The sequence below is a fragment of the Meiothermus ruber DSM 1279 genome (genome assembly GCF_000024425.1).
Classification (GTDB): Bacteria; Deinococcota; Deinococci; order Deinococcales; family Thermaceae; genus Meiothermus; species Meiothermus ruber.
Window position 1 is genome coordinate 1102997 of sequence record NC_013946.1, and the last position, 57671, is coordinate 1160667.

The following is a 57671-nucleotide window of genomic DNA, read 5'->3' on the forward strand; positions in this document are numbered from 1 at the left end:
CCCCCAACCTCGACCCAGGGGGGCTTTCGGCCCTGGTGGGGGCGCGGCTCTTGGCCGAGGTGCTGGCCTGCTGGGCCGGCTGAACAGGCGGGTTCATGCAGCCCGGGTGTTGCCCCGAAAAACCAGCAGCGCCCATAGCAGCAGGTGCAGGCCTAAGGCCACACCGGCTAGCACAACCCCCCAGTCGTTGCCCAGCCGCCACAGCCATAGACCGCCGCCGAATGCCAGCAAGACGAGCAGGCCCCAGCCCTGGCTGTAGGTAGGGCTGCCGGGGAAAAAAAACTGCACTGCTCGCCGCCAGGCCGGGCTGGGGGCCGCGCTTTGCGGCTTGGGGAGGAAGAAACACAGCAGGTGGTAGGCTGCGAACAGCAGGATGAGCGCAGCAGCAGTCCAGGCCCACAGCGGGCTGGGCCAGATGGGCAGGTTGCGCCAGGTGGCCGGGAAATCTGAAGCCAGGGCCTGCAAATTGCTCAGGCCCACCGCTGCGGCAATGATTCGGGGCGTGGGAACAGCCTCCCGCGCCACGCCAGCCTGGTGGTAAACAGCCGTCCAAAAGTCGCCCCCAAGGCCCAGGGCCTCCCGCACGGCCGCCGAGGTGGGGGCCCGCTGATAGGCCTGGGCCAGGGCTTCAGGGGTGCCGCGCCCCACCAGGACGTAAGTCCAGGGGGGGGCTTCCTGGTAGAGCCGCTGGGACTCGCTGGGGTTTTCTTTGGCCAGGGCATAGGCCAGCAGGCCGCGCAGTGGTGCGGTGTTGGCAAAACTGCGCAGGGCTTCTGCAGCAGCGCTCGAGCGCAGTGTACCCCGCATGAGGCTATCCTGGGCCAGGAGGGCTTCGGAGCGGGCCATAACACCCCAGGCCAGCAAGGCTGAAGCGGCCAGTAGAAACAGCAGCAGCAACACAGCCCGCTCGCCCAGGGTGGTGTAGGCTAGCACGCTGTGGCGCAGCCGCAGCAAAGGATGCCGCAACCAGCCCAGCAGCCAACCCCCGCTTGGGCGTACCCCGCGTAGCTGAGCCGGCAGGTAGATCAGGGTCAGGTACAGCAGCACCAGGCCGTACAACCCGAGCAGCACCCAGGTTGCCAGGGAAAGGTTGGCGGAGGTCAGGGGGGTCTGCCAGCCGGCCACCTGTCGCAAGGCTGCGCGGTAACGCTGGCCCAGATCGGGGCGACCCTGGGCCTCGAGCCAGCCCACCTGCTCCCATAGCATGGCTTTGGCACCGGGTAGCTGGGGTAAATACTTTAGGAAAAAGTCCGACCACAGCAGGCTCTGCTCGAGCCCCTGCCGGCGTGCAACCCGGATCTGCAACAACCAGGGCTCGAGCCAGCGCATGACCCCTTCTCCCCAGGCCAGCTCGGGGCGGTGGCCGCGCTGCAGCAAGTCCCGGCCGACCGCCTCGAGGTCGGCCGGGTGGAGGCTGTTGGCGTCGAGGCTAAAGTAGTACCAGTAGGGGCGGTTGGATTCCGGGCTCTGATCCAGCCCGCTGGCATTGGCGGCGGCCAGCGTGTCGCGGTACTCCCGAATGACCGCCAGGCTTTCCCAGCGCCCTTCGTAGGGCCTGCCAGCAAAAGCCCCGAGGCCCAGCCGCCGACCATCCTCTAACAAAACGGTCAGCTCGCTATCGGCCTCCAGGGCCCGAACCTCCCCTGGCGGGTAGTGCTGGGCCACCACCCTCGGCGTTTGCAGGTCAATTTCCAGCACCAGCGGGCCGCGAGCGATAAAAGCCCGCTGGCCCACCACCTTTGGGCCGATCCAGCTCCCCTTGAGCGGGAGCTTCCAACTGCCCACCACCAGCCCATCGGGGGCTAGGGTTGGTGGCCCTGGCTCGGTCTGCGCCGGTGGGGTGGACTGGGTGGCGGGGGGGGATGGGGCAGCGCGCACCGTGGTTCTGGCCTCGAGGGTGCGCTCGCCTATCTGGATGCTGATTCTGTACTCACCCGCGGCCGGGGGCGTCCAGGTGGCGGCCAGACTGCCCTCAGGGGCCTCGAGGTCGAGTTCGGTGGAGGTGTTTTCGGAAGCGATCTTCAAAACATAGCGACCTGGAGGGAAGTCGGCCCCTCGGATTTCCAGGGGCTGCCCAACCTGGGCTTCAGGCGGTACGGTTAGGCTCTGGGCCAGCGCCATACCCAAAAGGAGAACACCCGCTATCCAGCGCATGGCGCCATTTTATTCCACGGAAAAGTGAGTTCGTAAAACCCATCTCGAGCAGCCGCGGCAACCAACTGCGATAAGATCGGGCAAAACCCGTGTTTTATGCTGGTCGGGCGTGGGCTGTACTATACTGGGATGGGGTCTACCTTGGGTAGACTCTTGGAGGTTTTGTTGAATGGCCGATAAAAAACCGGTATACCTTACCGCAGAAGGCAAGGCGCGGCTCGAGCAGGAGCTGGCCTACCTGAAAACCGAGAAGATGCAGCAAATTGCCGAAGAGATGGGCCGGGCCATCGCCGAGGGCGATTTGCGTGAGAATGCCGGTTACGACGAAGCGCGCCGGGCCATGTGGCAGAACAACAGCCGCATTGCCGAGCTCGAGGACATCCTTAGCCGGGTGCAGATTGTGGAGTCGGGGAATGGCATCCCCACCGAGGTACAAATAGGCGTAACGGTGGCGCTTGAGACCGCTACCGGCCAGCGCATGAGCGTAACCATGGTGGGCAGCCATGAGGCCGACGTGTTCAGCGGCAAGATTTCCAATGAATCACCCCTGGGCCAGGCCCTGATGGGCAAAAAGGTGGGCGATGAGGTGCAGGTCAAGGGCCCCAAGGGCAGCCAGACCTATGTGGTGGTCGAACTCGTATACGCTTAGAGGCGCTTCGGGACAGCATTGAGTAAAAAGGTTGGGTGATACCCGGGCCTACCGCCCTGGGGCTGTAGCCCTTAGGCTGTTTGAGTATGCGAATTTTAGTAGCCAACGACGACGGTATCTTTTCGCCTGGAATCAAGGCGCTGGCCTTTGCTTTGCGCGAGCTGGCCGAGGTTAACGTGGTGGCCCCCGATGTGGAACAGTCGGGGGTGGGGCATAGCATCACCTTCCGACGTCCCCTGCGCTTCAAGCACACCGCCTCGGCGGGCTTTGGTGAGATTCCGGCTTACCGGGTGGATGGCACACCGGCCGACTGCGTGGTGCTGGGCAGCCGGCTGCTGGGCTGGCCGGATCTGGTGGTCTCGGGGATTAACATCGGGGTCAATATGGGCCTGGATCTAACCCATTCGGGCACGGTGGCGGCGGCTTTGGAGGGGGCCTCGTTGGGCATTCCCTCGATTGCCTTCAGCCTGGACGCCTCCGGGGAGGAGCTGCGCTTTGAGGAGGCGGCCCGGTATGCGGTGCCAATTGTGCGCTGGGTGTTGAAGCATGGCCTGCCCAACAAAACCCTGCTCAACGTAAACTTTCCTAACCGCACCCCACAAGGGGTCAAGGTAACCCGTCTCTCCACCCACCGCTATGAAGACTCCATCGTCGAACGGGAAGACCCCGATGGGCGGCCTTACTACTGGGTGGCCGGCAAGCCCACCGCCGAACTGGAGGAAGGTACCGATTACTGGGCGGTGCAGCAGGGATTCATATCCATTACCCCCATCTCCCTGGACTACACCAACTACGCATTTGCGGAAGAGCTCGAGCGAAAGTTCAGGGTGCGCGCCCCCAAAAAGACAGCCAGAGGTTGACCTGGCTGCGGGCACACGAGGAAACCCCGGCCTGCTCATAGGATGGGCCTAGGCCAGTTGGGGGTGGGGGGCTGTGGCCTTCTTAAGGGAGATGCTGAAAACGGAGCCTTTGCCCGGCTCGCTCTCGGCCCAGACATGGCCCCCATGGGCCTCCACAATTGAACGCACGATGGCCAGCCCCAGCCCGCTACCACCGCGGGCGCGGTCGCGGGCTTTATCAACGCGATAAAAGCGCTCAAACAGGTGGGGGAGGTGCTCTTTGCTGATGCCCTCACCGTTGTCCTCTACCCGGATAACAACCCGCTCGGCCAGGTCAAGCGCGATGAGCCTGATCCGGGTAGCACCGGCTTTGATGGCGTTGGAAACCAGGTTGGCCATGACCTGGTGCAATCGTTCAGGGTCGCCCAGCACCCATACGTGCTCGGGGGCCTGCACCTCAATCTGGCCTTCGAAGCTTTTGCTGTATTCTTCCTCAATCTCGTTGAGCACGGTTTTTAGGTGCACCGAACCCAGCTCGATCTTCCAGCTTCCGCCGGTTTTGGAGAGTTCGAGCAGATCCCCCACCAGCTTTTGCATCCGCTCGGACTCACGCTTGATGATCTCGAGGCTTTCGCGCTGCTGCTCAGTAATCTGCGTGCGCCGAAGCAGGTAGTTAACGTGCCCCAGAATGGCTGTTACCGGTGTGCGCAGCTCGTGGGAAGCGTCGGCCAGAAAACGGCCCTGGGTTTCCCAGGCGCTCTCGAGCCGCGAGAGCATGCGGTTGAGTGACTTAACCAGCGAGGCCACCTCGTTGTTGCCTTCCAGCTCCGGGAGTTTTTCGGGTTTATTGCTGACCTGTTCGGCTTTTTTAGCTACCCACTCGAGGGGCTCGAGGGTTTGCCGAACCAGCCGGAAGGCCAGCAGACCACCAAAAACCAGCACCAGCAGCGCGGTGGCCGTATAGGTACGGGCAAAGTCGGTGAGGGTGCTCTGGATGCCCTCGGTGGACTTGCCCACCATCAGGATGACCAACTGGGGGCCTTGGGGAATGCCGGCGATCTCGGTTACCAGGCGCTCGGCCCGCAAGCGCAAGGGGATCTGGCTGCCATCTGGACGGGTGAGGGTGGTTTGGGTGTAAAAACCGCCGGAGCGCAACACCTCCTGTAAGCCTTTTTCCGAAAGGGCCAGGGTGGCATCGCCCATGGCCAGCGACTTGGCGATGGGGATGGCAGCCCCTTGCAGGATGTCGCTGGGGGTGGGGTTGGGGTAGGGCACCCATAAGGCCTGGCCGTAGACGGTGAGTGGCAAGCCCTCCAGGTCGCCCTGTTCGCGGATGAGGCGTTGGGCTGTTTGCGAAGTCTCGATTAGTTCCCGGCGCAGATTATCGTAGAGGGTAAACTGCAAGCTGCCGTAGACCGAACCCCCGATGAGCAGCAGGGAAAAAGCCAGCAAAGCCAGCGTGAGCAGGGTAATGCGGGTGCGGAGGGTCATGGGTGGGCCTTGGTGCGCTGAACGGTACCGTCGAGCATCGCGCGCTGCTACGGCAATCATTGTATGAGCAGATCGCCCGACTGTGCGCGCCCCAGGGTGCTGGCGGTGGAAGAGATCGCGTGTTCTGGGTTCAGTCTTCCCGTAACACGTAGCCCACACCCCGCACGGTGTGTATCAGGCGGCGCTCACCGGCGCCCTCGAGCTTCTTCCGCAAGTAGCCGATGTACACATCGACCACGTTGGAGCCGCCCTGGTAGCCGGGCCAGACCTTTTCCTCGATTTCGAAGCGGCTGAACACCTTGCCGGGGCTCTTGGCCAGCAACTCCAGGAGCTCGAACTCCTTGTTGGAGAACTCGATGCGCCGGCCTGAACGGTATACCTCGCGGCCCTCGAGGTTGATGATCAGGTCGGAGACCCGAATTTCGCCGGTAATGGCGGGGGTTACCCGGCGCAGGTGGGCGCGGATGCGGGCCAGCAGCTCCTCGATGCTGAAGGGCTTCACCAGGTAGTCGTCGGCGCCGGCATCCAGGCCCTCCACCTTGTCTTCGACCCGGTCTTTGGCGGTCAGGATAACGATCGGTACATTGGAGGTCTTGCGAATCCGGCGGGCCACCTCGAGGCCGTCCATGACTGGTAGCATCAGGTCCATCACCACCAGGTTGGGGTTGGTCTCACGAAAGCGCGATAGGCCGGTGATGCCGTCGTAGGCCACCTCGGTACGGTAGCCCTCGGCCTGAAGCTCGAGCTCAATAAAGCGGGCGATATCCTTTTCGTCTTCGACGATCAGGATCAGGGGTTGATCCATGCTTTCCATACCAGCAGGGTAGCCGCACTTCTCATGAGAATGATGGCTATCTAACTAAGTATTTTCTCATTTGTAGGCATCTTTATGAGAGCAGGCGCATGCCTTTTTCAGATGCGCAGATGCACCACGGTGACCCCATGGCCGCCCTCGTAGGGCACTGCGTCGTGGAAGCTCTCCACCCGACGGTCGCGCTTGAGCGACTCCCGCAGCGCGTTGCGTAAAGCCCCGGTGCCCTTACCGTGCAGCAAGCGGACGGGGGTGGTGGCGGTGGCTTTGGCCTCGGCCAGGTAGTCGTCCACGGCCAGCAAGGCTTCTTCAACGGTGAGGCCGCGCAGATTGAGCTCGGTGGGAATTTTGGCTTTATGGGCTACACGGCCGGCTGAGGGCTTGGACTGGTGGGCCGGCTGGGGCTGGAGGCGCGCTACCGGAACGGTGAGCCGCACAGCCCCCATCTGCAAGACGGCCTCCTGGCCCCTAAGCTCCACCACGGTGGCCTGGCCCCCATACTCGGGCACCTCGACGATGGCCCCTACCTGCAAGCCGGGGTTGCTGGGGGCGGCCTTCTCCGGGCGCTGGTAGCGGCTTCGGAGCTGAATAAGCTCTTGCAGGGCCTGGCCCTGGCCCTGGGTTTTGCTGCGCTCGCGGGTCTGTCGGATGCGCTCCTGGGCTTCTTTGACGATCTGTTCGGCCTGGGCTTTGGCCTCCTCGATCAGGCGCTCTTTGTGTTCGGCCAGCTCGGCCAGTTGCCGCGCCAGTTCCTGCTGGAGCCGGGCGGTTTCCTGCTGCTGGGCCTGGGCCTTTTGATGGAGGGTGTACAGGCGTTCACGTTCGGCCTCGAGCGCGGCCAGCAGGCGTTCCAGACGCCCTCCCTCGGGCCCCAGCAGGGCTTCGGCCCGCTCGAGCTGCTCGCGCGGAAAGCCCAGCCGGCGGGCGATTGAGAGGGCGTAGCTGCGTCCAGGAGCCCCGACCACTAGCTGGTAGGTGGGGCGCAGGCGCTCCAGGTCGAAGCGCATTGAGGCGTTTTGCACACCGGGGGTGTCCTGGGCAAAAGCCTTGAGGGGGGAAAGGTGGGTGGTGATCAGGCCGCGCACCCCTTTGGCTAGCAGCCCTTCCACGAAGGCCTGGGCCAGGGCGGCGCCTTCCTCGGGGTCGGTGCCCGAGCCCAGTTCGTCGATCAGGGCCAGGCTGTGGGGGGTGGCGGCTTCCAGCACCTCTTTGAGGCGCAGCACGTGCGCGGCAAAGGTCGAGAGGCTCTCCTGCAGCGACTGTTGATCGCCGATGTCCACGAATAATCTGTCCGGAAAGGCCAGCTCGGCCTGTTCGGCGGCCACATACAGCCCACACTGGGCCATCAGCACGGCCAGACCCAGGGTCTTTAGCAGCGCGGTCTTGCCCCCCATGTTGGGGCCGGTGATGAGCAGGATGCGGTTATGCGGGGTGAGTGTAATATCGTTGCTAACGGGATTGGCAATCAGAGGGTGGCGGGCGGCTTGCAGCCGGTACAGCCCATCCCGGTTCAGGCGGGGTCGCACCAGCCCCCAGTCCTCGGCCAGGCTGGCCGCGGCCCGGGCCATGTCGAGCTCGGTCAGGGCCTGCAGGGTGGCCTCGAGCTCCGGGTCGTTGGCCAGAGCAGCCGAGAGTTCGAAGAGCACCCGGTTTACCTCGGCCTCTTCCTCGAGCCGCAAACTGGCCAGCTCGTTGTTCAGCGGCACCACCGAGGCGGGCTCGAGGTAGACGGTGAGTTTGGAATCGGACTGATCCAGCACGATGCCGGGGAGTTTATTCTGGTGGCTGGCTTTGACTGGAATAACGTAGCGGTCGCGTCGGAGGGTTACGAAGCGCTCCTGGATGGCCTCTGGGTGTCGATCCATGAGCTGGTAGAGCCTGTCCTGAATCCGTTCGCGCACTGGGTTGACCCGCCTGCGGATCTCCCGCAGCCGGGGGGTGGCCTCGTCGCGCACGTTGCCGGCTTCGTCGAGCGACTCCCGGATGCGCCGCAAAAAATAGGTGTGTTCGCCGATCCGGCCCGCCAGGGCTTTCAGATGCACACCGATCTCCAGCAGCTCGTGCTTGAGCGCCACAATGGCCTCGAGGCTCGCTGCCACCTCCCGTAGCTGGGGGCCTTCCAACCGGAGGCCCTCGCGGGCGGCGGCCAGGGGAGGGCGCAGGTCGACGATGCCCCCCAGCCGATAGGGATAGGCCAGGGCTTCGGCTACGATCTCCTGTTGCCTCTGGGCTTCCTCGAGGGTGCTTTTGGGCTGCAGGGCTAGCAGGGCTTCCCGGCCAATGAAGGTGGCGGCCCGCTCGGCCAGGGCCTGGCGAACACGGTCAAAGTCCAGCGATGCGGTGACCTCGAGCATACCTAACCCAAAGGGCCAGTATAGCCCAGCCGGCTCGACAGGATAGGATCTATCTCAGGTTTTGGGGTGAGCGGCCCGGGCCTACTCCTGTAGGGGCTGTTCTTTGCGAGCCCGTCCGAGCTTGTGGGCCTCGAGCAGTTGCCGCAAGGCCTTGCCCCGGTGGGAGTATGCAGCCTTTTCCTCGAGGGTCATCTCTGCAAAAGTCTTACCTGCTTCGGGTAGATAAAATAAAGGGTCGTAGCCAAAGCCCCACTCCCCACGGGGGGCCTCGAGGATCTCTCCCTCGGTCTCACCCCGGTAAAGTTCCATGTAACCATCGGGGTAGGCCATCACCAGCACGGCTACAAACCGGGCCTTGCGCTCGGCCCGGGGGACGCCCTTGAGACGCTCGAGCAGGTACACGTTGCGCTCAGTGTCGGTGCTTTTGTTGCCGTAACGGGCCGAGTAGACCCCAGGCTCCCCGCCCAGGGCGGCGACCTCGAGGCCCGAGTCATCGGCCAGGGTGGGCAGTCCGCTATGCTTAGCAGCGAAGGCCGCTTTAAGCACGGCATTGTCCTCAAAGGTAGAGCCCTCCTCAGGCGGCAGCTTGAAGGGGTAATCGAGCAAGGAAAACAGCGTCCAACCCAAAGGCGCGAGCCCTTCCCGAATCTCACGAAACTTGCCTGGGTTGGAAGTGGCGATCAGCAGGTGCATCTATACTATCTTATCCATAAAAAGCCGAACGAACGGGTTGTTGTGGCATTGATGAGGGGTTTGAGACGCTCCCTCAGACGCGGTTCTTGAGCTGGGCATGCACCCGCCGCACCAGCTCGGGTATATGGGCTAGACCCATCTCCAGCATGGCCTGGTAGGTGCTTCTGGGCACTGGACGGCCTTCCCCTGCGCCGTGCAACTCGATAATATCGCCGGACTGGGTCGCCACCACGGTCAGGTCGGCCCAGGCGTTCTCGTCTTCGATCTGGGTTAGGTCGAGCAGCAGGCTATCGTCGCTCATCCAGCCCACGCTCACCGCGGCGAACTCGGTAAGGGGCCACTCATCCAGCTTGCCCTGGTTGACCAACCGATCCATGGCCATATGCAGCGCCGCATAGCCCCCCAAGAGCGAGGCCACGCGGGTGCCACCGTCGGCCTGAATTACATCGGCGTCAATCACCACGGTTTTGTTGGGCAGCAAACTCAAATCCAGTGCAGCGCGGAAAGCCCGCCCCAAAAACCGCTGAATCTCCGCTGTGCGGCCCGAAATTTTCTGGCGTTCGCGTTCCTTGCGCTCTTTGGTGGAGCGGGGCAGCAGGTTATACTCGGCCATGAGCCAGCCTTCGCGGCCCGAGACGTGCCGGGGCACCCCATCCGTCAGCGAAACGTTGACCAGCACCTTGGTATGCCCCAGCTCTACCAGCGCCGAACCCTCGGCGTAATGCACATAGCCCATGCGTAGTGTGAGGGGGCGCAGCTCCTGGGCCGCGCGGCCATCCTTGCGTTTCATCGCCGAGACTTTACCACATGCGCTCTTGCCGCTAAAATAACCAAGGCCTGCCGGTGTAGCTCAGCGGTAGAGCACTCGATTCGTAATCGAGCGGTCGTCGGTTCAAATCCGACCACCGGCTCCAGTCCAGGACGCAAAAAACCCGAGGGTGCGAATCCTCGGGTTTGCGTTTTGACCCCAATAAAGTTTGGGTCGTGCCTGGAGGGCTGGCTTGAGGAAAAGTTGTCTCCTGAGTGAAACCGATCCCGGCGGCTACGCCTCGAACTGTCGCTTGATCCAAGGCGCCAGGTCGGTCAGCGAGTGCATGGCTGGAACCTTTCCTGCCAAGGCCCCATAGACGATGAGGGGCACCGGGTTGAGGGTGTGCTGGGTATGCCAGGGTTCTTCGGCGTTGCCGTGGTCGGCGGTAAGAACCAGGGTGGCGGTGGGATTGGCGTTCAGGAAGCCCTCGAGGAAGCGATCCAGCTCGAGCCAGCGCTCGTCCAGCTTTTCCGGCATGCGATGGGCTGCGTAATCCAGCGCCCAGTATTCCAGGATGGTCAGGTCGTGTTGCTGGGCTATCTGGGCAAAGCGTGCGCCAGCGGCCTCGGGTTCGGGCCAGAAAGCCGGTAAGAGGGCCTGAGGGTGGTGCATGGGCAGAAGCTCGAGCCGGGCGGCCCTGGCCGCGAAGCCAAAAGCCGAGAGCAGGTTGCGGCGGCTGGTCTGTACTCTTTCCAGGTATTCCGGGCGGTAGGCGTTGGCGTGCAGTACCCGCAAACCCCGCTGGGTGGCCCAGACCTGCAAGCTATCCTGCTGCAGAAGGGTTTGGAGCTTGCTTAATGGGTGCGGCCCCTGGTGGTATCCCAGCACCTGGGCCGCATTGAGCCCGGTCAGCAAGGCGGTCTGGCCGGTGCCCGACTGGGGCAGGCCCTCCACCCCCAGCCGGGCGTCCAGGACGCGGTAAGCCAGGCCGGGCCGACTGAAGGGCCCCTGGCTGAACCCGCCGCTTAAAGCCCTTAGCGTGGGCAAGTCCAGGCGCTTTAGGGCGCTGCGGGGGTCGTGGGAAAGCCCCAGCCCATCCACGAATAAGAAGGCCAGCACGAGGGCATTGTGCGCTCACGAGCCAGAAAGGTCAAACCGCACCCCAACTTGCAACCTGCGACACATCCAAACCTGAAGGGCTAATTGCATGATAGGGGTCGAAAGGAGCTGGTATGCCTGTACGTTCGGCCCAAGCGGTTTGGAAAGGTACGCTAAAAGAAGGTCAGGGACACCTGAAGCTGGAGAGCGGGGTTTACGAAGGGCCTTACACCTGGGCCTCGCGTTTCGCCGAGGCCGGCGGAACCAACCCGGAGGAGCTAATTGGGGCGGCCCATGCTGGGTGCTTTGCCATGTTTTTGTCGGCCCTCCTGACCAACAACAACACCCCCCCCGAAGAGCTGCACGCCACCGCCAGGGTGCACCTGGGGGAGGGGCCGACCATCACCAAGATCGAGCTACACCTCGAGGGCAAGGTACCCGGCCTTAGCCCGGAGAAGTTTCAGGAGCTGGCCCAGGAGGCCAAGGCCAAATGCCCCATCTCCAAGGCCCTGGCCGCGGTGCCCGAGATCAGCCTGGAGGCCAAGCTGCTCTGAGGCCCTAAAAGATCGTGGTAAAGCGCACAGCGCCCTTGCTTTGATCCACATTTCACTTAAACATCTATAGCACCAGGGCCCACCGTAGTGTTGAATGGAGGCGTGGAGCCGGACGCCGAACTGATGGCGCGACTTGCCAAAGGGGATGAGCGTGCCTTGGAAGAGTTATACCGCCGCTATAGCCCCTCGCTGTACGCCCTGCTCCTGCGGATGCTCCAAAGCCATGAGGAGGCTGAAGAGATCTTGCAGGACAGCTTTGTACAGCTTTACCGGGAAGCCGCCCGCTACCAGCCTGAGCGCGGGGGGGTGGCGGCTTTTCTGTTCACCATCGGGCGCAACTTTGCCCTATCGCGTCTGCGTAGCCGCAAGGCCCGCCCACAAAAGCTAGAAGGCCACGACCTGCACAACCCCGAGCAGGAGCTGGGTCTTTGGCGGGAGGACGACCCCACCGATCGGATTCTGGTGAGGCGGGCCTTGTGTAGGCTCGAGCCCACCGACCGTAAGCTGCTGGAAGAAGCCTTTTTCGACGGCTACAGCCACAGCGAGCTGGCCGAGCGCCACAACCTGCCCCTGGGCACGGTCAAAACCCGGCTGCGGCGGGCCCTGCTCAAACTGCGCGCGTACCTGGGGGGGAAAGCGGTCTCGGAGGAAGCATGAACGACCTCCGCGAACTGCTCCCCGACTACGCCCTGGGCCTTCTGGAAGGCGAGGAGAAAGCCCGGCTCGAGCAGGCCCTGCAAACCTCGCCCGAGCTACAGGCGGAGCTGGCTGAGCTCAGGGCGGTCTTGTACCGGCTGCCGGAAAGCCTCCCACCGGTTGTGCCGCCCCCGAGGGTCTGGGCCCAGGTGCAGCGCAGGGTTTCTCCCAGGCGGGATTTCCTGCGCTGGGCTGCGGCGGGCCTAGTCCTGCTGGGGCTGGGCGGCTTCGGGGTGGAACAGTACCGTCGCTATCAGGCTCTGGCCGAGGAGCAGGCCAAGCTGGCCCGCTGGCTGAGTGATCCTGAGGTCAAGTGGCAGCTCATCCGAAACGACCAGGGCCAGGCCTTTGGCACCATGCTCTGGCGGGAAGAGGGGCCCTGCCTGATGGTAATGCGCGAGCCGCCGCCTCGCGGCAAAGTCTATCAGGCCTGGGGCCGCAAGCACGGTGCACCCCCGGTCTCGCTGGGGGTCTTCACGGGGCGGGTTTTTGAGACCAACTACGAAGGCTTCGACCTGATGGGGGTAAGCCTCGAGCCCCCCGGCGGTAGCCCCACACCCACCCAGCCGCTGGGCCGGGTGCCTACTTCATAGCCGGTACCACAGGCGGTAGAGCCACTTGAGGGCCCTGAGCGCGGCGGTTGCGATGCGCCCGTACCAGCCCCTGGGCAGCCAGGCCGGGCCGGTGACGGGCATGAGGCGCTCAATGGCAATGGTCTGTAGCTCGGTAAAGCGGTACAGCCCCTCCTGGCCGTGCCGCCGCCCCAGGCCCGAGGCCTTGAACCCCCCCATGGTCGCGTCCATCGAGGCCCAGGCCGCGGCGTAGCTCTCGTTGATGTTGACCGTGCCGGCCTGGATGCGGGCGGCCAGCGCGCGGGCTTTGCCCAGGTCTTTGCTCCAGATGCTGGCGTTGAGGCCATACTCGCTGTGGTTGATCTGGGCCAGCACCTGCTCGAGGTCGCTAAACTTGTACAGGCTGACCACCGGGCCAAAGGTTTCTTCGTGGTATACGCGCATCTCGGGCGTTACATCGGTCAGGATGGTGGGCTCGAAGAACAGGGTCCCCAGGTCGGGCCGGGGTCGGCCCCCGGTGAGCACCTTGGCCCCTTTCGCCACGGCGTCCTGCACGTGGGCCAGCACGGTATCGAACTGCCGCTGGACTGTGAGGGAGCCCATCTGCGAGCGGTGATCCAGGGTGGCCCCCAAACGCAGGCTCGAGGTTTTTTCCACGAAGCGCCGGGTGAAGGCCTCGAAGACCTTTTCGTGCACGTAGATGCGCTCGAGGGAGACGCAAAGCTGCCCGGCATTGGCGAACGCTCCGCGAACAGCGCCCTCCACGGCGGCCTCGAGGTTGGCGTCCTCCAGCACCAGCATGGGGTTTTTGCCCCCCAGCTCCAGGCTCACCCCAATAAGCCGTTCTCCGGCCTGGCGGGCCACCTTGCGCCCGGTGGGGGTGCTGCCGGTCAGGGCAATGAAATCCGCGGTAGCCACCAGGGCCTCACCCACCTCGCCACCCCCGGTCACAACCTGAAAAAGATCGCGCGGCAGCCCGGCCTCCTCCAGTAGGGACTGAATCCAGAGGGCCGTAAAGGTGGTCTGCAGGTCGGGCTTGAGCACCACCGCGTTGCCCGCCATCAGCGCGGGAATGGGCTCGCTCACCGCCATCACCAGCGGATAATTCCAGGGCGAGATGACCCCCACCACCCCCACCGGGTGGCGGTACTCCCAGGTCTGGGTCAGGCCCAAAAAAGTACCGCCCACCCGCCGGGGACGCAGCCAGCCCGGGCTGCGGGTGGCGTAGTACTGGGCCACAATGGCCGTGTCCAGCAGCTCTTCCTGGGCATCGCGGCGGGCCTTGCCGGTCTCGTACTGGGTCAGGTCGAGGATCTCGGCCTGCCGCTCCAGCAGCAAGTCGTGGAAGCGCAGCATGATGCGGGCTCGAGACCTGGCATCCATTCGGGCCCAGGCCGGCTGGGCCTGCCGGGCACGCTCCACGGCCTGGCGCACATCCTGGGCGTTGCTCAGCGGAAAGACACCCAGCACCCTTCCATTGAAGGGGGAGTACAGGGTGTAGGGGGTGTGGGGCTTCGACGCAGAGACTCGCTGCGCCAGCCGCTCGAGCAGCTCTGGGGTGAACAGGGGTGTTTCCCGCGGGGGATTGATGGCGCGCAGCCGGCCTGTTTCGATCATCCTGAGCCCATGTTGGGATGCAGGGGTTGTCCAGTCAAGCCCCCGGATTTATAAAAGCGCTTCCACATCGATTAGAAGCCCGTATTCGCACTCCAGTGGTCTTACAAAATGGGGCCTTCGAGTATATGCTATGGGCGTTCAAAAAGGTACGTTGGTTGGGCAATCCCAAGCAACGCCCACGACGGAGGTCTATATGCATCGTTCTCCACCTGGCGCTCGAGGTTTTTTGATCGCTATTGGGCTGTTGGGCGGGGCCCTGACGGTGGCTGCGCTGGCGGGGCTCCTGCTGTTCTGGGCCTTGCAGGCGGCTTTCCCCAGGCCGGTAGAAGAAGGTTATCCGGGCTACCTGATCCTGATTTTTGGCGCGCTCGTCCTGATTCCCATTCTGGTTGTACTGGGGCGCAGGGTGCCCTACCTCACCGACTGGTACTACCTGCTTCCAGCCATCACGTTCTTGCTAGCGTTCACGGTATTTCCCATCATCCTGACCACTTATTACGCTTTTACCGATTACACCGGCCTGCGCAACGGCAAACCCGACCGCTCCACCGAAACCGCCATCGTGCGGGTAGAGGGGCGGCAGTTATTCGTGGAGGGCAATGCCCACGACCTCTTGCGCTGCGATGAGCCCGACTGTGCCGGCCAGGCCCTGGAGATCACCACCCGCACCCAACGGGCCCGTGTCCGGGTCGAGCAGGCCAGCGGCAATACCATCACCCTCACCGCACCCCCACCCTTCGCACCCACCCTGGTCTACAAGATCAACGAGTTCCGGTTCATCGGCTTCCGCAACTTTGTGGAAATCTTCAGCCGGGCTGGTACGGTGCTGATTCCCGTGCTGGTCTGGAACATCATTTTTGCGGCGGGGGCGGTGGTGGTGGGGGCCATCCCCGGGCTCATCCTGGGCCTGATGCTCAACAACAAGAACCTGGCCTTGCGGGGTTTTTATCGCACGGCCCTGATTATCTCCTGGGCCATCCCGGTGGTGATCAGCGTGCAGATTTTTACCGCGATGCTCAACGTGCAGTTTGGCCCCATCAACCGCCTGTTGGGGTTGCTGGGCGCTTACCCCATTCCCTGGCTGACCGACCCCGAGTGGTTCAAGGTATCGGCCCTGCTGATCTGTCTATGGTTGAGCTTCCCTTACTGGATGACGGCTACCCTGGGCGCGCTCTCCACCATCCCGGATGACGTCTATGAAGCAGCTAAAATTGACGGGGCCAACGGTTTTCAGACCCTCACCGGCATCACCCTGCCCCTGTTGCGTCAGCCTTTTATTCCGTTGCTGCTGGGCTCTTTTGCCTATAACTTTAACAACTTCGGCCTGATCTACCTGATGGGCCCCCAGCCAGGGGTTGAGGGGCGGCCTTCCACTGCCCAGGCTGGCGATATCCTGATCACCTGGGCCTATAAAACCGCCTTCCAGGCCGATGGAGGACAGGCGTATGGCCTGGGTGGGGCCATCTCCATCCTGATTTTCTTCCTTACCATGGCGATTAGCCTGATCAACTTCCGCTTTACCGGGGCTTTGCGGGAGGTGCGCTGATGGCCGCCATTTTGCGCTACCTCGGTTGGGCCCTGTTTGGGCTGCTGGTGGCCTGGGTGCTTTTTGTTTACTTCCCTGGCCTGCTGGCCCGCATCCAGCCCAACACCCCCCCGGGCTTCATTCGCGTTGAGAACGGCTGGGTCTATGCCCTGGGCGGTCTTTTGGTGGCCGTGGGCCTGATTGTGCTGTACGCCTGGCTGGCCACCCTGGTGTCCAACCGGCGGGCCCAGCGCAAGCGCAGTTTCTGGCCGCTGGTGGGGCAGGGGCTTACGCACCTGTTCATGTTCCTGGTGCTGGTATTTGCCTACTACCCGGTGCTGCAGATTCTGGCGGCTTCGTTTGACCCCCGCAACACCCTTTACCGCATCCTGCCCCCCGCCAGCGACAACCTGCTGGTGCGGGCTCGAGTGGTACCGGACTTTTCCCAGCTGAGCTGGGAAAACTACGCCAAGCTGTTCGATGGTTTTATTCTCTACCCCTACCAGGCTTTTTTGCTCGTGGTCGCGGCGCTGTGCTTGTTGTTGGTGCTGGTGCTGGCCGCCTACCGCCGCCTTATCGGCGATACCGATAGCGACAGCAGCCTGGGGAAGCTGCAGGGGCACAGCCTGGCGGCTTTTGCTATCCTGAGCTTCATCCTGGTCATTTTCCTTTCCCCTGAGCAGTTCACCGGCCAGGGCACCGAGGCCAAATTCGTGCTCTGGGTGCGCAATACCCTGTTTGTCTCGGGCATTACCGGCATCCTGGCAGTGCTGCTCACGGCCACGGCGGGTTACGCCTTCGCCCGCTTCAACTTTCCGGGCCGTTACCCCATGCTACTGGTCTTTATTTTCATCCAGATGTTCCCCGGTTTCTTGGGGCTGGTAGCCACCTACGTTTTGATCTCCAACCTGGGCCTGCTGAACACCTTTACCGGCCTGGTGCTGGCCTACTCGGGCGGGATTATCAGCTTCGGCACCTGGGTGTATAAGGGGTTTTTGGAGAGCATCTCCAAAAGCCTGGAGGAAGCCGCCCTGATCGACGGGGCCAGCAAGTGGCAGGTGTTTACCAAAATCCTGATGCCGCTTTCGGCCCCCATGTTCGTGTTCATCTTCTTGTTGCAGTTTGTGGGTACTTACTCAGAGTTCATCGTGGCCAACCTGTTCCTCACCGGTGTGGACTCCTGGACGGTGGGGATGGGTCTGCGCAACTTCACCACCGGGCAGTTCTCCACCCGTTGGGGGCTGTTTGCGGCGGCCTCGGTGCTGGGTTCGCTGCCCATCTTGCTGACCTTCTACGGCTTCCAGCGCTACTTTGTTTCGGGGTATACCGCAGGCTCGGTGAAAGAATGAGACACTACCACGACTGGGAGCCTTTTTGCGTAGACCCCCTGAAGCCCGAGCTGGGGCAGGAAATCACCCTGCGCCTGCGCACCCCGGCCCGGGCTGGTTTTCTGATCCTCGAGCGCTACGGCGAGGTGGAGCGGCGGCCCATGAAAGCCGTGCCGGGCGGGCTGGAAATCAGGCTCCCGCTTCACACCTCCCCTTTGCGGTACTGCTTTTTTCTGACCGAGGAAAAGGCCTACCTCGCAGCAGATGGGCTACAGGGCCCCATGCCCCGCTACGACAAGTTTTTTCACCTGCTGGCCCAGCCCACCGTGCCCGACTGGGCGGTGGGGGCGGTGTTTTATCAGATCTTTCCCGACCGCTTTCGCAACGGCAACCCCCACAACGACCCCCAGAGCGGTGAATGGGTGTATATGGGCCGGCCCATCGTGCGCAAAGAGTGGGACGAACCCGTGAGCTACGGGCCCGGCGAGGGGCCTATCCAGCACTATGGGGGCGACCTCGAGGGCATTCTGGAGAAGCTCGACTACCTCGAGGCGCTGGGCATCGAGGCCCTCTACCTCAACCCCATCCTGCCCTCGGGCTCCAACCACCGCTACGACGCCAGCGACTACCACAACGTAGACCCCCACCTGGGGGGCAACCCGGCCTTCGAAAAGCTGGTCGAGGCCCTGCACCAGCGCGGTATGAAGCTGGTACTGGACGGGGTTTTCAATCACATTGGCAACACCCACCCCGACTTCCAGAAAGCCCTGCAAGACCCCACCTCCCCCGAGGCCGGGCAGTTTACTTTTTACGCCGACGGCTCGTACGCCGCCTTCTACGGGGTCAAAACCCTGCCCAAGCTGGACTACGCCAACCCCCTCACAGTGGAGCGCTGGATTGACGGCTACCACGCCCCGGTGCGGCACTGGATTCGCAAGGGGGCCGATGGCTGGCGGCTGGATGTGGCCCACCAGATGGGCGAAGGGGGCACCGACCGGCGCAATGCGGAAATCCTGCGCCTGATCAAACACAACAGCATGGAGGAAAACCCCGAGGCCTTGGTGTTTGGCGAGCTGTTCTTCGACACCCTGCCCACCCTGCGGGCCCACACCCTGGATGGCTCCATGCACTACGCCGGGTTTGCCAACCCGGTGATGGAGTGGTTATCGGGCAAAAACGTGTACGGCTGGGAGGTGGCGGTCTCGAGCCAGGCGGCGTGGGATACCCTGTGGGACCATTACACCGCCCTGCCGCTGCAACTCCGCCAGAGCATGTACACCCTGATTAGCAGCCACGATATTCCCAGGGCCCTGTGGCGGCTCTCGGGGGATGTGCAGCGCTTCAAGCTGGCGTTGGGGCTTCTCTTTACCTTTCCCGGCGCGCCGGGCCTCTACTACGGCGACGAGATCGGGCTCGACCAGGCCAACCCCTACCACGACTGGAACGGCGACCCCATGTGCCGGGGGACGTTTCCCTGGGATGAGCGCCGCTGGAACCACGAGGTGCTGGCCTGGGTCAAAACCCTCATCCGGCTCAAAAAGAGCGTACCGGCCCTGCGGCGGGGGGGCTTGCTGCCCTTGCAGGTTACGGAGCAGTGCCTGGCCTTCAGGCGCATGTATCAGGGTGAGGAGGTCTGGGTTTACGCGGCCTTGGAGCCCCTCGAGGTCGTACTGCCCAGGGTGGAAAACCTGCTAACCGGCCAGACCCAGACCGGCCGGGTTCGCCTTTCGGGCCTGGGGGTGTTTCGCCTGTTGCAATAGCTGGGTGCTCAAAATACTTCGGGTCTTTGGGCAATAAAAGTTTGTTGGCTCGAGGTTGTGGCCGACCGGGTGTTCAGCTTATGAATCCGATCCGGTGGTCTGTGCGTAGCTAGGGGTGGAGGTGAAAGATGCGCGGGTCGAGACCCCCTTAAGGGAAGCCAGGGTTGTTTTGAGGGCTGGTGCCTGGTACAGGATGTACACTGGGTTTGTGCGGTGGTTAGGAGTGTTTGTGCTGCTGATTGGGCTGGTCTCCTGCCAGCCTGCTGCGCCGAAGGCCTGCGTTGTGATTCGGGCGGTGAGCGTGGAGGCGGGCTTTAAGGTGGGCAATACCGATAGCCCGGATGTAACCATCCAAAGGGGCGACTGCATCGAGTTTGTGAACGCTGATCCCAGTTCGTCCCATACGGTGCAGACGAAGCCTTTTTCCAATCCACCAGAGGAAATCCCCGCAACCAACTTACCCTACGAGCCCAATAGATTCAAAAAAGTGTTCAACATCGCGGGCGAGTACGAGTACATCTGCTCGTTGAGCACAAACAACGTGGCGCACGCCCGAACCATGTACGGCAAGATCACCGTTCGATAGTGACGCGGCCCCAAAGGAGGGCATTGTGCGAAAAATCAGTTTTTGGGTTTTGATGTTGGTCGTGGTTGCGATGCCGCTGGTGCAGGCTCGAGGCCCCTATCGCTTGCAGGCCATTGCGCAGTTTAACCTCGTGGCCGACAATGGCGAGGTGCGTACGGTAACCTGCCAGTACTGCCATGTGAGCCCCAACGGGGGCGCACCCTGGAATGCCTTTGGCAATCAAGTGCGGGCAAACTTCAAAGGTAGCATTGGCGAGGCCCTATACGAGGCGCTCAAGGCTATGAAAGACTCGGACGGGGATGGCTATGCCGATGTGCTCGAGGTGTTTGCCGGCACCCTGCCGGGCGATGCCAGCAGCAAACCCCTGGTAACCGCGCAGTTCCTCATGCAGAACCTGGAAAAAGCGGGTGGGGTGGATATCTATAAACCCAAATAACCGAGCCTGTTGGTGAGGGCGAACACAAGGTTCGCCCTGTTTTTTTTGCAGTATGAGCGCATGAGTGGTTTGCGTGGGAAAGTGGCCCTGGTTACCGGGGCTTCCTCTGGAATTGGCCTCGAGGTCGCTAAGCAACTGGTGGCTAACGGTGTGGGGGTTGGTTTGTTTGCCCGAAGCCAGGCCAGGCTGGCCCGCCTGGCGGCGGAACTGGGTAACAGCCTGGCCCTGCCGGGCGACGTGACCCGCTACGAAGACCTGGAGCGGGCTGTGCAGCAGCTCGAGGCCCATTTTGGCGGCCTGGACTTTCTGATCAACAATGCTGGAATAGGTATTTTCAAACCCGTGCACGAACTGACCCCAGAGGAGTGGCAGCAGGTGCTGCAAACCAACCTCACCGGCTCCTTCTATGCCACCAAAGCCGCCGTACCGGCCATGCAGCGCCGCGGCGGGGGGTACATCATCAACATAGGTTCGCTGGCTGGGAAAAACGCCTTTGCCAACGGAGCCGCTTACAACGCCAGCAAGTTTGGCCTGCTGGGCTTTTCCGAAGCGGCTATGCTGGATTTGCGCTACCACGGCATTCGGGTGAGCAGCATCCTGCCCGGTTCGGTGGACACGCCCTTTGCGGGCAACAGCACCGGGGCCCCCTGGAAGATTCAGCCGCAGGATATTGCGCAGGCCGTGCTGTACCTGCTGCAAAGCGATCCCCGCATCATCCCCAGCCAGCTGGATCTGCGGCCCAGCCAGCCACCCAAAAAATAAAACCCGTCTCCGGCTGGTTTTTGCGCTTTCCCTTGGTGGGGGCTGGTATGGCACCTGGCGGAAAATGTGCGGCTGGGCCTGTGCTTGGCTTTGGAGCAATTCCGGGCCCTTTACTTGCAGATTGGATGTAGTAAGATACCTCTGACGCAGAAGGTAGACTTCCAAGAGCGACGTTGTGGACAACGTGGAAGCGCTGCCATCGAGTGTCGTCGGAGCGGCCAGGGTCTGTGCTTGAACCCGGCCAAGGAGGAAGACATGAAGAGAGGTTTTTGGATTGGGGCTGTGGCGGCCTTGAGCCTGCTAGGCTCCGCTATGGCGCAAGGTAAGCTGACGGTCTGGACTCATTACGGCGGCCCTGAGCTGGCCTGGCTCAAGCAGACCGCGGCCAGCTTTGCCAAAAGCAGCGGTACCCAGGTTGAGGTGGTGGAGGTACCTTTTAGCGATATCCAGAATAAGTTCATCCTGGGGGCGCCCCAGGGTCAGGCGGCCGACCTGGTGGTGAGCATCCCCCACGACTGGGTGGGGGCGATGGCGGCTGCGGGGGTGCTCGAGCCTATGGGCAAGTACGCTACCCGTAGCTACATTCAAAGCCTCTCGGATGTGGCGGTGGATGCCCTCACCTACCGCAACCAGCTTTTCGCGCTGCCCATGTTCGCCGAGGCCGTGGCCCTCATCTACAACAAAAAGCTGGTCAAGGAAGCCCCCAAGACCTGGGACGAGTTCCTGAAAATTGCCCAGGACAACACCAAGGGCAACTCCTTTGGCTTCCTCTACGACCTGGCCAACCCCTACTTCAACTACGGCTGGTTCACGGCCTATGGGGCCAGCGTGTTTGGCCGCACAGCCCAGGGCGTGGATGCCAGCCAGACCCGTCTGGGCGGGGATGCGGGCAACCGCGCGGTGAGCTTTATCAAAGACCTGCGCTACCGCTACCGGCTGGTTCCCGAGGGGGTGGATTACGGCGTGGCCGATAGCGCCTTCAAGGAAGGGGCGCTGGCCATGATTCTCAACGGCCCCTGGGCGGTTGGCGAGTATAAAAAAGCCAACATCGACTTTGGCATCGCCCCCATGCCCAACCCCCCCGGCGGTGGGCAGTGGCGCCCGTTTGTGGGGGTGCAGGGCGTGGCCATGAACGCCTACTCGCGCAACAAGACCGCGGCGGCTAACTTTGCCAAGCTGCTGGTGAGTACCCAGAACCAGGTGGCCTTTAACAAGGCCGGTGGCCGCCTGCCGGTTTCCAAGCAGGCCGTGCAGCAACTGCGCAACGACCCGGTGGTGGCCGGTTTCTCGGCGGTGATCGCCCTTGGCACCCCCATGCCCAACATCCCCGAGATGGGTAAGGTCTGGGGGCCCTGGGGCAACGCGCTTTCCCAGGCGGTGCAGAAGTCGGACACCAACGTGGCCCAGATTGTGACCGCTATGGTGGCTGAGATTAACCGCGGTCTTTCCGGCCGATAAACCTTACCTGCCGAACCCCCTTCCTGGAAGACGGGAAGGGGGGTGCTGTTTGTATGAGAGAAAAGAATGTGCATCCCCCCATCGTCAAAAAGTGACCATGCGCTACCCTTGTCGTATAACGCTGTCTTCAGGAGACCGAGATGCGGCGTTTTGGGTTGCTTGCTCTGATCCTCGGCGCGGTGGGCTGGCTGGCGGCTGTGATTCAAGCCCAGCCGCTGCAAGCGCCCCGCGCCCTCACCTCTGAGGTGCGCGCGGCCCTCGAGCGGGTCTATACCCAGGCCCTTCCGGCGGCGGTGCGCATCGAAACCGTGCCTGAGGGCACGGGCTCCGGCTTTTTCATCAGCGCCGATGGCCTGGTGATGACCGCCTACCACGTCATCGAGGATACCCGCAGCTTCCGGGTGATCAACTCCAAGAACCAATCGTTCGCCGCCGAACTGGTGGGCTACGACGAGTTTCGTGATATCGCCATTTTGCGCGCCAGGGTAGAGGAGCCGGTGCAGTTTTTGCCCCTCGAGACCACCCTCGGCCCACGGGTGGGCGAGCCCTTGCTGGCTATTGGGAACTCGAGGGGCCAGTTTATCGCGCCCCGATACGGGCTGGTTAATACCGTCGAGCGCGATATTTTCCCCTTTTTCAACTCCATTGCCATCTCCACCACCATCCCTTTAGCCCCCGGCGACTCGGGCGGCCCGGTGCTGAACCTGGCGGGGCGGGTGGTGGCGGTGGTGGTGGCGATTGGACAGCCCAATGGGGTATTCGAAAGCTACCTTTCCCCGTTGCAAGGCTTGGATGAGGTGATTGCGCAACTGCGGGCCGGCCGCAGGCGCGATGTGCCCTACATTGGCGTGCAGCTTTTCCAGATTGACGATGAAACCGCAGCCACCCTGCGCATCCCCAGGGAAGGGGTTTTGATCCAGGGCCTGCTGCGCGGTGGAGCCGCCGAGCAGGCGGGTTTGCGCGGCTTTGCTATTCGGCGTGAGAACGGTCGAGAGGTCTACGAGTTTGACGTGATCCTCGAGGCCGATGGCCGCCCCTTCAACAACGTCACCGAGTTGCAGCGCTACATTCGCAGCAAAGAGGTGGGGGACACCGTTGTCCTTACGGTGCGGCGGGGGCAGCAGATACTAAAAGTTGAGCTGCGGCTAACCCCAAACCCCACACGGCGCGGTTAGACCGGCGGGCTTACAGACCGGTTTTTGGACACTCTGACCATTGCCTCCCCCCGCTGTGAGGGCTACCATTGAGGCAACCAGATACCTAAGGGAGGCTCGGGTATGGAACGCTCGTCCAAGGAAGTTATCCAGGAAAACCGCGACTACACCTTGTTTTCGTGGTCGGTGCAAAGCGCCGCCAATCCCATCCATATGACCCGCTCCAAGGGTGTGTGGTTCTGGGATGGTGAGGGCAACAAGTGGCTGGACTTCAGCAGCCAGCTCATCAACATCAACGTGGGCCACCAGCACCCCAGGGTGCTCGAGGCCATCAAGAAACAGGTTGACGAGCTGTGCTTCGCCGGCCCCAGCTTTGCCACCGAGCCTCGAGGCCAACTGGGCAAAAAGCTGGCCGAGGTGACCGGGCTGGCCAAGTCGTTTTTCTGCCTGGGCGGGGCCGAGGCCAACGAGAACGCCATGAAGATAGCCCGCCTGTATACGGGCCGGGACAAGATCATCACCCGTTACCGCTCCTACCACGGGGCCACCATGGGGGCCATGACCGCCTCGGGCGACCCCCGGCGCTGGCCGGTGGAGCCGGGTGTGCCGGGCATTGTGCGGGTTTTTGATCCCTACTGCTACCGCTGTCCTTTTGGCAAAACCCCGGATAGCTGCCAGCGGGAGTGCGTGAGCCACATCGAGGAGGTTATCCAGCTCGAGGGCCCCCACACCATCGCGGCCATTATGGTAGAGGGGATTACCGGCTCCAATGGGCTTTTGGTACCGCCCGACGACTACTACCCCAAGCTGCGGGCTTTGTGCGACAAGTACGGCATCCTGCTTATTACCGACGAGGTGATGAGCGGCTTTGGTCGCACCGGCAAGTGGCTCTCCACCCAGCACTACGGTATCAAGCCCGACATCGTGACCTGCGCCAAGGGCCTTACCAGCGGCTATATGCCCTTGGGGGCGGTGATTGTTTCCAAGCCCATCGCCGACTTCTTCGAAGACCACATGCTCTGGGGCGGGCTGACCTACTCCGGTCACCCGGTCTCGTGTGCAGCAGCGGTAGCCAACCTGGCGGTGTACGAAGAGGAGAACCTGTTTGAAAACACCCTCGAGCAGGGCCGCTACCTGGGGGAGCGCCTCGAGGCCATGCGCAAGAAATACGCCTGTGTGGGGGATGTGCGCTATATCGGGTTGTTCAGCGTGCTCGAGCTGGTCAGGGACAAAACCACCAAAGAGCCCCTGGCGCCCTTCAACGGCACCTCGCCCGAGATGCAAAAACTGGCGGGCTACCTCAAGTCCAGGCACATCTACGCCTTTAGCCGCTTCAACATGCTGTGGGTCTGCCCACCCCTGGTGATCAACCGCGAGGAACTGAAATACGGCCTGGATGTGATTGAAGAGGGGCTGGCCCTGGTAGACGAAGCCCTGGGCGTGGTCGGGGCCGCTGCCGACTAACGCACAGCTTCTCCCCGCCTGCCCCGGTTATCTTTCGCTGGGGCGGGTCAGTTATTGTCTGGAGTGAGGCCAGCTGCGCTAAGGAAAGCCGGAGTATCCGTGATCAACGGACTACAACGTTTTGTAGAAGGCGTGGAGGGGTACATCGCAGGAAGCTAAAAGCAGCCTATCGGTTTTGGGATTGATTTCCTGGCCCCTTTACGGTTTGATTTTCCCCATAGAAGCGCTTCCATAATGTGCCGGTCTGGGTATAGACTAGCCTTGCTATGCAACTCCAACGCGCTTTTGGAATTTTGCTCCACCCCACCAGTTTTCCGGGTCGCTGGGGGATTGGGGCTCTGGGCCGCGAGGCCGAGCGGTTTTTGGACTGGCTGGCCGATGCGGGAGCCCGCTGGTGGCAGGTCTTACCGCTGGGCCCTACCAGTTACGGCGACTCGCCGTACCAGTCCTTCTCGGCTTTTGCCGGTAACCCGTATTTGGTTGACCCCGAGATGCTGATTGAAAAAGGCTGGCTGGAACAAAGCGAAGCGCCCCCGCCGTATCCGACCCAGCGCGTGGATTATGGCTGGCTTTACCAGACCCGCTGGCCCCTGTTGCGGCGGGCTTTCGCGGGGTTTCGGGCAAGGGCTTCGGCCCAGGATAAGACCCGACTGGAAGCCTTTATCGAGGCCGAGCGCTTCTGGCTGGAAGACTATGCGCTCTTTATGGCCCTCAAGACCCGGTTTGACGGCAAGCCCTGGAACGAGTGGAGCCCCGAGCTGCGCGACCGTGAACCGGCTGCCCTGGCCAGGGCCCGTGAGGAGCTGGCCGAGGAGGTGGCCCTTTACGAGTGGATTCAGTGGCTTTTTTATCTGGAATGGGGCCAGACCAAGGCCTATGCCGAATCCAAGGGGATTCAGATTATCGGCGATATGCCCATCTTTGTGGCCTTCGATTCCTCAGATGTCTGGGCCAACCCGCAGTACTTCTACCTCGAGGCCGATGGCAACCCCACGGTGGTGGCGGGCGTTCCGCCGGACTACTTCTCCGAAACCGGCCAGCTCTGGGGCAATCCGCTCTATCGCTGGGATGTGATGGAAAGGGACAACTTTGCCTGGTGGATTGCCCGCATAAGGCAGTCGCTCAAGCAGTGCCACCTGGTGCGCATCGACCACTTCCGCGGGTTTGAAGCCTACTGGGAGGTTCCGTTTGGCCGGCCCAATGCTGTGGAGGGGCGCTGGGTCAAAGCCCCAGGGGAGAAGCTGTTTGCTGCGGTGCGGGCCCAACTGAGCGATGCGCCCATCATTGCCGAAGACCTGGGGGTGATCACCCCCGAGGTGGAGGCTTTGCGCGATGGCTTCGGGTTCCCCGGCATGAAGATTTTGCAGTTTGCTTTTTCCGGTGAGGACAACGCCTTTTTGCCCCACAACTACCCCGCGCACGGCAATGTGGTGGTGTACAGCGGAACCCACGACAACGACACCACCCTGGGATGGTTCCGCACCGCGCCGGAGGCCGAGCGGGCCTTCATGCGGGCCTACCTGGCCCGCTATGGCATCCGTTGTTTGTCGGAATACGAGGTCGCGGGCGCTTTGATCGAGCTGGCCTTCAAAAGCCCGGCCAAGCTGGCTATTGTGCCTTTGCAGGACGTGCTGGGGCTGGGCCCCGAGGCCCGCATGAACTTCCCCGGACGGCTGGGGGACAACTGGGCGTGGCGCTACGCCGAAGGCGACCTCGAGCCCGGTCTGGCCGCGGGACTGCGGGCCCTGGCCGAGGCCAGCCAGCGCGCTTGACCGTGAGCCGGCAGATGGGTTTTGATGGAGCCAGTATGGGCATTGCAGGGGTGCTCGAGACCTGTGTCTACGCGGGCGACCTCGAGGCCGCCCGGGGCTTTTACCAGGGGTTGCTGGGCCTGGAGCTTTTCGCCGAGCAGCCGGGGCGGCATCTGTTTTTTCGGGCCGGGCCGGGGGTTTTTCTGGTCTTCAACCCCCAGGCCACCCAGCAGGAAACCACCCTGCCGCCGCATGGGGCCTTAGGCAGCGTGCACGTGTGTTTCCGGGTGGCCGCAGAGGAGCTGCCAGGCTGGGCGGAGCGCCTCGAGGCCCACGGCTACCCGGTCACCTGGGCCGAGTGGAAAGCCGGCCCCAGCCTGTACGTGCGCGACCCGGCCGGCAACCTGGTGGAGCTGGCTCCTGCCGCGATCTGGGGTCTGCCCGACGGCCACCTCAAACCCCAATGATCTGATGGGGGGTGGCGATCAGATCTACCCTTCGTTCGGGCGGGCAGGGCAGCTCATCAAAAATCATCAGGGTGTGGGCCAGGGTAACCCAGGGCGCGGCCACCTGCAGGTCTTTGTAGGGGAAGCCATAGCCTTTGCCGATCCAGTGTCGCTGCTCGTCCACCGCCACGCTCCCCACCAGCACCAGGTCGATGGTGGTCTCTTTTAGCTCGATGGGTTTGCCTAGCTGGGCCACCTCCCGCACCCGCTTGAGTTGGTGGGGTAAGAGGCCCTCGAGGCTCAGGTACCGCCCGGCTTTGTCGGGGTGGGGCATGAGGACGATTTTGCCGGACTTCAGGGCGGCCTCGCGCAGCGGCTTGAGCACCTGGTCGGGCCCGGCCAGGATCACCGTCGCCAACTGCCACAGCCGGAGGCCCATCAGGCGCTCGGCGGCGCGGCTGGCCCCCACAAAGTTGGGATGATGCCCGTGCGGTGGGGTGGGGTAGGTGGCGGCCCGGTGCTGGGCCAGGGCGTTCCAGACCAGTTCGCGTACTTCACCTTGCGTCACGGCGGCAGTCTAGCGCATCCGGCGGCTTTGGGCTAACCCTGCCCGGTCAGGAGCAGGCGCAGAAAAACCGCATCGGAGAAGCCGGTTCGGCGCCCGGCCAGGCTTTCCACAATGCCCTCGGCCTGCCGCACCACCACCAGCCTGAGCTGGCGGCTGATGTAGAGGCGCTGGTCGCCCGCGCCAGCGGCGATGACCAGGTCGTCGGGGAGGCCGGGGATACCGGCCAGCGAGTCGATCTCCCGTCCTACGCGTCCAATGGCCGCGCGCTGGGCTGGGCTGATGGGCCGTCCCAGCCACCAGGTCAGGCCGTAGATGGGGTTGACCCTCGAGGGCTCAAAACACTTTTGCAGCAAAGCCTCGTCCACCACCTGCCGGCCCTGCCAGCGCCCGCCCTGGCGTACCAGCTCGCCAAACCGGGCCCAGTTGCGGGCGGTGAGAAAGGCCCCGGAGGGCAGGTGGGGGTGGCCGTCGGGCCCCCGGCGCCAGAAGGCGTACTCCAGGCCAATGGGCTTGAAGATGCGGCGCGTGAGGTACTCGAGGGGGTCACCCTTCAGCTTGCGGCGCATCAGCTCACCAAAAATCTGAAAGGGGATGGGGCCGTAGGAAAAACGGGTGTCGGGCGGGGCCTCGGCGGGGGTCTCGAGGGCGGCCTGGTAGGTGGGGGGGCGGGCCAGGTTGCCGCCGGGAATGCCGCTGGTGAGGTGGAGGAGCTGGCGCAGGTTGATTTGCGAACGCCAGGGGTCGTCCTGCCACTCGGTCAGGGTCTGGGCCAGGGGTTCTTCCAGCGAAAGCAGGCCGTCCTGCACAGCGGCCACGGCCATGACGCCGCTGAAGCTTTTGGTGCCGCTGGCCAGTTCGTGGGCGCGGCTGGGGCGGCCTTGGCCCGGATAATCCTCGAACAGGATCTGGCCGTCCACCATCACCAGCAGCGCGATGCCGCGGTGATGGGCCGAGTACGAGGCGGCCAGTTGGTGGTGGCGGGGGTTGCTGGGGTCGGGGGCGACTTGCGCTAGCACAGAGGGGCCGGCCAGCAGGGCCGAGGCCAGGCCTTTGAGTACGGTGCGACGGTGCATGGGGGTAGCCTAGCCGTTATGGCTTAAGTCGAGCTGAAGCGCAGGGGCTCGAGCTCGGGGAGCCTTTTGAGGTGCTCGCGGAAGGCCTCGAGGGTGGCTTTACGCTCGGCCTCGCTCATCTCGCCCGGCCCGTAGGCGATAAAGGGGGGCAGCACCTCCAGGCCGCAGTAGGCAAAAATGCCGTAGTGGATGGGCTCGAGCACCCGCATCAGGTCGCGCTGGGGGGCCTGGCGGAAGTAGTCTTCGCGGGCCCCCACGGTCAGGCTGAGCATGGCTTTCTTACCCCGCAAAAGGCCGTTCTCGAAACTGTGCTGGTCGTCGTAGGCAAATCCGTAGGCAAATACCCGGTCAATCCAGCCTTTCATGATGGCCGGCATCCCGTACCACCAGTCGGGAAACTGAAACAGCAGCAGGTCGGCCCGCCGCACCTTCTCGATCTCGGGCTGGATGTCTTGCAGGTCGCCCTGCAGCTCCTGGGCGCTCAGCACCGGGTTGAAGCGCATGGTGTAAAGGTCGGAAAGCAGAATGCTGTGCCCGGCCTGGCTCAGGGTGCGCACGGCCAGATCCCGCAGGGTGGCGTTGAAGGAGCTGGGGTTGGGGTGGGCATAAATGATCAAGACATTCATCGGCTCAAAGCCTACGGCCAAGAGCCCCAGGGCTGCAACCGGGCGGGTTTAGCGGTAAAGCTCGCGAGTGATTACCAGCTTCTGTATCTCGCTGGTGCCCTCGTAAATCTCGGTAATCTTGGCATCGCGGTAATAGCGTTCCACCCGGTACTCGCGGTGGTAGCCATAGCCCCCCAGCACCTGCACGGCCTCGCGGGTTACGTTCACGGCCACATCGGAGGCAAAGAGCTTGGCGGTGGAGGCCTCGAGGGTGTACTTTTCGCTCCGGTCTTTTTTAGCGGCGGCTTCCAGCACCAGGGCCCGGGCGGCGGCTATGCGGGTGTGCATCTCGGCCAGCTTGAAGCCCACCCCCTGGAATTCCCGAATCTTCTGACCGAACTGGGTGCGCTCATCGGCGTACTGCTTGGCAATCTCGAAGGCCGCGCGGGCCATTCCCACGGCCTGGGCGGCAATGCCGATGCGCCCCGAGTCCAGTCCGGCCAGGGCCTGGGCCAGCCCGCGCCCCTCCTGGCCCAGAAGGTTCTCTTCAGGCACGAAAACCCCCTCGAAGCGCAGCTCACAGGTGTGCGCGGCGTGCAGGCCCATCTTTTCCTCGGGGCTGCCGAAGCTGAGGCCGGGGGTGTCTTTTTCCACAATAAAGCTGCTGATGCCGGCCTCGCTGCGGGCCATCACCACATACACCTGGGCCTGTCCGCCGGAGGTGACCCAGCTCTTAAGTCCGTTTAGCTCCCAGCCGCCGGGCACTTTCTGCGCCGAGAGCTTGAGGGAGGCCGGGTCGGAGCCGGCGTGGGGCTCGGTGAGGGAGAAGGCCCCAATCCACTCGCCGCGGGCCAGGGGCACCAGGTACTTCTTTTTTTGCGCCTCGCTGCCAAAGCGGTTCAGCATGTACTGGGGCAGGCCGGAGGTGACCGAAAGAATTACCGCCACGCTGGGGTCGGCGGCGGCGATCTCCTCCATGGCTAAAGCCCAGGTGACCGAGTCGAGCCCGGCCCCGCCCCAGGCCTCGGGGGTGGTCATGCCCAGGAGCCCGAGCTGGGCGAGCTGTTTGAGCTGGGGCCAGGGGTACTGCCCCGTGCGGTCGTACTCGGGGGCCATCGCCCACAGCACCTCGCGGGAGACAGCTCGCACCATGTCCAGCACCATTTTCTGGTCGGTGGTCAAAACGGCCATGAATATATCGTATCACGCGTTTTGTGCATAAAAAGCGTCATAAAAAGTTGCCAGATAACCCTGTCCAACAGCCCGGCAGGCGGTTTTTCTCGAGGCTGGGTCGGTAATCGGTAAGATGATCACGATGCCCGGATTATCGCTACGGTTACTGATGGCTGCGGGACTGAGCCTGCTGCTCTTACCGCTGGGGCTGGTGATCAACCCCGAGCTGGGCCTGGGGCCGCTGGTGGGGCTGTGGCTGGGCGGAACGCTGCTGGGGGGGTGGGGCCCCACCTTCCGGGTTTTGCTTGGAGGGGGTGTGTTGTGTGCGCTGCTGGTTGCGGCGGTGGTGTTTACCCCGCTCACCCGGACGCTGGCCGAGGGGCTGATTGTGAATGAAGCCCCGCAAAAAGCCGACCTGATTGTGGTGCTGGGGGGCGGGATGCACTGCGGGGCGGGGGAGCTCGAGGCCTCCTCGCTGGCCCGGCTGGAGAAGGGCCTCGAGCTCTGGCGGGCCGGGTATGCCCCCCGCATCACCCTCTCCGACACGGTGGGGGAGATTTTTGGCGACGCCCGCTGCCCTTCGCTGGGCCGGGTGGCCGCCCAGCGCGTGCAGGCCTTGTACGGGGACGAAGGCCCGGAGATCCTTTTTTTGCCCCAGATGCGCACCACCCGCACCGAGGCCCTGGCGGTGGCTGAGCTGGTACAGGCGCGGGGTTGGCAGCGGGTGCTCCTGGTTACCACGCCCGCCCACAGCCGCCGGGCGGCGGGGGCTTTTCGCAAGCTGGGCCTCGAGGTGCTGAGCGTGAACTCGAGCGAGCCCCGCTTCGATCGGGCCCTGGCAGCCCCCGCCGACCGCTTGCAGGCCCTGACCCCGCTTGTCCGGGAGTACCTGGGGCTGCTGGTCTACCGGCTGCGCGGCTGGTTGTAGTCCTGCTCGAAGGCCTATCAACGATAGGCCTGCAACAACTGCTCCAGAGCGGCCGGGCTGGGGCGCAGTTGCTCGGGGGAAAGCTGGGCCAGGGGGGTGCTCAGGCCCTCGAGCTCGGCCAGGCTGGGCCGCTCGGGGTTGTAGTAGATCAGGCCGGTGATGAACTCCCCGGTCTCCTGGGCCCGCTGGAGGCGCTCCAGGGCTGCTAGCTTGTTGGTGGGGTCGTAGTCGTGGCCCAGGTTGCGCAGGCTAATCAGGGAGCCGTCGTGTAGCCGCACCGTGCGGAACTCGCCGGGCTCTAAAGGCTCGATGGCAATTTCCTCGGCGTAGGGTATAAAGCCCAGCTCGTGCAGGGGCTGCTCGTGCTTGGTGCCATAGCCGTAGCTCTTGGGGCTGTCGTCCTCGTTGTTGAAGGCCACACAGGGGCTGATGATGTCGAGCAGGGCGGTGCCCCGGTGGGAGAGGGCAGCTTTGAGCAGCTCGCGCACCTGCTTGGCGTCGCCGGCAAAACTGCGGGCCACAAAGCCGCACCCGGCGATGATGGCCTCCATGCACAGGTCGACCGGGGGAAACTCGTTGTGACCAGCGTATTTGAGCTCGAGGCCCTCTTCCGCGGTGGCCGAGAACTGCCCCTTGGTGAGGCCGTACACACCGTTGTTCTCCACGATGTAAACCATCCGCAGGTTGCGGCGCATCAGGTGCTTGAACTGCCCCATCCCGATGCTGCCGGTGTCGCCGTCGCCCGAGACCCCAATGGCTTTCAAGGTGTGGTTGGCTAGCAGGGCCCCTGTAGCCACGCTGGGCATCCGCCCGTGCAGGGCGTTGAAGCCGTGAGACATGCCCAAAAAATAGGCCGGCGACTTGGACGAGCAGCCGATGCCCGAGAGCTTGATGATCTGGTGGGGCCGTAGGTTGAGCTCGAAGGCGATTTGCACGATCTGGCTGGCAATGCTGTTGTGCCCACAGCCTTTGCACAGGGTGCTGGGACTGCCGTCGTAGTCTTTTTTGCTGAGACCCACCGCGTTGAGCTTGATGGGGGAGGCTGGGTTGAGGTTTTCCATAGGATCATCCTCCGGCTTGCTTTTATGCGCCGGCTTCTGCTTGCAACAGGCGTTCTTGCACCCAGCGGGCCGTGAGGGGCAGCCCGTCCAGGTGTGCGATGGAGCGAATCCGCGCGGCGTAATCGGGCATCTCGGCCCGTAGGATGCTGCACATCTGCCCGTCGTGGTTGAGCTCGATGACGTAGACCCGCTCGTGGGCCGCCACGAAATCGCGCACCTGCTGGTTGATGGGCAGGGCCCGCAGGCGCAAAAAGCTGGTGGGAAGCTGGGAGGCCAGCCGGTCGCGGGCTTCCTCGATGGCATAGCGGGTGGTGCCGTAGGCAATCAGGCCCACCTTGGCCGCGGGGTGGTGGTCTATGGCGGGGGCTGGCACCAAGCGGCGGGCGGTCTCGAACTTGCGGGCCAGACGGGCCATGTTGCGCGCCCAGTCGTCGGCCCGCTCGCTGTACTGGGCTAGCTCGTTGTGGCCGCTGCCGCGGGTGAAGTAGGCGGCCAGGGGGTGGGGGGTGCCGGGCAGGGTGCGGTAGGGGATGCCATCGCCGTCCACGTCCTTGTAGCGGGCGAAGCCGCCTAGGGCCTCGAGCTGCTCGGCGCTCAGCACCTTGCCGCGCTGCATGGGCTGGTCGGGGTACTTGAAGGGTCGGCCCATCCAGTTGTTCATGCCCAGATCCAGGTCGGAGAGTACAAACACCGGGGTCTGAAGCTGCTCGGCCAGGTCCAGCGACCTCCAGCCAAACTCGAAGCACTCCTCAATCGAGGAGGGAAATAGAATGGGGTGTTTGGTGTCGCCGTGGCCCAGGGTGTAGGCGAAGGCGACATCCCCCTGGCTGGTGCGGGTGGGCAGGCCGGTGCTGGGGCCTACCCGCTGGATATCCCATATAACCGCGGGAATCTCGGTGAAGTAGCCGTAGCTGACGAACTCGGCCATCAGGCTGATGCCGGGGCCGCTGGTGGCGGTGAGGGCCCGGGCCCCCGCCCAGCCCGCGCCCATCACGATGCCCGCCGCGGCCAGCTCGTCCTCGGCCTGAATCACGGTGTAGGTGGGATGGCCGTTTTCATCCTTGCGGAGCTTGGGCAAGAACTCCCGCAGGGCATCCATAAAGCTGGTGGAGGGGGTGATGGGATACCAGGCCGCCACGCTCACCCCGCCGAACACCGCCCCTAAGGCCCCGGCCTCGTTGCCGGTCATGATGATCAGGCCCTCGGTCTTGTTCATGGGCTCGAGGCGGAACGGGTCTTGTTTGTGCAGGTTCTCGGTGGCCCAGGCGTGGGCCCGGCGCACCACCTGCATATTGCTTTCCACCAGCTTTTGGCGGTAGTCGAACTGCGCACCCAGGGCTTCTTCCACCACCTCCAGCGGCACCCCCAGCATCCAGGCCACCACCCCCACGTAGGTCATGTTGGCGATGTAGGGCTTGCGCTTGACCGGCACGTCAATCCCAGCGATCAGCTCGTTGACCGGAACCGGGTAATAGGTGATATCGTTGCGCTTGGGCAGGTTCTTCAGGTCGGCGTTGTAGATACACACCCCGCCACTGGGCAGCTCCTGCAGGTCTTCGTGGGCGGTGGCGGGGTTGAAGGCTACCAGAATTTCCGAGGGCTTGCGGGCAATGTAGCCCTCGTGGCTCACCCGGATGTGATACCAGGTAGGAAGCCCCTGGATGTTGGAAGGAAAGATGTTCTTGCCGTGAACCGGTATGCCCAGCTTAAAAAAAGACCGCAACAGCGTGAGGTTTGCGGTCTGACTTCCGGTTCCGTTGGCGGTGGCTACCACTAGCGAAAAGTCGTTGATGATGGGTGTAGGGGTTGCCAGGCCCGCCTCCTGCTGTCGTTCCAGAACGTTCATAGCACCTCCTGTGCTTGCCCATATCCTATCGGAAAACCATGCGGTAGTTGAGTGACTTTAAGCCCTATTTCATGGGAAAAATAGTACAAACGCATGGGGTGTTAGACTTGCCTGTGTTGCCTATAACCCTCCTCCAAAACGCCAGCGTGCTGGATGTACAAGCTGGCCTGCTTTTGCCCAATCAGCGGGTGGTGGTTCGGGACGGCCTGATCGAGCGCCTCGAGCCCATGCACCTAGAAGCCCCCGAGGCCCGGGCTGCCGGGGTGGTACAGATTGACCTGGGGGGTAAAACCCTCCTGCCAGGGCTGATTGATGCCCACGTGCACGTGCTGGCCTGGACAGCCAACCTGCGTGAACTGCACAACGCCTCCCCGCACTACAACGCCCTGCAGGCCGCCGAGATTATGCGGGCCATGCTCTTGCGCGGCTTTACCACCGTGCGGGACGCGGCCGGGGCCGACTTTGGCCTCAAGCGGGCGGTGGAGGAGGGGCTGATTGTGGGGCCGCGGCTTTTCATCTGCGGGCGGGCCCTGAGCCAGACCGGGGGCCACGCCGACAGTCGGGCGGCGGGTGAAATCGCAGTCGAGACGGTTAGCACCCCGGTAGCCTTTGGCCGGGTGGTGGACGGGGTGCCCGAGGTGCGGCGGGCGGTTCGCGAGGAGATTCGCCGGGGGGCCGACCACATCAAGCTGATGCTGGGGGGCGGCATCGCCTCGCCCACCGACCGCCTGACCAACGACCAGTTCTCCCTCGAGGAGATCCGGGCCGCGGTGGAGGAGGCCGAGATGGCCGACCTGTACGTCATGGCCCACACCTACACCGTCCGCGCGGCCAACCGGGCCCTGCGCGCGGGGGTGCGGAGCCTCGAGCACTGCAACCTGATTGACGAGTCCAGCGTGGAGCTGTTCTTGCAGCACGATGCCTGGATGGTGCCCACCCTGGTCACCTATCAGGCCCTGGCCAAAGAAGGGGTCGCGGCGGGTCTGCCCCGGGAGGTGGCCTACAAAATTGACCTGGTGCTCGACAAGGGGCTGGCCGCGCTGGAGATGGCCTATAAAGCCGGGGTGAACCTGGCCTACGGCACCGACCTGCTGGGGGCCATGCACCGGCACCAGCTCGAGGAGTTCACCATCCGGGCGCAGGTGCAGCCCAACCTCGAGGTCATCCGCGGCGCGACCCTGTATGCCGCCCGGCTGCTACGGGCCGAGGGGCGGCTGGGGGTGGTGGCCCCCGGTGCCTACGCCGACCTGATTGCGGTGGAGGGGAACCCGCTCGAGGACATCCGGGTGCTTACCCGCCCCGAGCAGCACCTCGAGCTGGTGATGAAGGGCGGCGTGGTGTATTACCGGCGGGACGGCGGAACAGGGGTGTGGAAGTCTGGAGCGTGGTCATAACGGTCTGGCTAGGTGTATTTATCACCCCGCACCACCTCGACGTTCTCCACAAAGGCAATCACGGCGTAGTTGGCAAAATACACTTCGGCCAGGTGGTTCAGGATTCTCTCAGCCACAGCGGGGCTTACGATGGTCTCGAGGCGGATGTTGCTGCCCTCCCACTCGCTGGCCCGCACCCCCCGGCTGCCCTCGCCCCGGGCATCCGTAATGGTGTAGCCTTTGGCCCCGAGCCTCTTGATGTCCCGCACCAGCTTTTCTTCTAGAAACCCCTCGGCGATGATGGTGACCAGTTTGAGTGAAACCAAGGCCATTAGCTACCTCCATGCAGCCAGCGAGAAATGGCGTAGTAGATGGGGATGCCCAGGGTCAGATTGAAGGGAAAGGTGATGCCCAACGAGGCGGTCAGATAATAGCTGGGGTTGGCCTGGGGCAGGGCGATGCGCACCGCTGCTGGAGCGGCAATATACGAGGCGCTTGCGGCCATGGTGCCCAGCACCATGGCACCGCCCACCGACATGCCGGCCAGGCTGCCCAGCCACACCCCCAGGCTGCCCTGGATTAGCGGCATAACAATTCCAAAACCAACCAAAAAGCCCCCCACCGAGCGCAAGTCGCGCAGGCGTTTGGCCGCTATCATTCCCAGCTCGAGCAAAAACAGCACCAGCACACCGCGGAAAGGATCCACGAACACCGCTGCTACCTGCTTGAGGCCCTCGGGCCCGGTCAGGAACCCCATCACCGAACCCCCTACCAGCAGCAAAACGCTCTTGCCGGCGAAAATTTCCCGTACCGCCTCGGCCAGCGAGCCACCCCCCAGGCTTCGACGGGCAATTAGCAGGGCAATTACGATGGCCGGAACCTCCAAAATGGCTACCAGTGTGGGCAGAAAGCCTTCCACCGGCTGTTTTGCGGCTTGCATGAAGGTGGTGGCGGCAATGAAGGTAACCGCCGAGACCGAGCCGTAGTGGGCGGCGATGGCCGCTGCGTTGACCACATCAAAGCGCCCCAGGCGGCGCAGGACAGCATAGGAGAGGAGTGGGGTGATCACGCTTAAAGCCAGCGTGGCCAGCGCGGGCTTCCATACCTCGACAAAAGGTGTGGTGGCAAGGGCAGCTCCTCCTTTGAGCCCGATGGAGAGCAGCAGATAGATTGAGAGGGTGGTGTAGAGTGCATCGGGAATTTTTAGATCGGACTTGACCAGGGTGGCCACGATGCCCAGAGCAAAGGCCAGCACGGCAGGGGAGAGTAGGTTGATACGGAGCAATTCCAGCGTATCCACGCCAAAGATTCTAAGGCCACTGGGAGCGCTCGAGCGCTTTGTACCAGATTCAAACAGGAGGGCACGCTTTACTTAGAAAGAAACAATAGAGCGGCTTCCCGCTGCTTGCGGGGTAATCAGGCCAGCCCAAACGCCTCTTGAACCTCCAGGGGCGCCGATTTGGGGCGCTGGCGCAAGGGGTCGATCCAGACCCAGTCGGTCTCGCACGAGACCAGCAAGACCCCGGCGCGAACTATCCGGTTGTGGCGGGTGGCCCGGAAGCTGCTGAAATTTACGATTTCAGTGCTGACCTCGAGCTCTTCGCCTAGATGGGCCGGGCGGTGGTAGGTGATGGTATGCCGGTGCACCACTGGAACAACCCCCAGTTGGCGCAGACGCGATAGACTCATGCCCACGCTTTGAGCGTGGGCTGTTACGCAATCTTCGATATAGCGCAGGTAGACGGTGTTGTTGACGTGTCCCAGGCTGTCTATATCACACTCCTGCACCGTGATTCGATGACTGAATCGCCTTCTGGACTCCATCCCCGATAGTCTAATCCAGCCTGGCCCATATGAGTTCTGCCCTGAGAAAGCTGGGTTTCCCTACTGCCCCTGCCCCAGCGAGTACCCCGGCTTGCCGTCGAAGTTGTAAAGATGTTCGGTTTTGATGAAGTCCATGCCGGCAGCAGCAATTTTGCCTAGCAGTTCCACAATGTCGTGGTGGTTGGGGGTGCCCTGCTGGGCCATGAACCGCCCGCGCCAGTGGTCGGTGCGGAAGGTTTCGGGAAAGCCCCCCGGCCATACCTTTACGCCCCGGTTGGTGATCAGGGTGAGCTTGAACTTCTCGGTGGAGAGGGGCTCGAGCAGCTTGGCCAGCTCCTCGGGTTTGGTGCCGCGCCAGTTGAAAAACACGTCAATCCCAACCAGTTCTTTTTTAGCCGGCTTGGGGTTGCGAACCATCAGCGGTACCATGGGTTGTTTGCTGGCCTCGCCAAACTTGGCCGGGCGCAGGCGCTCGGGTTGCTGGCCCAGCCGTTCAATCACGGCCTGGGCAAACTCAGCGGTGCCCACCTTTTTGACACTGACCCGTTCGTCGTAGATATCGGCGGTGTGGATGCCGTCCTCCAAGGTCTTGAGCCAGGCGTTTTTGATGCGGGCGGCGGCCTCAGGCTGCCCGATGTGCACCAGCATGAGGATCGCCCCCTGCAACAGGCCGGAGGGGTTGGCGATGCCCTTACCGGCGATATCGGGTGCGCTCCCATGCACCGCCTCGAACATGGCGCAGTCGTCACCCACATTGGCGGAGCCGGCCAGCCCCACCGAGCCGGCCACCTCGGCGGCGATGTCCGAGAGGATGTCGCCGTATAGGTTGGGCGCCAGAATTACGTCGAAGCGCTCGGGCATCTCGGCCAGGCGGGCTGCGCCGATATCCACAATCATGTGCTCCTTTTGCAGCTCGGGGTACTCCTGCCCAATCTCGTCGAAGACCCGATGGAATAGCCCATCGGTGAGCTTCATGATGTTGTCCTTGGTGATGCAGGTGACCTTCTTGCGCCCATTGCGCCGGGCAAACTCGTAGGCATACCGCACGATGCGCTCGGTGCCGGGGCGGGAGATGAGCTTCAAGCACTGCACCACCTCGTCGGTCTGCTGGTGTTCGATGCCGGCGTAAAGGTCTTCCTCGTTTTCCCGCACAATCACCAGGTCGATGGATTTGTGCTTGGTGGTGACGAAAGGCTCGTAGCTCTGTACCGGGCGCACGTTGGCATATAGCCCCAGGGTTTTGCGCACCGTCACGTTGAGGCTCTTGTAGCCCCCGCCCTGGGGGGTGGTGATGGGAGCCTTTAAGAAGACCCTGGTGCGACGTAAGCTTTCCCAGGCCCTCTCCTCGATGCCGCTGGTGTGCCCACGCCGGTAGACGCTCTCGCCGATCTCGATAACCTCGGGCTCGAGCTGTGCCCCTCCGGCTTCTAGGATTTGCAGCGTGGCTTGCATGATCTCCGGGCCGATACCATCGCCATAAGCTACCGTAATGGGTGTTTTGCTCATGCTCTCTCCTTGCGCCTTTTGGCGCACGAAGAACAATCTAGGTCAAGGAAGTATGGGAAAAACAGGGTTGCGTCATGGTGGTTTTTTGCTAAACTGACCAATACCCTGGGGAATAACAGCTTTTTTGCAGGCCGCGGTAAACTGAGCCAACATGGAGCTACCTCGTCATCCTTTGGTGGGCCTGATTATGGGCTCGAGGTCGGACTGGGAAACCATGCAGCACGCTGCACAGGTCTTAGAGCAGCTACAGGTGCCGCATGAGGTGCGGGTGGTCTCGGCCCATCGGACTCCGGACTTGCTTTTTGAATACGCCGAACAGGCCGAGGCGCGGGGCCTCGAGGTCATCATTGCCGGGGCCGGGGGCGCGGCGCACCTGCCGGGCATGACCGCGGCCAAGACCCGCCTGCCGGTGCTGGGGGTTCCGGTGGAGTCCAGAATCCTCAAAGGGCTGGACTCGCTGCTGTCCATCGTGCAGATGCCGGCTGGGGTGCCGGTGGGTACCCTGGCGATTGGCCGCGCCGGCGCGATTAATGCGGCGCTGCTGGCGGTCAGCATCCTGGCCAATAAATATCCCCGCTGCAAAGAAGCCCTCGAGCGGTTCCGTAAGACCCAGATGGAGGCGGTGCTGGCCGAGCCGGATCCCCGCACCGCCCGATAAAGCTCTTAATAAAGCGAAATTAAAGAGAAATTTGGGCATAATTTTTCAACCCAATGCACTAGACTAAGCGAGGTGAGCAAGAGCAAACGCCCCCTGGACTGGGCCTGGCCGGTGGTGGTGCTGCTGGCTGCGTCCCTGGTGGTGTGGGGTGCGGTGGCCCGCCTGTGGGGGGTGTCCTTGGCGGCCTTGTTGCTGCTGGTCTGGCTGTGCTGGCGGTGGGGCGTTTGGGCTGGCGAGCGTCGAACCGAAACTTGGTTCGAGAACCTGGAACTGCTGATGGTCAGGCTCGACCGCGAGGGCCGCATCGTCTTTTGTAACCGGTATTTGCTCGAGCTCACCGGCTGGAGCTGGCCGCAGGTGGCTGGCCGTAACTGGTTTGAACTGTTCGTGCCTGAGGAGGAAGGTCTTAGGGCGTTGTTTGAGCAACAAATGGCCCAGGAAACCATCATGCCCCAGCACAGGAACGCCATCCGGACGCGCAGCGGTGAGCTTCGGCAGGTGGTTTGGAGGAATGCCCTGGCACGCGATGCGCACGGGCGGGTGGTGGGCGCCACCTCCATTGGTCAGGACATTACGGCCATTGAACGGGCCGAAGAGGGGCGTTTGCGCAGCGAGAGGATACTTCACCAGATCGTCGAGACCGTGCAAGATGTGGTGTTGCTGACCGATGCAGAGATGCGGATTCAGTACACCACCCCCTCGATGTACCCTGTGGGCGGCTGGAGGCCAGAGGAACTGGAAGGGCGTTCGGTGTTTACCCTGCTCGATCCCGAGCAGCAGCGCATCTTCCAACGAATGATCCGCGAAGCGACGCCCCAGAACCACACGAACCGGGCGCGCTTTTCCTACCAACGCCCCGACGGCCAGCGGCGGATTTTAGAGGCCTCCATCAACTTCCTGTTCTCAGCAAAGGGGGCGTTCCAGGGGGCTGTGGTGGGCATCCGTGACGTTACCGAGCACTACCAGGCCGAGCAGGCCGTGCGGGAAAGCGAGCAGCGCCTGCGCGAGCTGGCCAATTCCATGCGCGATGTGGTCATGATGCTGGATCCCAAAGGCCTGATTGAGTACGTCACCCCCTCGGTGCGGGCCGTGCTGGGCTACGACCCGCAGGAGCTGGTGGGCCGCAGCGCTTTCGATTTTTTTGAACCAGAAGACCACAGTTGGGTACTGGAGGCAGTACGGGCTGCGCGGGAGGGGAGACGGCCACTGCGGCTGGAGTACCAGCACCGCCACAAGGATGGCTCGAGGGTCTGGCTCGAGACCCAGCTTGATTTTGTTTACGACCTCGAGGGCAACCCTATCCGGATGGTGCTGGGGGCGCGGCAGATCCAGGATCGCCGCGAGGCCGAAGAGCAACTGCGCAAAAGCGAACAGATGCTCCGTCAGGTGACCGATGCCATGCAGGATATCGTGCTCCTGACCGACGAGAACGCCATCGTTCGCTACATTACCCCTTCGGTGCAAAAGGTGACAGGAATTCACCCCCAGGCGCTGGTGGGCCGCTCGGCTTACGAGCTGCTCGACGCCGAACAGTCCAGGCGCTTTAAGGAGCTTTCGGCGGCCGCCACACCCGAAAACCCTACCGCACAGTCGAGCTTTGTGTTTGTGTGCCCGGATGGCCGCGAGCTTTACATGGAGGCCTCCATCAAATTCCTGTTTGACGAGAAGGGCCTGGATCGGGGTGCGGTCACCGGGATTCGCGACCTGACCGAGCGATACCGAGCCGAGCAGGCCGTGCGCCAGAGCGAGCAGATGCTGCGGCAGATCACCGACGCCATGCAGGATGTGGTGGCCCTGACCGATCCGCGCGGCTACTTTCGCTACTTGACGCCTTCGGTTGAGCGCCTGCTGGGTTACCGCCCGGAGCAGATGCTGGGCCAACTGGCCTTCGATTATCTGGCCCCCGAAGACCGCGAGAAAGCCATGCGTTTGGCTGAACAGAGCCTGGCCGGCGCCGGTTCGTACCAGCTCGAGGGCCGCTATCGCCACGCAAAGGGGCACTACGTCTGGATCGACACCCTGGTTACCTACATCTACGATGGGGAGGGAAGGCTTGTGGGCAGCGTGGTAAGCGGCCGGGATGTCACCGAGCGCCGCCAGGCTGAGGAGGCCTTGCGGGAACGGGAGTACCGCTTGCGCCAGATCACCAACTCCATTCGCGACGTGGTGGTGCTGCTGGATCCCCTGGCCAGGGTGCAGTACGTGACCCCTTCGGTTGAGCAGATTCTGGGATACCGCCCGGAAGAACTGGTGGGTAAGCCGATTTCCATGCTGGCCGGTAAGGCCCAATGGGCTGAGATCCGGCGGCGGGGCTTGCAGGCCATCCGGGAAAAACGGGTCTACTCCACCGAGTGCGGCTGTAAGCACAAAGATGGCCACGTGGTCTGGATCGAGAGCCTGGTTAACTTCGTATGGGATGACGCGGAGGCCTTACAGGGCATTGTGGTGGGGATGCGCGATATCAGCGAGCGCAAGCAGCAGCAGGCCTATGTGGAGTACATGGCCTACCACGACGAGCTCACCAAGCTGCCCAACCGCCGGGCTTTGCGCCGGGCGGCCGAGGAACTGCTGTCCAGGGCAAGCCAGCGGGAGATACCGGTCAGCCTCCTGTACCTCGACCTCGATAACTTTAAAACGGTCAACGACACCCTGGGCCACGATGTGGGCGATGAACTCCTGGTAGAGGTATCGCAGGTGTTGAGCAAGCAACTGCGCGCGGAGGATATGCTGGCCCGGCTGGGCGGCGACGAGTTCGCCTGCATTCTGTTCAACACCGATACCGAGCAGGCCCGGCAGGTGGCTTCGCGCATGTCCAGGGCCATTCGCAGTGCGCTGGGTGCGGGCAACCCTGCCCACAAGCTGCCCAGCCTGGGGGTGAGCGTGGGCATCGCCAGTTTTCCCAAGGATGGCCGCACTTTTGTTGAGCTGCTCAAGGTGGCCGATATCGCCATGTACCAGGCCAAGGGCTCGGGCAGCCGGGTGGTCGTGTATGATCCGGCCAAAAGCCCCTATACCGAAGAACGGCTCCAGTTTGAGGCGGCCATGCGCAAAGCCGTCCAGGAACAGCAGCTCCAACTGCTGTACCAGCCCATCTGGCATCTGCGGGAGCGGCGCATAGAGGAAGCCGAGGCGCTTTTGTGCTGGCCTTACCAGGGAACAATACTGCGGGCATCGGAGTTTGTGCCCCTGGCCGAAGAGGTGCATCTCGTTGAACAGATGGACTGGCTGGCCTTGCAAAAAGGGCTCATGCAGCTCAAGCTCTGGCATGAGAGGGGCTATTTGTACCGCCTTTCCATCAACCTCTCGACCCAGTCGTTGGTGCAGCCCGAGGTGATGCGGGAACTGCTGGCCTTGCTGAAAGATGCAGCGCTGGATCCCCAGTGGCTGACCCTCGAGGTCACCGAGAGCGTCTTGTTGCGTGAGCCCGAGCAGGCTCGAGCGGCCCTCGAGGGTTTCAAGGCCCTGGGGGTTCAGATTGCCATCGACGACTTTGGCAGCGGTTAAGCCTCGCTGGGCTACCTGCGCCAACTACCCCTCGACCGCCTCAAAATAGACCGTAGCTTTATCAGCTACCTGGGCACCAGCGTGCGCGACGAGAAGCTGATTCGCGCGGCCATTGACCTGGCCCACAGCCTCGAGGTCGAGGTGGTGGCCGAGGGGGTTGAGACCCAGGAGCAGCTCGAGTGGTTGTGCAAAAACGACTGCGACCTGGTACAGGGTTATCTGGTGGGCCAGCCGGTGCCGGCCGCCGACTGGCCGCCGTCGCAACCCCTCGATCACCCGCTGCTTTCCCTGCCGAGGCTGGAAGGCTAGGCCCGACTAGAAAGCAACGGGTTGGCCCTTTCTCCAACCTAAAGTAGGCTATAGGCGTGCAGATAGGGGTTCTGGGTGGTGGACAACTCGGGCGCATGCTGGCCCTGGCGGGGTATCCATTGGGGCTGCGCTTCAAGTTTTTTGACACGACGGCGGAGGCCCCGGCGGGCCAACTGGCCGAGCTGGTGGTGGGCGACTATGCCGACGAAGGGGCGCTGGCCCGGTTTGCCGAGGGGCTCTCGCTTCTGACCTACGAGTTCGAGAACGTACCGGTGGCGGCGGCGGCCCGGCTGGCCCAGCACCGGCCGGTGTACCCCCCGCCCGGGGCGCTGGAGGTGGCCCAGGATCGGGTGGCTGAGAAGACCTTTTTTCAGGAACTGGGCATCCCCACGCCTTTGTTTTACCCGGTGCAGACGCGCAACGACTTGCTGGACGGCCTCGAGCGCACCGGATGGCCGGCCCTGCTCAAAACCCGGCGGCTGGGCTACGACGGCAAGGGCCAGCGGCTCCTGCGCTCACCCGCCGACCTCGAGGCGGCCTGGCAGGAGCTGGGTGGGCAGCCCTTGATTCTGGAGGCCTTCGTGCCCTTCGAGCGCGAGCTTTCCATCTTGGCGGTGCGCGGTAGAGGCGGCCAGGTGGCCTTCTACCCGCTGGTGGAGAACCACCACGCTGGGGGTATCCTGCGCAAAAGCCGGGCCCCCGCCCCGGCCACCCCGGCCCGCTTGCAGCACGAGGCCGAGCGTATCGCCACACGGGTGATGGAGGCGCTGGACTACGTGGGGGTGCTGGCCATCGAGTTATTCGAGGTGGAGGGCACCCTCTGGGCCAACGAGATGGCCCCGCGGGTGCACAACTCCGGCCACTGGACCCTCGAGGGGGCCGAGACCAGCCAGTTTGAAAACCACCTGCGGGCCATTCTGGGCCTGCCGCTGGGCTCCACCGCCCCCCGCGGCCAGGCGGCCATGCTGAACCTGATTGGCCTGAAGCCCGACTTTGCGCGGGTGCTGGCAATTCCGGGGGCCCACCTGCACTGGTACGGCAAAGAGGTGCGCCCCGGGCGCAAGGTGGGGCACATCACCCTGCGGGCCGATACCCCCGAGGCGCTCGAGGCCCACCTGGGCCGGCTCGAGGCGCTGCTGGCGGAAACTAAAGATTGAAATACTTGGCCGCCGGGTGGTGCACCACAATGGCGCTGGTGGACTGCTCGGGGTGAAGCTGGTACTCCTCGCTCAGCTCCACCCCAATCTCCTGCCACTGCAAAAGCTCTTGCAGATACTTCTGGTCTTCCAGGCGGGGGCAGGCCGGGTAGCCGAAGCTGTAGCGGCTGCCCTGGTAGCCCTGGCGGAAGAGTTCTTCTAAGCTGGTGGCGTCGTCCTGGGCGATGTCGAGCTGCTGGCGGATGCGCTTGTGCCAGTACTCGGCCAGGGCTTCGGCCATCTCCACCGAGAAGCCGTGCAGATAGAGGTAGTCCTGGTAAGCATCGGACTGGAATAGCTCCTGGGCCACCTGCGAGACCTTGCGGCCCATGGTGACCACCTGGGCGGCCAGCACGTCGCGCGCCCCGTTGGCCCAGGCCGCCGGCGGGAACCAGCCCTGCTCGTCCCCGATGGGAGGGGCATGGCGGGGGCGGAAGAAGTCGGCGATGCACAGATGGCGCGAGCCGGCCCCCATCTGGCGGGGGAAGTTGAAACGAAACAGCTCGGCCCCCGAGTCGGGGTCGAAGACGATCAGCTCGTTTTTGTCCGAGGCCACCGGCCAGTAGCCGTAGACCACTGCGGGCTCGAGCCACCCCTCGGCCATGGCCTGCAAGACCATCTCCTCGAACATGGGCTCGGCCAGCCGCTCGAGGTAGGCCTCGTACTCGGGCTGGCTCATCTCGCCCTTGCGGAAGCCCCACTGCCCGCGGAAGAGGGCGTTTTTGTTGACGTAGCGGGAGATGACCCCAATCTCCAGTTCGCTCTTGTCCACCACCCGGCGGCCCCAGAAGGGCGGCCTGGGGATGCGGGGGGCGGGGGGGGTGTTGGAAGGGATGTACTCTGAACCGGCCATCAGCTTCTCCTGCAAGATTTCATAGGCGGTTTTGTATTTGTGGCCGCTCACCTCGCGGCTGGTAAGGCGGGGCGGGGCATGCCCGGTCAGCTCTTCCATGAGCTGCAGGCCATCGAAGGCATCGGAAGCATAATAAACCTGGCCGGTGGTGTATACCCGGCGCAGGTCGTTTTCCACGTAGTGCCGGTTGAGCGCGGCCCCACCCAGCACCACCGGCAGGCTGATGCCTCGAGCCGCCATGTACTCGAGGTTCTCCTTCATCACCACGGTGCTTTTGACCAGGAGCCCGCTCATCCCCACCACGTCGGGCCGGTGCTCCTCCACCGCGGCCAGAATCTCCTCAATGGGCTTTTTGATGCCCAGGTTAATCACCTTGTAGCCGTTGTTGGAGAGGATGATGTCCACCAGGTTCTTGCCGATGTCGTGCACGTCCCCCTTGACCGTGGCGATCACCATGGTGCCCTTGTGAACGCCCTCGAGCTTTTCCATGCGGGGCTCGAGGTAGCGCACCGCAGCCTTCATGGTCTCGGCGGCCTGCAGCACGAAGGGCAGTTGCATCTTGCCCGCACCGAACAGATCGCCCACCACCTTCATGCCTTCCAGCAGAATCTGGTTGATGATCTCCACCGGGCTGTACTTTCCCAGGGCCTGTTCCAGGTCGGCCTCGAGGCCCACCTTGCGCCCCTCGATGATGCGCTTCTTGAGGCGCTCCTCGAGCTCGAGGCCGGCCAGCGGGTCGCGGGCTTGGGCCTTGTCCACCTTGTTTTTGGCGAAGTAGTCGACGTAAGCAAAAAGCGGGTCGTGGATCACCTCGCCGGCGGGCCCAAACTGCCGCCGGTCGTAGATCAGGTCCAGGGCCAGCTGGTACTGCTCCTGGGGAATCTGGTTGATGGGCAGAATTTTCCCGGCGTTCAGGATGGCCGCGGTCAGGCCGGCCCGGATGCACTCATCCAGAAACACCGAGTTCAAGACCACCCGGGCCTGCGGTGAGAGCCCGAACGATACGTTGGAGATGCCCAGAATAAAGCCCACCTCGGGAAGCTGCTGGCGGAGCTGGCGGATGCCCTCGATGGTCCAGAGGGCCAGCTTGCGGGTATCCTCGTCGCCCTGGGTGATGGGGAAGGTGAGCAGGTCGAACAGAATGGACTCACCCGCGATGCCGTGCACCTGGGTCAGCCGCTCGTAGATGCGCAGGGCGATCTCCACCTTGCGCTCCACGGTTTTGGCCATGCCGGCTTCCTTGTCCTCGTCAATGGTCAGGGCCACCAGGGCCGCGCCGTGCCGCTTGGCTAAGGCCGCCACCCGGTCGAACTTCTCCAGGCCGTCCTCCAGGTTGATGGAGTTCAGAATGGCCCGCCCCCCCAGGTGCTTGAGGGCCTCCTCCATCACCTCGGGCTGGGTGGTGTCCACCATGATGGGGATCGGCACGCTGGTGGCAAAGCGCTTGAGCACCTCGCGCATGTCGCGCACCTCGTCGCGCCCGGTCCAGGCCACCGAGACGTCCAGCACGTGGGCCCCTTCGGCCACCTGTTCGTTGGCCAGCGCCTCCATGCCGTCGAAGTCGCCCGCAAACAACAGCTCGCGGAACTTCTTGCTGCCCGTGGCGTTGGTGCGCTCCCCCACGATCAGAATGCCGGTGTCCTGCCGCAGCGGCACGCTCTGGTAGAGGCTGGCCACCTGGCCCAAGGGGGAAGGGGTCTGCGCTTGCTGGCTGCTGCGCAGCGGGGGGGTGTGGCAACCCCCCAGCGCTTCGACCAGGGCCCGGATGTGCTCCGGCCCGGTGCCGCAACACCCCCCCACCACGTTCAGCCCGTACTCCCGCACGAACTTGAGCTGCCAGCGGGCCAGCTCGGCGGGGGTCAGGTCGAAGACGGCCCGGCCCCCTTCGTTGCGGGGCAGCCCGGCGTTGGGCAGGCAGGCCACCCAGCGGGTGCTGTGCTGGCAGAAATGGCGGATGTGGCTGTCCATCAGGTCGGGGCCCACCGCGCAGTTAATGCCCACCACGTCCACCGGCAGGCTTTCCAGCACGGTCAGGGCCGCCCCGTCGTCGCTGCCGACCAGCAGGGTGCCGGTGGCCTCGAAGGTGACCTGCACCTGCAAGGGCACCTCCCGCCCCAGGTCTTGCATGGCCTGGCGGCTGGCCAGCACCGCGCAGCGCACCTGCAGCACGTCCTGGCAGGTCTCGATGATCAGCAGGTCCACCCCGCCCCGGATCAGGCCGCGGGCGGCGGTGCGGTACGACTCAAACATCTCTTTCCAGCCGATCTGCCCCAGCGAGATGAGCTTGGTGCCCGGCCCCAGCGACCCCGCCACAAAGCGGGGTTTTTCGGCCGACTTCTTATCGGCTTCGCTGCGGGCAATCTGGGCGGCGGCATAGGCCAGGTCTTCGGCCTCGGCCTCGAGGCCATACTCGGCCAGCACGTGCGGCATGGAGCCGAAGCTATTGGTCTCGATCACGTCGGCGCCGGCCTCGAGGTAGCTCCGGTGAATGGCGGCAATCACGTCGGGCCGGGTGCGGTTCAGAATTTCCGGGCAGCCGTTGTACTGGGGCCCACCAAAGTCGGCGTCGCCCAGGTTGTACTTGAATATCTCCGTCCCCATGGCCCCGTCGTAGACCAGCACCCGTTCCGAGAGGGTCTTCAGATAGGGGAAAGCCTGGGCTCGAGCCTCCCGGGCGTAGCCCTGGGCCGTGAGGGGCTCAACCCCTTGTTCCGCAAAAAAGTCACGCGGTGCGCTCACACTCACAACGGCTATTGTAGAGCACGGTATACCAAATGTATGCAGCGGGCTTCCTGGCTTGTATTTACCTGTTGAACCCCAGACAATTGGCGTGTGCAGGTGGCTGAAGCGCTTACCCAAGCAGCGCAGGAGCGGGGCTTTTTAACCGCCTGGGCCGGCCTGGACTTGCCGCAGGAAACCCAGCAGCGCTACCGCGACTGGCTGGCCGAAGGCAAGCAGGCTGGGATGGCCTACCTGCCCCGGAACCTGGAAACCCGGCTTAACCCCTCCCAGCGCTTTACATGGGCCCGCAGCGTGCTGGTGCTGGCTGCGCCCCACGCCTACCCGCCGCCTCCCAAACCCCCCGGCGGTCTCCGCCTGGGTCGGGTGGCCCGCTACGCCTGGGTGCGTGACTATCACCGCTTGATGCAACCCCACCTGGAAGCCCTCGAGCACCTGGCCCAGCGCCTGGGGGCGCAGGCCAAGGGCTACGTGGACACCGGCCCGCTGTCCGAGCGTTCCTATGCCGCGCTGGGGGGCCTGGGCTGGATTGGCCGCAACGCCATGCTGATGCGGATGGGGGAGGGCACCTACCTTACGCTGGCGGTGCTCCTCACCTCGCTCGAGGCCCCCCCCGCGGAGCCCTACCCCAACCGCTGCGGACGGTGCAGCCGCTGCGTAGCCCACTGCCCCACCCAGGCCCTGCTGGGCGACGGAACCCTGGACTCGAGGCGCTGCATCAGCTACTGGACCATCGAGCACCGCGGCCCGATTCCGGGCGAGCTTTGGGCGGGCATTGGCGACTGGCTGTTTGGCTGTGATATCTGCCAGGAGGTGTGTCCCTGGAACCGCAAGGCCAGGTCTTTCTGGCAGGATTTTGTCCCCGAACCCGAGCTGGCCTACCCCAACCTGGAAGACTTTTTCTTTCTTTCTTCAAAAGCCTTCGAACGCAAATACGCTGGAACAGTGTTCCTGCGTCCGGGCCGCACCCGCATGGCCCGCAACGCGCTGGTGGTGCTGGCCAACCTGGGCAACCCGGACTACCTGCCGCTGGTGCGCCGGGCCGCCCAGGACGTCAATCCTTTGGTAAGGGCCACCGCCGCTCGAGCCCTGGCCCGGCTGGGTGATTTTGTTTCGCTTGAGCCGCTGCGCCGCGACCCGGTGTTGCAGGTGGCGGGATTGGCACGGGGTCTGCTGGAAAGACAGGGCTGAGTATTACTGAGGAAACCGCCCCTGCCGCACCACTTCTGCCAGCACCTCGGGTAGCTCCCAGGCTGCCAGGTCGAAGGTCACCTGGCCGTAGTCGTAGGGTAGTTTCAAGAAGCGGTGGAGCACCTCGCCGTGGATATCGTCCTCCAGAATCAGCACGTCGGCCCCCGGCTCACCCCCCAGGCTCAGGCCCACCGAGCCCGGATCGAAGACCACACCCCTGTGCACCACCCGGCGAAAGGGGATGTGTTTACCGGCCACCACCGCGTAGCGCGAACGGATGGACTCGAGCATCTTCAAAATTTCCTGGGGATGGGCTTCGTTCAGGTCAATTTTGTTCTCTGGATCTTCCGGCGAGCCGTGGAAGGCCATCAGGCGGCCCCCGGGGGTGTCGTAGCGGTGGCGTGAGCGCAGGTTGCGCAGGAAATGTAGTTCGCGCTGGCCGAGCTGCTCGCGCGTCCAGATGATGGTGGTCTCGGCGATGCCCTCCCGCGGCGGCGCGGGCAGGGCATAGGCCACCCGCAGGTCGGCTGCGCCGGGCACACAGGGAATACCCTCGCGGTCGAGTCTGCGGATCACCTGCCGGGGATGGGGCCCGTAGCCGACTATATCTCCAACCGCCAATACCTGTTCAACCCCTTCCTTGCGCAAGGCCTCGAGGGCGGCCTCGAGCGCCGGTAGATTGGCATGGATTTCGGCAATAATTCCGAGTCGCATGTTGTTCTCATTCTGCCATGAGCGGGCTTTGCGGACGAACCATTTTTTACCGTTAATCCCGACGCTACAGATAATACCGCTTATGATTGGGTGGTGCAGAGCTGGTTGTCCCTGCTATCCGGCATGGCCTTGGCTGCAGCCCTACCGCCCGCTCCTTTGGGCATTCTGGCCCCTCTACCCCTGGCCTGGCTGCTGGGCCGGGGGGGGTTTGGTGCTGGCTTTCTGGCCGGTCTGGGGTTCTGGGCCCTACACCTGGTCTGGCTGCCCCTGAGTTTTGTGGCGCTGTTCGAAACCCCCTGGGGTGCGGTGCCCTACCTGCCCCTGGTGCTGATCAAGGCCGCCCTCTGGGGGGTGGTCTTTGGCCTTAGCCGAGGCCGGCCCCTGCGCCGCGCGGGGCTCTGGGTGGTGCAGGAATACCTCACCTCGCTGGGTGAGGTGGCTTTCCCTTGGGGTTTTATAGGCTACGCTCTGGTCGAGGCCCCAGGACGGATACTGGCCAGCCTGGGCGGGGTGTACCTGCTCTCGCTGGTGGTGCTGGGGGTGGCGGTGGGCCTACAGGCGGCCTGGCGACGGTTGTGGGCCGACCCGGTGGTCTTCTCCTTTCCGACCCTGGGCCTGCTTGGGCTGGTCATCTTCTGGGTCGGCTTGTGGGTGATGCCCTTGCCAGCCGCACAGGGCAACGAACAGGCCCTGCTGGTACAGGGCAACATCAATCCATTGCGGAAGCTCGAGGGCCTCTCAGCCGAGGCCACCTACCTACAGCTCACCCGCCAAGGCTTGCAGGCTCATCCGGGTGTTGCTGTGGTGGTTTGGCCGGAAACAGCCGTTTCCGGCTTCGCACCGGAGCTCGAGGCTTTGCTGGCCGACCGCGAGCTGCTGAGCGGCCTCGAGACCGGCCTAACCAACCGCGTGGTGCGGGTGTACCAGGGTCAGATTACCCACTACTATGATAAAAACCGCCTGGTTCCCTTCGGCGAATACTTTCCCTGGAGCGGGGCCCTGCACCCGGTGTACAGCTTCTTTTTCCGCGCCTTTGGCTTCCCTCAAGGATTGGAGAGCCGTACCCCTGGCCAGGCCTATCAGCCCCTGGGCCGATATGGGGCCTTCATCTGCTATGAGTCGGTGTTCCCATCGGTGACGCGCAGGCTGGTGCTGGCCGGCGCCGAAGTTCTGGAACTGGGCTCCAACGACGCCTGGTACGGCCCCAGTTTTGGCGGCCTGCAGCACTTCCAGATGGGCCGCTTGCGGGCTGTGGAAACCGGACGCTGGCTGCTGCGTGCGGGCAACGATGGGGTAACAGCCATTATCGATCCCTACGGGCGGGTTACCGCCCGCATACCCCAGCGGCAAGCAGCCTACCTGGTGGGGGCCTTCGCCGCCCAGCGACACCAGACCCCCTATGTGCGCTTTGGAGACTGGGCGGTGGTTCTGGCCGGGCTTTTGGGCATCGGCTTGCGAAACCGAGCAAAAGGCACTATAGTTTAGACTTGCTGGCCCATAGGCCAGGTGGCTGCAAGCGTGCCGGGATGGCGGAATTGGTAGACGCACCCGACTCAAAATCGGACGGTTAACAGCCGTGTGGGTTCGAGTCCCATTCCCGGCACCAACCAATCCCCCTGTAGCGGAGGCCCTAAGTGGAGTTCTTGCAAAACGTTCTAATTTTCTTTTACATCGCCATAGCCGGGTTGCTGGTCTACCTGGTGCTTTCCCAGGAGCCCAGGCAGGGCGCTGGGGATATGTTCGGTGGTTCGACCGACCTTTTCAGCACCCGCGGGGTTACCGGTGGCCTGTATCGGATTACCGTGGTGCTGGGGGTGCTTTTTGTGGCCCTGGCTTTCTCCTTCCGCTTTTTTACCCGCTAAAGCGCGCATTCGACGATAAACCTATGGTCTGACGAGGCCACCGGGGTCGTGTGTGCACGGTGTTCTGGTGAGCGTTTCAATACACCTAAAACCAACGCGACCACTCGGGGCAATGGCCCAGGGTGCCGGGTGATCTTTACCTGTTCAGGACGTTTTTTTCTGATAGGCCACACACCCATAGACCCCACGCATCCACCGTTTGGTGGATGTAATTCTGGCCGCATTGGGTTCCCGGGGCCTTGACAGCTGCATGATGGCTTTATAGCTTTGTACCAAGTCCATCTCGCTTAGATGCTTTCTTCAAAAGAGAGCGAAGGTGGTGAACTGTTTATCGTAGGAGGCACAGAATGAAGAAACTCTTGATCCTAGGAATGCTAGCCCTGGCCGGGTTGGCCCTGGCCCAGCCCAAGGTATTCAAGGGCACCGAGCCGGGTCGTGCCGGTGGAGCTTATCGCATCACCGCGATCTCCGACCCGCGCACCTGGAACCCCTTCGTAGCCCGCGAAACCTCTTCCACCGATATCATCAGCCTGTTCCTGCCTACCCTTACCGGCTACAGCCCCTACACCCAGGCCCCTGAGGGCAACCTGGCCAAGTCGTGGGAGGTTCGCAACAACGGCCTGACCGTAATCTTCCGCCTGCGTGAAGGGGCCCGCTGGTCGGACGGCCAGGCCATCGACGCTGACGATGTGATCTTCAGCGCGACCGTGCACGCCGATCAACGGGTCAACTCCAACGCACGCAGCAGCTTCATCCTCGATGGGCAGCCCATCCGCTGGACCAAAGTAGATCAGTACACGGTGCGGGCCGACTTCCCCAAGCCCTACGCACCGGCCCTGATCCAGGGTTGGTACATTGCGCCGGAGCACATCTTTGGCCCGGCCTACCGCGCGGGCGTGCAGCAGCTCCAGGCCCTGTGGAACCTGGACACCCCGCCGGCCCAGGTGGTCTCGGGCGGCCCCTTCAAGCTTGACAGCTACGTCAAGGGCGAGCGGGTGGTGCTGGTGCGAAACCCCAACTACTGGGGGGTGGACGATCGCAACAACCCGGTGGCCTACCTCGAGCGCTACACCGTACAGGTCGTGCCCGACCTTAACGCCCAGCTCGCGCGCTTCCTGGCGGGTGAGGCCGACACCTTTGCGGCTGCTAACGCCGACCAGGTGGCCCAGGTGCTGGAGCGCATCCGGGGCAACCGTCTGCGGGCTGAAATTTTCCCCAACGCCGACGTAACCCTTGGCACCAACTTCATCGTCTTCAACTGGAACCACAAAGACCCCTTCAAGGAAAGCCTCTTCCGCCAGGTGAAGTTCCGCCGGGCCATGGCCCACCTGATGGACAAGAAGTCCATGATCGAGGTGGCCCTGGGCGGCCTGGGTCAGCCCCAGTGGAGCCCCATCTCCATCCCCAATAAGGCCTTCTTCACCGACGATGTGGTCAAGTACGAGTTCAGCCCGCAAAAAGCCGCTCAACTCCTGGCTGAGCTGGGCTTCCGTAGCAAGAACCGCGATGGCTGGCTGGTGAACGCCCAGGGCAAGGTGCTGGAGTTCAACCTGGTCACCAACCAGGGCAACAACGTGCGCGAGCGCATCGCCCAGATCTTCCGCGACGAGGCCCGCAAGATCGGGGTCAAGGTGGAGTACCGGCCCATCGACTTCAACGAACTGGTGCGCCAGCTCACCAGCCCGGCCGCCGACGGCACCCGCGACTTCGACGCCATCCTGATCGGCCTGACCGGTGGTATCGAGCCGGCCTTCAGCCGCAACGTCTGGGAGCTCAACGGCCCCCTGCACATGTGGAACCTGGGTATCGGCGGTAAAAACCCGGCTAAGGTCGAGGCCTTCGAGGTGCTGATTGATACCCTAATGAAGCGGGGTGCGACCACCCTCGACCAGGCCCAGCGCCGCCAGATCTACGTGCAATTCCAGAAGGTGGTGGCCGAGAACCTGCCCATCATCTACACCGTGGCACCGGCCTACAACCCGGCCCGGCTGACCCGCCTGGGTGGTATGTTCCCCAAAGAGCAGATCAACTCCATCACCGGGCAGGCGCCGTACATCGAGACCGTTTTTGCTAAGGAGTGAACGCCTTCTGGGGCAAGGGGTGGCCCACCACCCCTTGCCTTTATGCTGAGGTTCTATGTTTGCTTACGTCGTACGAAGGCTGCTCCAGCTCATCCCGACCTTCTTTGGGGCTACCCTGCTGGCGTTTCTGGTGATTCAGCTTGCCCCGGGCGATTTTGTGACCCGGCTCGAGCTCGATCCCACCCAGACCCGCGAGTCCATCGCCAACCTGCGCCAGCAACTTGGCCTCGACCAGCCCCTGCCGGTGCAGTATGCCAAGTGGCTTTCCGGCATTCTGCAGGGCTATCTGGGGCTGTCCCTCTCCTACAAGACCGATGTCTGGAATGTGATCGGCCAGCGCATCCTCAACTCCATGGTGCTGGTGGTGCTGGCCACCCTGATGATCTACCTGATCGCCATTCCCATCGGGGTGTACTCGGCCATCCGCAAGTACACCTGGCCCGACCGCACTTTTACGGTGCTGGCTTTTTTGGGCCTGGCCATCCCCAACTTCTTCTTTGGTCTGATCATGCTGTTTCTGGCAGTCTGGCTCAACGATCTGACCAATATGCGTATCCTGCCTATTGGGGGTATGACCACCGAGTTTATTCACCTGGGCAACCTGACCCGCGCGGCCCAGATTCTCTTCCCATTCGCTTTGCTAGGAACCCTGGTTTTTGCTGGGCTCTTCTGGCAGCGAAGCCGGCGTGGGCAGGCCGCCACCTTTGGTATCTGGGTGGGGCTGGTGCTGTTTGGTATGAGCACCCTGCTGATGCTGGCGCCCCTAATACAGGGGCCGGGCTTGCCCGAACGGCTGCCCTACACCGAGTCGCCCCTCTGGGCCCGGGCCACCAATGTGCTCTGGCATGCCTTCCCGGTGGTGATTGTGGTGGGCACCTCGGGGCTGGCCGGGCTGATGCGGGTGATGCGGGGCCAGATGCTGGATGTGCTCTCGCAGGACTACATCCGTACCGCCCGCGCCAAGGGTCTGAACGAGCGGGTGGTGATTTACAAGCACGCGCTGCGCAACGCAGTGATCCCCTTCATCGCTGGCATTGGGGGGCTTTTGCCGGGCTTGATCGGTGGGGCCGGACTGGTGGAAGTGACCATGGCCTGGCCCGGAATCACCCCGGCGCTGCTCGAGGCCATCTCGGCCATTGATATCTATGTGATTATGGGCCTCATCACCATTACCACCGTTTTGTTGATGATCGGCAATGTGGTCTCGGATCTGCTGCTGGCCTGGGTGGATCCGCGTATCCGCTACAGCTAGGGGGAGGGCATGCTACGAAGAGCGCAGAGAAATACCACCCCTCAGGCCAACCGCAGTTTTTTTCAGCAAGCCTGGATCCGTTTCAAGCGGCACCCCCTGGCCCGGCTGGGGGCGGTGGTGCTGCTGGTGTTTTATCTGGGAGCCCTTTTTGCCGATTTTCTGGCACCCTACCCAGAGGAGAAGAGCTTCCGCGATTTTACTTTTGCTTCGCCCACCCAGATTTTCTGGCGTGACGAGCAGGGGCGTCTGACCCGGCCTTATGTGTGCGCCTCCGAGCGGCGCCGGAACCCCGAGACCTTCAGGGTGGAGGTGATTACCGACTGCGAGAAGGGCCGCTACCCCATATACTTCTTTGTAAAGGGCGAGCCTTATCGTTTTTTAGGACTGATCCCTACCGACCTGCGCCTGATGGGGGGGCCGTGGCTGCTGGAAGACAAGGCCAAGCTGTTCCTGTGGGGCACCGATGATTTTGGCCGGGACATCTGGGGCCGTATCTGGTTTGGTGCGCGCATCAGCCTGACCATTGGCATCTTTGCGGTGGCCCTGGCCCTTGTGATCGGCATTTTCATGGGCAGTATCTCCGGCTACTATGCCGGTCGTCCGGTCACCTTCAGTATCGGGATCCTCAACCCAGAATTCTGGGCTTTTATCCGGGGTAGCCCCTGGTATACCCATTTGCTGGCGGCTGTGGGGTTGGTGCTCATAGGTGCCCTGCTGTTTGCCATGGGGTATGGCTACCAGAACTACATCCGCCCCGATCTTCAGCGGATTAGCACGCTGGCTTTGGGTGCGCTGGGTCTGGTGGTGGGGCTGGTGCTGCTGGGGGGAATTCTGTACGCCTTAGTCTGGAAAAGCCATCTGGCAAGGGCTTTGCTCTGGCTTTCGGCCTGGGTGGGCATCGCCTGGCTGCTCTGGATTACGATCTGGGGCTTCTGGCAGAGCAGCCGCGGCCTCGAGGCCATCATAGCAGCCTTGATTGGTGCGGCCTTGCTAGGGGCAATCGGCTACATTCTGCTCTGGCCCCGCATCGAGCTCGACCTGGACACCATCATCATGCGCACCGTCGAGGTGCTGGCGGCCATCCCCGACCTCTTCTTGCTGATCATCCTCTCGGTGCTGATTCCCATGGAAGTGCCGCCGGCGGTGCGCTTCGTGCTGGTGGTGACGATTCTCTCCTTTGTGAACTGGGGTGGGCTGGCCCGTATCATCCGCAGCCAGGTGTTGCAACTGCGCGAGATGGAGTTTGCCCAGGCTGCGCAGGCCCTGGGCGCTGGCGATGCCCGCATCATCATCCGGCACGTGCTACCAGGCACCTACACCTATCTGATTGTGGCGGTTACCCTGGCTATTCCGGGCTTCATCCTGGGTGAGTCGGGCCTTTCCTTCCTGGGGCTGGGCATCCAGGAGCCTGCTACCTCCTGGGGGTTGATGCTTTCCAAGGCCCAGGCCACCGGCATCACGGCCTTCACCGAGCGGCCCTGGCTTCTCATACCAGGGTTGTTCATCCTGCTGGCGGTGCTGGCCTATAACTTTTTGGGGGATGGCCTGCGCGATGCCCTGGATCCCCGCACCAAGGTGTAGCTCGAGACCTCTTAGCCCAGGCCAACCCAGTTGGCGATATAATGGCACAATCTGCGTTTGCAGTGTTTAGGAGTTGGAATGGACGAGAAACGGCTGGTGGATGTAAAAGACCTCAAGGTTCACTTCTTTACCGACGATGGCGTGGTCAAGGCCGTGGACGGGGTGTCCTTTCACATTGACAAAGGCGAAACCCTGGCGGTGGTAGGCGAGTCGGGCTCGGGAAAATCGGTCACGAGCCTGGCTATGATGCGCCTGATTCCCAATCCGCCCGGCAAAATCGTGGGGGGGCAGATGCTCTTCCGGGGCAAGGACGGCAAGGTGCGCGACCTGGTCAAAGAAGACGAGGCCAGCATGCGCAAGATTCGTGGCAACGATATCGCCATGATCTTCCAGGAGCCCATGACCAGCCTTAACCCGGTTTACACCGTGGGCGATCAGATTGCCGAGGCCATCGTGCTGCACCAGGGTAAAAGCAAAAAGGAGGCGCTCGAGCAGGCTGCCGAGATGCTCGACCTGGTGGGCATTCCCGAGCCTAAAAAGCGCCTGGCCAACTACCCTCACCAGATGTCGGGGGGGATGCGCCAACGGGTGATGATCGCCATGGCGCTCTCCTGCAACCCCTCGCTCCTCATCGCCGACGAGCCCACCACCGCCCTGGACGTAACCATCCAGGCCCAGATCCTCGAGCTCATGAAAAAGCTCCAGGAGGAGATCGGCATGAGCATCCTGTTCATCACCCACAACCTGGGCGTGGTGGCCGAGATGGCCGACCGGGTGGTGGTGATGTACGCGGGTCGAGCCGTCGAGGAAGCCGATGTGGTGCCC

Annotated in this window: 48 protein-coding genes, 2 tRNA genes and 1 pseudogene (2 of these 51 running past the window's edge); 31 read left to right on the top strand and 20 right to left on the bottom strand. The window is 63.2% G+C overall.

Features of this window, described 5'->3' with window-relative positions; translation table 11 throughout:
- On the top strand, positions 1-83 hold the final stretch of the coding sequence (locus MRUB_RS05550; RefSeq protein ID WP_013013381.1) for an arginase family protein. Its footprint begins 835 nt before the window's first position; the window shows 83 of its 918 coding nt (coding positions 836-918); its start codon lies beyond the left edge, outside the window; it ends in the stop codon at positions 81-83.
- Positions 84-93: 10 nt separating this feature from the next.
- Here the strand turns inward: MRUB_RS05550 and MRUB_RS05555 are convergent, their stop codons facing one another.
- Complete coding sequence (locus tag MRUB_RS05555; RefSeq protein WP_015586492.1) at positions 94-2154, bottom strand: hypothetical protein; 2061 nt, start codon at positions 2152-2154, stop codon at positions 94-96.
- A gap of 169 nt (positions 2155-2323) precedes the next feature.
- On the opposite strand from MRUB_RS05555, the gene greA reads away from it, so the two are divergent.
- Positions 2324-2803 (top strand): transcription elongation factor GreA, encoded by a 480-nt coding sequence (gene greA, locus MRUB_RS05560; RefSeq protein ID WP_013013383.1) that lies wholly within the window; start codon positions 2324-2326, stop codon positions 2801-2803.
- Positions 2804-2889: 86 nt separating this feature from the next.
- The gene (surE, locus tag MRUB_RS05565) at positions 2890-3663 is read left to right on the top strand and encodes a 5'/3'-nucleotidase SurE (RefSeq protein WP_013013384.1); all 774 of its coding nucleotides are present in this window, start codon (positions 2890-2892) and stop codon (positions 3661-3663) included.
- A 48-nt stretch (positions 3664-3711) separates the two neighbouring features.
- Here the strand turns inward: surE and MRUB_RS05570 are convergent, their stop codons facing one another.
- The 5 genes from MRUB_RS05570 to rph all read right to left on the bottom strand — a co-directional run bounded on the left by MRUB_RS05570 (position 3712) and on the right by rph (position 9781).
- Positions 3712-5133: a sensor histidine kinase gene (locus tag MRUB_RS05570; protein ID WP_013013385.1), complete on the bottom strand. Its 1422-nt coding sequence runs from the start codon at positions 5131-5133 to the stop codon at positions 3712-3714.
- A gap of 130 nt (positions 5134-5263) precedes the next feature.
- Positions 5264-5938 (bottom strand): response regulator transcription factor, encoded by a 675-nt coding sequence (locus MRUB_RS05575; protein ID WP_162147914.1) that lies wholly within the window; start codon positions 5936-5938, stop codon positions 5264-5266.
- Between the two features lie 107 nt (positions 5939-6045).
- Positions 6046-8298 (bottom strand): endonuclease MutS2, encoded by a 2253-nt coding sequence (locus MRUB_RS05580; RefSeq protein ID WP_013013387.1) that lies wholly within the window; start codon positions 8296-8298, stop codon positions 6046-6048.
- An 81-nt stretch (positions 8299-8379) separates the two neighbouring features.
- A complete protein-coding gene (gene rdgB, locus MRUB_RS05585) occupies positions 8380-8991 on the bottom strand; it encodes an RdgB/HAM1 family non-canonical purine NTP pyrophosphatase (protein ID WP_013013388.1) in 612 nt (203 codons plus the stop codon).
- Between the two features lie 73 nt (positions 8992-9064).
- On the bottom strand, positions 9065-9781 hold the full coding sequence (gene rph, locus MRUB_RS05590; protein WP_013013389.1) for a ribonuclease PH: 717 nt from the start codon (positions 9779-9781) through the stop codon (positions 9065-9067).
- 49 nt (positions 9782-9830) lie between these two features.
- On the opposite strand from rph, the gene MRUB_RS05595 reads away from it, so the two are divergent.
- A tRNA-Thr gene (locus MRUB_RS05595) sits at positions 9831-9905 on the top strand.
- 128 nt (positions 9906-10033) lie between these two features.
- Here MRUB_RS05595 and MRUB_RS05600 read toward each other — a convergent pair.
- Positions 10034-10858, bottom strand: a complete 825-nt coding sequence (locus tag MRUB_RS05600) for a metalloenzyme (protein ID WP_412176866.1) — start codon at positions 10856-10858, stop codon at positions 10034-10036.
- 116 nt (positions 10859-10974) lie between these two features.
- Here MRUB_RS05600 and MRUB_RS05605 point away from each other — a divergent pair, with 116 nt between their 5' ends.
- From MRUB_RS05605 to MRUB_RS05615, 3 genes are all read left to right on the top strand, one after another.
- The gene (locus tag MRUB_RS05605) at positions 10975-11394 is read left to right on the top strand and encodes an OsmC family protein (protein WP_013013391.1); all 420 of its coding nucleotides are present in this window, start codon (positions 10975-10977) and stop codon (positions 11392-11394) included.
- 123 nt (positions 11395-11517) lie between these two features.
- Positions 11518-12051 carry an RNA polymerase sigma factor gene (locus MRUB_RS05610; RefSeq protein WP_043956629.1) on the top strand — a complete coding sequence of 178 codons (534 nt, stop codon included), beginning with the start codon at positions 11518-11520 and terminating at the stop codon, positions 12049-12051.
- The gene (locus MRUB_RS05615) at positions 12048-12683 is read left to right on the top strand and encodes an anti-sigma factor (protein WP_013013393.1); all 636 of its coding nucleotides are present in this window, start codon (positions 12048-12050) and stop codon (positions 12681-12683) included. Before MRUB_RS05610 ends, MRUB_RS05615 begins: the two co-directional genes overlap by 4 nt.
- On the opposite strand, the gene MRUB_RS05620 is transcribed toward MRUB_RS05615, so the two are convergent.
- Positions 12678-14279, bottom strand: coding sequence for a succinic semialdehyde dehydrogenase (locus MRUB_RS05620; protein WP_013013394.1), 1602 nt, complete (start codon positions 14277-14279; stop codon positions 12678-12680). The genes MRUB_RS05615 and MRUB_RS05620 overlap by 6 nt on opposite strands.
- Before the next feature lie 193 nt (positions 14280-14472).
- On the opposite strand from MRUB_RS05620, the gene MRUB_RS05625 reads away from it, so the two are divergent.
- The 11 genes from MRUB_RS05625 (at position 14473) to MRUB_RS05675 (ending at position 26970) form a co-directional block, all read left to right on the top strand.
- Entirely contained in the window at positions 14473-15825 is a 1353-nt protein-coding gene (locus MRUB_RS05625) for an ABC transporter permease subunit (protein ID WP_013013395.1), read from the top strand.
- Positions 15825-17153 carry a sugar ABC transporter permease gene (locus tag MRUB_RS05630; protein WP_013013396.1) on the top strand — a complete coding sequence of 443 codons (1329 nt, stop codon included), beginning with the start codon at positions 15825-15827 and terminating at the stop codon, positions 17151-17153. The genes MRUB_RS05625 and MRUB_RS05630 overlap by 1 nt, the downstream gene beginning before the upstream one ends.
- A complete protein-coding gene (locus MRUB_RS05635; RefSeq protein WP_013013397.1) occupies positions 17150-18892 on the top strand; it encodes a glycoside hydrolase family 13 protein in 1743 nt (580 codons plus the stop codon). Before MRUB_RS05630 ends, MRUB_RS05635 begins: the two co-directional genes overlap by 4 nt.
- A 208-nt stretch (positions 18893-19100) precedes the next feature.
- Entirely contained in the window at positions 19101-19478 is a 378-nt protein-coding gene (locus MRUB_RS05640) for a cupredoxin domain-containing protein (protein ID WP_156113831.1), read from the top strand.
- A 25-nt stretch (positions 19479-19503) separates the two neighbouring features.
- Positions 19504-19914, top strand: coding sequence for a thrombospondin type 3 repeat-containing protein (locus MRUB_RS05645; RefSeq protein WP_013013399.1), 411 nt, complete (start codon positions 19504-19506; stop codon positions 19912-19914).
- A 60-nt stretch (positions 19915-19974) separates the two neighbouring features.
- Positions 19975-20676 carry an SDR family oxidoreductase gene (locus MRUB_RS05650; RefSeq protein WP_013013400.1) on the top strand — a complete coding sequence of 234 codons (702 nt, stop codon included), beginning with the start codon at positions 19975-19977 and terminating at the stop codon, positions 20674-20676.
- A 255-nt stretch (positions 20677-20931) separates the two neighbouring features.
- Positions 20932-22134, top strand: a complete 1203-nt coding sequence (locus MRUB_RS05655) for a sugar ABC transporter substrate-binding protein (RefSeq protein ID WP_013013401.1) — start codon at positions 20932-20934, stop codon at positions 22132-22134.
- A gap of 140 nt (positions 22135-22274) precedes the next feature.
- Entirely contained in the window at positions 22275-23309 is a 1035-nt protein-coding gene (locus tag MRUB_RS05660) for a S1C family serine protease (RefSeq protein WP_013013402.1), read from the top strand.
- Between the two features lie 102 nt (positions 23310-23411).
- Positions 23412-24752 carry an aminotransferase class III-fold pyridoxal phosphate-dependent enzyme gene (locus tag MRUB_RS05665; RefSeq protein ID WP_013013403.1) on the top strand — a complete coding sequence of 447 codons (1341 nt, stop codon included), beginning with the start codon at positions 23412-23414 and terminating at the stop codon, positions 24750-24752.
- Between the two features lie 266 nt (positions 24753-25018).
- A complete protein-coding gene (gene malQ, locus MRUB_RS05670; protein WP_013013404.1) occupies positions 25019-26524 on the top strand; it encodes a 4-alpha-glucanotransferase in 1506 nt (501 codons plus the stop codon).
- 35 nt (positions 26525-26559) lie between these two features.
- Positions 26560-26970: a VOC family protein gene (locus tag MRUB_RS05675; RefSeq protein WP_013013405.1), complete on the top strand. Its 411-nt coding sequence runs from the start codon at positions 26560-26562 to the stop codon at positions 26968-26970.
- Here the strand turns inward: MRUB_RS05675 and MRUB_RS05680 are convergent.
- From MRUB_RS05680 to MRUB_RS05695, 4 genes are read right to left on the bottom strand one after another with little or no spacing between them, the layout of a single operon-like run.
- Positions 26957-27517 (bottom strand): 5-formyltetrahydrofolate cyclo-ligase, encoded by a 561-nt coding sequence (locus tag MRUB_RS05680; RefSeq protein ID WP_013013406.1) that lies wholly within the window; start codon positions 27515-27517, stop codon positions 26957-26959. The two genes, MRUB_RS05675 and MRUB_RS05680, sit on opposite strands and share 14 nt — an antisense overlap.
- 32 nt (positions 27518-27549) lie before the next feature.
- Positions 27550-28590, bottom strand: coding sequence for a serine hydrolase domain-containing protein (locus MRUB_RS05685; protein WP_013013407.1), 1041 nt, complete (start codon positions 28588-28590; stop codon positions 27550-27552).
- 23 nt (positions 28591-28613) lie between these two features.
- On the bottom strand, positions 28614-29216 hold the full coding sequence (locus MRUB_RS05690; protein ID WP_013013408.1) for an NAD(P)H-dependent oxidoreductase: 603 nt from the start codon (positions 29214-29216) through the stop codon (positions 28614-28616).
- A 48-nt stretch (positions 29217-29264) separates the two neighbouring features.
- The gene (locus tag MRUB_RS05695; protein ID WP_013013409.1) at positions 29265-30386 is read right to left on the bottom strand and encodes an acyl-CoA dehydrogenase family protein; all 1122 of its coding nucleotides are present in this window, start codon (positions 30384-30386) and stop codon (positions 29265-29267) included.
- A 151-nt stretch (positions 30387-30537) separates the two neighbouring features.
- Between MRUB_RS05695 and MRUB_RS05700 the strand changes: the two genes are divergently transcribed.
- On the top strand, positions 30538-31296 hold the full coding sequence (locus MRUB_RS05700; RefSeq protein WP_013013410.1) for a YdcF family protein: 759 nt from the start codon (positions 30538-30540) through the stop codon (positions 31294-31296).
- Positions 31297-31313: 17 nt separating this feature from the next.
- Here MRUB_RS05700 and MRUB_RS05705 read toward each other — a convergent pair whose 3' ends face one another.
- Entirely contained in the window at positions 31314-32357 is a 1044-nt protein-coding gene (locus MRUB_RS05705; protein ID WP_013013411.1) for a 2-oxoacid:ferredoxin oxidoreductase subunit beta, read from the bottom strand.
- Positions 32358-32379: 22 nt separating this feature from the next.
- The gene (locus tag MRUB_RS05710) at positions 32380-34203 is read right to left on the bottom strand and encodes a 2-oxoacid:acceptor oxidoreductase subunit alpha (protein WP_013013412.1); all 1824 of its coding nucleotides are present in this window, start codon (positions 34201-34203) and stop codon (positions 32380-32382) included.
- Positions 34204-34316: 113 nt separating this feature from the next.
- Between MRUB_RS05710 and MRUB_RS05715 the strand changes: the two genes are divergently transcribed.
- The gene (locus MRUB_RS05715) at positions 34317-35597 is read left to right on the top strand and encodes a metal-dependent hydrolase family protein (protein ID WP_015586499.1); all 1281 of its coding nucleotides are present in this window, start codon (positions 34317-34319) and stop codon (positions 35595-35597) included.
- An 8-nt stretch (positions 35598-35605) separates the two neighbouring features.
- On the opposite strand, the gene MRUB_RS05720 is transcribed toward MRUB_RS05715, so the two are convergent.
- The 4 genes from MRUB_RS05720 to MRUB_RS05735 form a co-directional block, all read right to left on the bottom strand.
- On the bottom strand, positions 35606-35908 hold the full coding sequence (locus MRUB_RS05720) for a P-II family nitrogen regulator (RefSeq protein WP_013013414.1): 303 nt from the start codon (positions 35906-35908) through the stop codon (positions 35606-35608).
- A complete protein-coding gene (locus MRUB_RS05725) occupies positions 35908-36876 on the bottom strand; it encodes a sodium-dependent bicarbonate transport family permease (protein ID WP_013013415.1) in 969 nt (322 codons plus the stop codon). The genes MRUB_RS05720 and MRUB_RS05725 overlap by 1 nt, the downstream gene beginning before the upstream one ends.
- A 116-nt stretch (positions 36877-36992) precedes the next feature.
- Entirely contained in the window at positions 36993-37400 is a 408-nt protein-coding gene (locus MRUB_RS05730) for an acyl-CoA thioesterase (protein ID WP_013013416.1), read from the bottom strand.
- Positions 37401-37460: 60 nt separating this feature from the next.
- Positions 37461-38906, bottom strand: coding sequence for an NADP-dependent isocitrate dehydrogenase (locus MRUB_RS05735; protein WP_013013417.1), 1446 nt, complete (start codon positions 38904-38906; stop codon positions 37461-37463).
- Positions 38907-39057: 151 nt separating this feature from the next.
- Here MRUB_RS05735 and purE point away from each other — a divergent pair, with 151 nt between their 5' ends.
- The 3 genes and pseudogenes from purE to MRUB_RS05755 all read left to right on the top strand — a co-directional run bounded on the left by purE (position 39058) and on the right by MRUB_RS05755 (position 44534).
- Positions 39058-39564, top strand: coding sequence for a 5-(carboxyamino)imidazole ribonucleotide mutase (gene purE / locus MRUB_RS05740; RefSeq protein ID WP_013013418.1), 507 nt, complete (start codon positions 39058-39060; stop codon positions 39562-39564).
- 171 nt (positions 39565-39735) lie between these two features.
- Positions 39736-43377: pseudogene (locus MRUB_RS05745) on the top strand (sensor domain-containing protein).
- Between the two features lie 56 nt (positions 43378-43433).
- Complete coding sequence (locus MRUB_RS05755; protein ID WP_013013419.1) at positions 43434-44534, top strand: 5-(carboxyamino)imidazole ribonucleotide synthase; 1101 nt, start codon at positions 43434-43436, stop codon at positions 44532-44534.
- Here the strand turns inward: MRUB_RS05755 and metH are convergent.
- Positions 44524-48171, bottom strand: a complete 3648-nt coding sequence (gene metH, locus MRUB_RS05760; protein WP_013013420.1) for a methionine synthase — start codon at positions 48169-48171, stop codon at positions 44524-44526. The two genes, MRUB_RS05755 and metH, sit on opposite strands and share 11 nt — an antisense overlap.
- An 87-nt stretch (positions 48172-48258) precedes the next feature.
- On the opposite strand from metH, the gene queG reads away from it, so the two are divergent.
- A complete protein-coding gene (queG, locus tag MRUB_RS05765; RefSeq protein WP_013013421.1) occupies positions 48259-49356 on the top strand; it encodes a tRNA epoxyqueuosine(34) reductase QueG in 1098 nt (365 codons plus the stop codon).
- 3 nt (positions 49357-49359) lie between these two features.
- Here queG and MRUB_RS05770 read toward each other — a convergent pair whose 3' ends face one another.
- The gene (locus MRUB_RS05770) at positions 49360-50070 is read right to left on the bottom strand and encodes a metallophosphoesterase family protein (RefSeq protein WP_013013422.1); all 711 of its coding nucleotides are present in this window, start codon (positions 50068-50070) and stop codon (positions 49360-49362) included.
- A gap of 123 nt (positions 50071-50193) precedes the next feature.
- On the opposite strand from MRUB_RS05770, the gene lnt reads away from it, so the two are divergent.
- The 7 genes from lnt to MRUB_RS05805 all read left to right on the top strand — a co-directional run.
- Positions 50194-51555, top strand: coding sequence for an apolipoprotein N-acyltransferase (lnt, locus tag MRUB_RS05775; RefSeq protein ID WP_241476973.1), 1362 nt, complete (start codon positions 50194-50196; stop codon positions 51553-51555).
- Positions 51556-51590: 35 nt separating this feature from the next.
- Positions 51591-51676 (top strand) — tRNA-Leu (locus tag MRUB_RS05780).
- A 28-nt stretch (positions 51677-51704) separates the two neighbouring features.
- Positions 51705-51932: a preprotein translocase subunit SecG gene (gene secG / locus MRUB_RS05785; RefSeq protein ID WP_013013424.1), complete on the top strand. Its 228-nt coding sequence runs from the start codon at positions 51705-51707 to the stop codon at positions 51930-51932.
- A gap of 347 nt (positions 51933-52279) precedes the next feature.
- Complete coding sequence (locus MRUB_RS05790; protein WP_013013425.1) at positions 52280-54013, top strand: ABC transporter substrate-binding protein; 1734 nt, start codon at positions 52280-52282, stop codon at positions 54011-54013.
- 55 nt (positions 54014-54068) lie between these two features.
- Entirely contained in the window at positions 54069-55265 is a 1197-nt protein-coding gene (locus MRUB_RS05795) for an ABC transporter permease (RefSeq protein WP_013013426.1), read from the top strand.
- Between the two features lie 9 nt (positions 55266-55274).
- Entirely contained in the window at positions 55275-56846 is a 1572-nt protein-coding gene (locus MRUB_RS05800) for an ABC transporter permease (protein WP_013013427.1), read from the top strand.
- Positions 56847-56924: 78 nt separating this feature from the next.
- On the top strand, positions 56925-57671 hold the 5' portion of the coding sequence (locus MRUB_RS05805; RefSeq protein WP_013013428.1) for an ABC transporter ATP-binding protein. 282 nt of this gene lie beyond the right edge of the window; the window shows 747 of its 1029 coding nt (coding positions 1-747); its start codon is at positions 56925-56927; the stop codon falls past the right edge of the window.

Bases quoted from the DNA above. Each gene is read 5' to 3' on its own strand.
- MRUB_RS05555 (WP_015586492.1), bottom strand. From the start codon at position 2,154: ATGCGCTGGATAGCGGGTGTTCTCCTTTTGGGTATGGCGCTGGCCCAG.
- greA (WP_013013383.1), top strand. From the start codon at position 2,324: ATGGCCGATAAAAAACCGGTATACCTTACCGCAGAAGGCAAGGCGCGG.
- surE (WP_013013384.1), top strand. From the start codon at position 2,890: ATGCGAATTTTAGTAGCCAACGACGACGGTATCTTTTCGCCTGGAATC.
- MRUB_RS05570 (WP_013013385.1), bottom strand. From the start codon at position 5,133: ATGACCCTCCGCACCCGCATTACCCTGCTCACGCTGGCTTTGCTGGCT.
- MRUB_RS05575 (WP_162147914.1), bottom strand. From the start codon at position 5,938: ATGGATCAACCCCTGATCCTGATCGTCGAAGACGAAAAGGATATCGCC.
- MRUB_RS05580 (WP_013013387.1), bottom strand. From the start codon at position 8,298: ATGCTCGAGGTCACCGCATCGCTGGACTTTGACCGTGTTCGCCAGGCC.
- rdgB (WP_013013388.1), bottom strand. From the start codon at position 8,991: ATGCACCTGCTGATCGCCACTTCCAACCCAGGCAAGTTTCGTGAGATT.
- rph (WP_013013389.1), bottom strand. From the start codon at position 9,781: ATGAAACGCAAGGATGGCCGCGCGGCCCAGGAGCTGCGCCCCCTCACA.
- MRUB_RS05605 (WP_013013391.1), top strand. From the start codon at position 10,975: ATGCCTGTACGTTCGGCCCAAGCGGTTTGGAAAGGTACGCTAAAAGAA.
- MRUB_RS05610 (WP_043956629.1), top strand. From the start codon at position 11,518: ATGGCGCGACTTGCCAAAGGGGATGAGCGTGCCTTGGAAGAGTTATAC.
- MRUB_RS05615 (WP_013013393.1), top strand. From the start codon at position 12,048: ATGAACGACCTCCGCGAACTGCTCCCCGACTACGCCCTGGGCCTTCTG.
- MRUB_RS05620 (WP_013013394.1), bottom strand. From the start codon at position 14,279: ATGATCGAAACAGGCCGGCTGCGCGCCATCAATCCCCCGCGGGAAACA.
- MRUB_RS05625 (WP_013013395.1), top strand. From the start codon at position 14,473: ATGCATCGTTCTCCACCTGGCGCTCGAGGTTTTTTGATCGCTATTGGG.
- MRUB_RS05630 (WP_013013396.1), top strand. From the start codon at position 15,825: ATGGCCGCCATTTTGCGCTACCTCGGTTGGGCCCTGTTTGGGCTGCTG.
- MRUB_RS05635 (WP_013013397.1), top strand. From the start codon at position 17,150: ATGAGACACTACCACGACTGGGAGCCTTTTTGCGTAGACCCCCTGAAG.
- MRUB_RS05650 (WP_013013400.1), top strand. From the start codon at position 19,975: ATGAGTGGTTTGCGTGGGAAAGTGGCCCTGGTTACCGGGGCTTCCTCT.
- MRUB_RS05655 (WP_013013401.1), top strand. From the start codon at position 20,932: ATGAAGAGAGGTTTTTGGATTGGGGCTGTGGCGGCCTTGAGCCTGCTA.
- MRUB_RS05660 (WP_013013402.1), top strand. From the start codon at position 22,275: ATGCGGCGTTTTGGGTTGCTTGCTCTGATCCTCGGCGCGGTGGGCTGG.
- MRUB_RS05665 (WP_013013403.1), top strand. From the start codon at position 23,412: ATGGAACGCTCGTCCAAGGAAGTTATCCAGGAAAACCGCGACTACACC.
- malQ (WP_013013404.1), top strand. From the start codon at position 25,019: ATGCAACTCCAACGCGCTTTTGGAATTTTGCTCCACCCCACCAGTTTT.
- MRUB_RS05675 (WP_013013405.1), top strand. From the start codon at position 26,560: ATGGGCATTGCAGGGGTGCTCGAGACCTGTGTCTACGCGGGCGACCTC.
- MRUB_RS05685 (WP_013013407.1), bottom strand. From the start codon at position 28,590: ATGCACCGTCGCACCGTACTCAAAGGCCTGGCCTCGGCCCTGCTGGCC.
- MRUB_RS05690 (WP_013013408.1), bottom strand. From the start codon at position 29,216: ATGAATGTCTTGATCATTTATGCCCACCCCAACCCCAGCTCCTTCAAC.
- MRUB_RS05695 (WP_013013409.1), bottom strand. From the start codon at position 30,386: ATGGCCGTTTTGACCACCGACCAGAAAATGGTGCTGGACATGGTGCGA.
- MRUB_RS05700 (WP_013013410.1), top strand. From the start codon at position 30,538: ATGGCTGCGGGACTGAGCCTGCTGCTCTTACCGCTGGGGCTGGTGATC.
- MRUB_RS05705 (WP_013013411.1), bottom strand. From the start codon at position 32,357: ATGGAAAACCTCAACCCAGCCTCCCCCATCAAGCTCAACGCGGTGGGT.
- MRUB_RS05710 (WP_013013412.1), bottom strand. From the start codon at position 34,203: ATGAACGTTCTGGAACGACAGCAGGAGGCGGGCCTGGCAACCCCTACA.
- MRUB_RS05720 (WP_013013414.1), bottom strand. From the start codon at position 35,908: ATGGCCTTGGTTTCACTCAAACTGGTCACCATCATCGCCGAGGGGTTT.
- MRUB_RS05730 (WP_013013416.1), bottom strand. From the start codon at position 37,400: ATGGAGTCCAGAAGGCGATTCAGTCATCGAATCACGGTGCAGGAGTGT.
- MRUB_RS05735 (WP_013013417.1), bottom strand. From the start codon at position 38,906: ATGAGCAAAACACCCATTACGGTAGCTTATGGCGATGGTATCGGCCCG.
- purE (WP_013013418.1), top strand. From the start codon at position 39,058: ATGGAGCTACCTCGTCATCCTTTGGTGGGCCTGATTATGGGCTCGAGG.
- MRUB_RS05770 (WP_013013422.1), bottom strand. From the start codon at position 50,070: ATGCGACTCGGAATTATTGCCGAAATCCATGCCAATCTACCGGCGCTC.
- lnt (WP_241476973.1), top strand. From the start codon at position 50,194: ATGGCCTTGGCTGCAGCCCTACCGCCCGCTCCTTTGGGCATTCTGGCC.
- MRUB_RS05790 (WP_013013425.1), top strand. From the start codon at position 52,280: ATGAAGAAACTCTTGATCCTAGGAATGCTAGCCCTGGCCGGGTTGGCC.
- MRUB_RS05795 (WP_013013426.1), top strand. From the start codon at position 54,069: ATGTTTGCTTACGTCGTACGAAGGCTGCTCCAGCTCATCCCGACCTTC.
- MRUB_RS05800 (WP_013013427.1), top strand. From the start codon at position 55,275: ATGCTACGAAGAGCGCAGAGAAATACCACCCCTCAGGCCAACCGCAGT.